Genomic DNA, 57,671 nt, shown 5'->3' with positions numbered 1-57,671 from the left:
GGAGATCCTGGCGCCACTGACGGACGAACAGCGTTCGGTGCTGGGTGAGTTGCTGGACACGCTGATCGACGGGACCGCCGCGCGAGGGTGCTGAGCACGAAGGGCCGCGGCCACCGCTCCGTACTGCCGGTGGGGTGGCCGCGGCCCGTGCTGAGCCCTCGATACTGAACCGAGCGAACGTCAACCGGCTTCGGAGGCACCCTCCTTGTCCGTCCGGACCGGTACGGCGACGAGCGGGTCCTCGGACGGCGCCGGGACAGCCTTCCCGGACTCCGCAGCCTCCGGCTTCTTCAGCTCCGCGCCCTGCGGACCCTCCGGCCCCTCGCCGTCCGGTTCCTCGTCGTCCAGGTGGACCACGATCTCGCCGTCCAGGACCTTCTTCGCCCGCTCCCGGTCCAGCGCGCCCTCCCAGCGCGAGACCGCGAAGACGGCGACGCAGTTGCCGAGCAGGTTGGTGACGACGCGCATCGAGTCCATGATGCGGTCCACGCCGAGCAGCAGCGCGACGGCTCCGGCCGGGATCGCGCCCAGCGAGGAGGCGGTCGCGGACAGGGCGAGGAACGCCGAACCGGGGATGCCCGCCATGCCCTTGCTGGTCAGCATCAGCACCAGCACGACCGTGATCTGCTGGCTGAGGCTGAGGTCCACGCCCACGGCCTGGGCGATGAACAGCGTGCCGATGGACAGATAGAGCGAGGCGCCGTCCAGGTTGAAGGAGTAGCCCGTCGGCAGCACCAGACCCACGGCGTCGTCGCGGGCGCCCGCCTTGCGCAGCTTTTGCATCACGCGCGGCAGGACGGACTCGGTGGAGGCGGTGCCGAGCGCGAGCAGCATCTCCTCACGGATGTAGCGCAGGAACTTCCAGAGGCTGAGTCCGGTGACCGCCTTCAGGGCGATGGCCAGCAGCGCGATGAAGAGCGCGGCGGCCGCGTAGCACAGGATGATCAGCTTGCCGTACGTCTCGATGACGCCGAGCCCGTAGTTGCCGATCAGGACGGCCATCGCACCGAACACCGCGATCGGGGCCAGCCGCATGACGAAGCCGACGATCGCGAAGATGATCTCCTGGGCCTGCTCGATGGCCGGCAGCACCTTGGGCACCTTGGTGTGACCGAGGTGCAGCAGCGCGGCGCCCACCAGACAGGCCAGGACGAGCACCTGAAGCAGCGAGTTCTCGGCGAAGGCGCCGATGAAAGAGGTCGGAATCGCCTCGAGGACGAACTGAGTCGTCGACGGAAGGTGCCCACCGCCGGTCTTCGCGTCGACCGCCGAGGCGTCGAGCGTGGACGGGTCGACGTTCATCCCCGACCCGGGCTGGACGACGTTGGCGGCGAGAAGGCCGATGACCAGCGCGAGCGTGCTCGCGACCTCGAACCAGATCAGTGCCTTCAGCCCGATCCGGCCGAACGCCTTCAGGTCACCGGCCTTGGCGATCCCGACGACGACCACGCAGAAGACGAGCGGGGAGATGATCGTCTTGATGAGCCGGATGAATCCGTCGCCGAGCGGCTGGAGATCCGAGGCGAAGCCGGGCCACAGCTTCCCGACGACGATTCCGAGCACGAGCGCGCAGGCGACCTGCGCGAAGAGAGAGGTACGCAGTGTGCGTGCGACGCGTCGCGGCAGGGACGGTTCGGACGGCGGCACGGGAACTCCTAGGGGACGGCGGCACACAGAAGCCAGGGACGGCGACTTCTGCCATACGGAAAGCGGATTCCGTGGCGATCACTTTGCTGGTGATGTTGGTCCCGCACAAGACCCCTGTGTTGCATCCGTGTAAATCGCTTTCCGAGTGACGCATCGCACATCGCCGGATTCAGCAGACCCGGCGATCCTCCGTGAGCACGCCCTGAACGCTGGTGAGCGAGCGGTCGTAGCAGCCCTTCGAGCCGTACAGCTGATAGCGCTCGCTGGTCGTACCGACCGCGTGCCGCTGGTCGCGCGGCACGTTCAACGTCCATGACGCGTCGCCCTCCACGGTGTCGTCGAGCCACGACCACGCGATCCGCTGTCCGGCCCGGGTCGTCGCGACCGCGGCCCGGTCACCGAGGGTCAGCACGGTACGCAGCCGGTCGCCCGCACCGATCGTGATCGAGCCGTCCATCGTGTACGTCCGCTGGGTACGCGTCGTGCGGGCGGGTCCGCGTCCGTCGACGGTGACGGACTGGTCGTCCGCCCAGGTGGCGTCGAGTGCGTCCAGGTTCTCGCCGTCGGTCCAGCGGTGCGCGGAGGTGTTCGTGAGCGACCGGCTCACGGTGGTCGTCACCCGGCCGTGCGAGGTGTCCACGTATCCACCGACGGTCAGCCGGTGACCGCCTTCGGTGTCCACCCGATGCTCCGAACCGGGCGTGTACGTGGAGGAGTTGGCGAGGTCGGCCGCCTTGTGCTCGGTGAGCCGCCCCGTGACGTGCGCGCTCTTCGCGTCCTGCCAGACGAGGACGTTCACGGGTGCGCTCCAGCCGCTCTGTCCCTCCGGGACGCCGACGACGGAGACCTCGACGCGGTGCGGGCGACCGTCGTTCAGGAGGCCGGCGAACGGTGTCAGGTCGTATTCGATCGGCTTGACGTCGAAGGCGCGCGGCCCCGGCGTGACGTACCAGAGGAAGGGGTTGGACCAGCCGCCCGTCCAGACGTGCGGGAAGGGCGCGGCTATTCCTGCCAGTTGGCCGTCGACCTCGATCTGCACCTCGCGGTAGGGGCCGTCGCCGGCCTTGCAGGAGTAGGGCGCCGGATCGGGCGCCGACAGGTACCAGAACTCCTCGCAGCCACCGCCGGATCCGGTGGCGTACACCTCGGCGACGATGCGTTCGCTGTTGCGCGGGGTGGTGACGGTGCCGTCCTGGAGGGTGAGGACGCGGTCAGGGGTGGCGGCGGAGCGGACGGCCTTCGTGGTGGGCCCGGTGGCGTCCGCGGCGTGGCGGTCGGCGTAGAACGTCAGCGTGACCTTGACGTCGATGATGCCGGTGTAGGTGTCGTCGACGACGTTCCCGATGAGCATCTCGACGTCCTGGCCGCGGCGGAAGGTGTCGCTGTACCGCGTGACGTCCTTCTCGACGGACCACTCGATCCCGTCGGGTGACGGCTCCGGCGTCGACGTACGGAAGATCTCCACCCCGCCGACGTGCAGATAGCCGAGCCGGTCGAACTGGCGCCCCTTGACCTTGCCGTCCATCCGCAGCACGACCTTGCTCCACCGCTCGCGGCAGCCGTCGGGCGGCGTGTAGGTGCCCTTGTACGGGGTGAAGTCGCGGAACTGCGCCTCGGCGACGGTGACTTGGCAGGACTTGCCGGACGGCTTGGTCACGGGCGGGGCGGCGGTGACCGGGTCGTGCCAGTCGGTGCCGAACTCGGCGGGCACATCGGCCGACCGGGCGGGAGCCGCGCCTAACAGCGTGCTCGCCAGGAGGGTTGCTCCCGTAAGCATGGACATGACGATTCGACTCTTCATGGCCGGTGTTCTACGGGGAGTCGGGCCACCGCCGCAATGACGCCTCCCGCGTCAGCGTGAGCGTTTCAGGTCTGCCCTGTCCCCCATCACCACCACGGGATGCCGATCCGGATCGAGCGTGCGCAGCAGATACGCCATCGCCGATTCGGACAGGCTGACGCAGGCCGACGTACCACTGCCGTGGTCCATGTGCAGCCAGATGCCACCGCCCTTGCCCTGACCCTCGGGCCGGGTGGGGTCGTTGGGCGGGGTGCCCTTGACACGGTTGTAGTCGATGGCGATGACGTAGTCGAAGTCGTGCCAGTACGGCTTCGCCCACCAGCGCGGTGCCGCGAAGGCCGCGGAGCGCGTGTACGGCAGCTTCGCCCCGGGGTCCTTGAGGACACCACCCGCGTCGCTCAGCGTGAACACGCCCACGGGGCTGCGCTTGTCGCCCTCGTGGTGGTCGGTCGTCCAGCCCTTCCTGCCGTTGTGCGCGGGCCAGCTGCGGATGCGGTCCCAGGTGGAGCCCTGTCTGGCGTAGAGCACGACCGTGGCGGTCGCGGAGTTCCTGCCGTCGCCGTAAACCGCCACGACCTGGCGGGAGTCGGCCGGAATGCGGCGTTGCCATCGGTCGCCGACGCCCGGGATCCGCGTCGGATCCTGGGTGGCGGCCGGGCCTGTGCGCGCACCCTTGCCGACGTCCGCACCACTGCCCTGTCCCGTGGCGCCACAGGCGGTCAGGGTCGCCAGAGCGGTCAGAGTCGTCAGCGTCGTCAGGGCCGCCAGGCGGCGGCCCAGGAGGAAGCCGGGGGCCGACCTCGCTCCCGTCGTACGCCGTACTCCGCGCCCTCCGTGTACACCGTGCACTCCGCGCCCTCCGCGCCCTCCGCCGTTCCTCATCGGTCCATGGTGGCACCCTGCTCGGCGCGGCAGCCGGATCTGTACGGCTCCTTGGAAAACCGTTTGCGTCCGGCCACGCTGCGACGCGAACCTGTCACGGTTTGCTGCCGCCGTGCGCTGCCCCGTTCCGCGCATCGGTGCCCGACTCACACCCCGTTTCCCTCCCTGATCCCCCCACTGACACGAGCCACTGGGACGTCATGCAGATTCAAGACCTTCCGTATCCCGACCCAGGCGTGCCGGACGCACGCTCGGGTCCCCGATTCCTGTGGTGGCTCTTCAGGAACCAGGTGGGCGGACAGCTCAAGGCCCTGGCCTGGGGGTTGCTGCACTTCCTGTCCGTTTCCGCGCTGCCGTTCTGCGTGGGCGTCGCCGTGCAGGCCGTCGTCGACCGTTCCGGTGCACAACTCGCCCTCGCGGGCGGGCTCCTGCTCCTGTGCTGCGCCGGGAACGCGCTCGGCGAGACCTTCCTCCACCGCACCGCAGTCACCAACTGGATCACGGCCGCCGCCCGCGTCCAGCAGGTGCTGGCCCGCAAGGCCGCGCAGTTGGGCTCGGCGCTGACCCGGCGAGTCGCGGCCGGTGAGGTCGTGGCCGTCTCCACAGGTGACGTCGAGAAGATCGGCTGGTTCGTCGAGGCCTGGTCGCGGTTCACCGCGGCGGCGGTCACCCTGGTGGTCGTCTGCGTCGGCCTGGTCGTCTACCAGCCCGCGCTCGGCGTGATCGTCGCCGTCGGCCTCCCCGTACTGGCGGTCGCCGTGCTGCCCCTGTTGCCCCCGGCGACCCGACGGGCCGACGTCCAGCGCGAGAAGGCGGGCCGTGCCACCGAGCTGGCCTCCGACACCGTCGCCGGACTGCGCGTCCTGCGCGGCATCGGCGGCGAGGAACTCTTCCTCGACCGCTACCGCCGCGCCTCCCAGGAGGTACGCCACGCCGCCGTGCGCAGCGCCCGGATGTGGGCCCTGATCTCGGCGATCCAGGTACTGCTGCCGGGACTGCTGCTGATCGCGGTCGTCTGGTACGGCGTCCATCTGGCCCGCCAGGGCCGCGTCACCGTCGGCGAACTGGTCACCGTCTACAGCTCGATCATGATCCTCACCTATCCCCTTCGACACTTCGAAGAGATCGCGATGGCGTACTCCTTCTCCCGGCCCTCGGCGCGCCGAGCCGCGCGCGTGCTGTCGCTGGAGCGCGCCACCGACACCACCGGGACGCGCGACGGGTCCGACCTGCCCGCCGGGGATCTGTACGACCCGGCCACCGGTCTGCTCGCACCCGCCGGCCGGCTCACGGCCGTGGTCTGCGGCGACCCGGACGCGGCGGGGCGGCTGGCCGAACGGCTGGGCGGACACCCCTCGCAAGAGGGGGCCACCTCGGTGCTCCTCGGTGGCGTCCCGCTCGACGAGCTGCCGCTCGACAACGCCCGTACCGCCGTCCTCGTACAGGACAAGGACCCCGTTCTCGTCTCCGGCACCCTGCGTGAACTGCTCGATGTGCCCAGGTCCGGCGACGTCGGCGCCGACGAGGCACTGGTGGCCGCGCAGTGCGCGGACGTCCTGGCCGCACTGGTCCAGGGGTCGCTGGACGTCGACGACCCCATGGACGCCCGTGTCACCGAACGCGGCCGATCCCTGTCCGGCGGCCAGCGCCAGCGCCTAGCGCTCGCCCGGTCGCTGATCACGGACCCGGAGGTACTCGTCCTTGACGAGCCGACCTCGGCCGTCGACTCGCACACGGAGGCGCGGATCGCCGAGGGCGTGCGGGACCTGCGGGCGGGGCGCACGACGGTCGTGTTCACCTCGTCGCCGCTGCTCCTGGACCGCGCCGACCGGGTCGTACTCGTCCACGAGGGCGAGGTCGCGGCGGTCGGCGTGCACCGCGACCTGGTGCACGCCGAGCCGAGGTACCGGGCCGTGGTGACCCGGGAGACCGACGACGAGGCGGCCCTGAACGCCGCCCACGACGAAGGCGACGCGCCGACCGAAGGGACCGGGGGCACCGCCCTCGACCACGGTTTCAAGGAACTGCAAGAGATCGAGGAGTCAGCATGATCGGCGTCGCGCCACCGGCGTACGACCCGGCGGCCCCGACGACGGCGAACACCTTGCCGGTCGGCGCCCCCACGACCGTCCGCGCCTACGTGGTCGAACTGTTCCGTCGGCACCGCCGCGCCTTCCTCCTCCTCGTCACCGTCAACACGGTCGCCGTGGTGGCCTCCATGGCGGGACCCTGGCTGCTGGGCGGCCTGGTGGAGCGGGTGTCGGACGGCTCCGGCGACCGGGAGCTCCATCTGGAGCTCACCGTCGGACTGTTCCTGGCCGCTCTCGTCGTCCAGGCCGTGTTCGTCCGCCAGGTCCGGCTGCGCGGCGCGATGCTCGGCGAACGGATGCTGGCCGATCTGCGCGAGGACTTCCTCGTCCGCTCGGTCGGACTGCCGCCCGGCGTGCTGGAGCGCGCCGGGACCGGCGACCTGCTGTCCCGGATCACGACGGACATCGACCGGCTGGCCAACGCGATGCGTGAGGCGGTGCCCCAGCTGGCGATCGGTGTGGTCTGGGTGATTCTGCTGCTCGGCGGGCTCGTCGTCACCGCGCCGCCGCTGGCCGCCGCCGTCCTGCTCGCTCTGCCGCTGCTGGTGATCGGCTGCCGCTGGTACTTCAAGCGGGCACCGTCCGCGTACCGCTCGGAGGCCGCCGGATACGCCGCCGTGGCCGCCGCGCTCGCCGAGACCGTGGACGCCGGTCACACCGTCGAGGCCCACCGCCTCGGCGAGCGCCGCGTCGAACTGTCGGAGCGGCGGATCAAGGAGTGGACGGCCTGGGAGCGCTACACGCTGTGGCTGCGGTCGGTGCTCTTCCCGTTCATCAACGTCACCCACGTGATGATCCTCTCCTCGGTCCTGATGGTCGGCGGTGTGTTCGTCCTGCAGGGCTGGATCGGGGTCGGTCAGCTGACGACCGGCGCGCTCATCGCGCAGATGCTGGTCGACCCGGTGGGGCTGATCCTTCGCTGGTACGACGAGCTCCAGGTGGCCCAGGTGTCGCTGGCCCGGCTGGTCGGGGTCCGGGACATCGAGCCGGACGCCGGAGACGCCAGGCTGGCGCCCGACGGCCGCGACGTGCACGCCGACCAGGTGCACTTCGGCTACACGGAGGGCGTGGACGTGCTGCGCAAGGTCTCCCTGGAGGTCGCCCCAGGCACCCGTCTGGCGCTGGTCGGCCCCTCGGGCGCCGGCAAGTCGACCCTGGGCAGGCTGCTGGCCGGCATCTACGCGCCCCGGGACGGCCGGATCACCCTCGGCGGTGCCGAACTGTCCCGGATGACCGCCGAACGGGTCCGCTCGCACGTGGCCCTGGTCAACCAGGAGCACCACGTCTTCGTGGGTTCCCTGCGCGACAACCTCCTGCTGGCCCGCACCGACGCGACCGACGCCGAGCTGTGGGCGGCGCTGGGCGCGGTCGACGCGGCCGACTGGGCCCGAGCGCTCGACGACAGCCTGGACACCGAGGTCGGCTCGGGCGGGTTCGCCCTCACCCCGGCCCAGGCGCAGCAGATCGCGCTGGCCCGCCTGGTCCTGGCCGACCCGCACACGCTGGTCCTGGACGAGGCGACCTCGCTGCTCGACCCCCGCGCGGCCCGCCACCTGGAGCGGTCCCTGGCCCGTGTCCTCGACGGCCGCACCGTCGTCGCCATCGCCCACCGCCTCCACACCGCCCACGACGCGGACGTCATCGCCGTCGTCGAGAACGGCCGGATCAGCGAGCTGGGCAGCCACGACGAGCTCGTCCGGGCGGACGGGGCCTACGCGGCACTGTGGCGGTCGTGGCATGGATGAGGGGCCGGTGCCCTCGCAGGCCGAGGGCTCCCGCGGGGTGGGCTGAGGCCTCTTCCGGTTCCGGCAACCGGCTGGAGCAGCAGACGGGTCGCCCCCGGGTGCCACCGACCGGCCGCTGGGGTGGGACGACCCGATCCCTCGCCGCCGCCCCCTGCTGTCGTACCGGAGGGCACCCGTGCCGTTGCGCAGGGGCGAAAAGGGGTGGAAGGCTGGATAGCGGCACCGGTTCGGGGAGCACCCGGGAACCACGCGGTTCGCGCCGGGTGCGGCCTGTGCCCCGCGCCGTGGCGGCCCGCCGCCGACCGCGGTGAGTTCGGGCCCGTCCCCACCACCTGGAGGTACCCGTGAACAGCGCCGACGGATGGGGTGACGACGTCTACCAGCCCGACGCATCCGATCAACGTGAGGACACAGGGCTGCTCGACGCGGAGGACACCCTGGAGAACGACGGCGTCGACGACCCGCTGGACCGGGGCTGGTCCCCTCCGGACAGACCGCTGGCGGTGGAGCACACCGGTGTCACGGCCGCCGAGCGCCATCAGGGCGAGACCCTCGACCAGCGGCTCGCCGAGGAGCAGCCCGACCTCGTCGCCCCCGACGGCGACGGCCTCGGCGACGCCGACGGCACCGACGGGGAACTCCTCGACAACGAGGTAGGCGCCCTGCGCTCCGGCCGCCTCGTGGCACCGGACGAAGGGGCCCACGAGGACGAGGAGAGCGCCCTCGTCGCGACGGACGTGGGCATCGACGGTGCGGCGGCGTCCGCCGAGGAGGCCGCCATGCACATCGTCGACGAGGACGCCCTGTACGGCTGACCGTCGCGGCCCTCGTAGGGCTGATCCCCGCAGCCCCTGTGCCGCAGTCCCCGCGCCTTCGGCGCCGTGCCGTCGGCCCCTGCCGAGGGCGGTCATCGTGGCCACCGCACCCGAGGAGTTCGCATGCAGCAGGACAAGCACCCCGACTACCACGCGGTCGTCTTCCGCGACCGCGCCGCCGGCTACGCCTTCCTGACCCGGTCCACCGCGACCAGTGACCAGACCATCGAGTGGGACGACGGCGAGACCTACCCGGTCGTGGACGTCGAGATCTCCTCGGAGAGCCACCCCTTTTACACCGGCAAGGCGCGAACGGTGGACTCCGAGGGCCGCGTCGCGGCCTTCGAACGGCGCTACGGAGGCGGGGCAGGACAGGGCGGCTGATCCAAGGACCGCTCCGGAGCCATTCGGCGTCGGCCCCCACCCACTCAGATCACGTTGAGCGCCGCGGCGCAGCCCACTCCGCCAAGCACCATGAACACCGGCATCAGCACCTTGAGCTCGACCCAGCTGCCCGCCCGGAACCGCATGGCCTTGGGCGGCCCCAGGGGATACCAGCGCTTGCGGCCCACCGGGATCGGCCACAGGATCGGGCAGCCGGACACCGTGAGCGCGTCCCCGATGTCGTGCACCAGCGCGCCGAGCACGATCGGCAGCCCCAGCCACAGATACTCCTGGCCCGGCGCCGTGAACAGCCAGTCCGAACCGTTGCCCGGCTTGTCCAGGACGCCGGCGAGAATCCACGAGCTGGTCGCCGCGAGCAGCCACACCAGGACATCGGCACTGGCGCCGCGGGTCGCACGCCACAGCAGGCCCTCGATGGCCAGCACCAGGTGCGCGAAGAGGATCGCCAGCACCGCCCAGCGACCGCCGGTGATCGCCAGGACGGAGGCGCCCCCACCGATCATGACCGCCCACACCCAGGTGTGCGTGAGGGTGCGGTGCCCACCGGAACGACGCGGGTCGCCCTGCTTCCTCGTCGCCTTGTAGACGGCGTACGACAGCTTGTCGACGATCTCGCACAACCAGCGCGACAGCGGTCCGAAGGCGCGCGAGATGGTGGCCGCCTTGTGATCGAGGTCCGGGGCAAGGGCGGCCCCGGCGCAGATCAGCGCGCCTGCGAGGAGGACCGGCCAGGGCATTCCGTGCCCGGCGGCGGCCGCCGCCGCTCCGACGCCGAGCCAGGCGGCAGCGCCCGACAGTGAGTGTGCTGGTCCCATCATCGCCGTTGCCCGCCCCATTCCTCGTGTGCCGCTGTCCAGTTGACCGGGTTCGCTGACGTGTAGTCGGCGACACAGCGTAGCGTTCGCGATCTTCGTACTCGCAGCCGATTCCCCTGTGAGGGAGAAGGGCAGGCAAGATGGGTGGGTGACCCTCATCGATCAGCTGCCGCCGACCGCCGACCCCGACGCCCTCTACGAAGCCTTCGAGTCGTGGGCCGAGGAGCGCGGTCTCACTCTCTACCCCCACCAGGAGGAGGCGCTGATCGAGGCGGTTTCCGGCGCGAACGTGATCGTGTCGACGCCCACCGGATCCGGCAAGAGCATGATCGCCGCGGGTGCCCACTTCGCGGCGCTGGCCCGTGACGAGGTCACCTTCTACACCGCCCCGATCAAGGCGCTGGTCTCGGAGAAGTTCTTCGAGCTGTGCAAGATCTTCGGCACCGAGAACGTCGGCATGCTGACCGGTGACGCGTCCGTCAACGCCGACGCCCCCGTCATCTGCTGTACCGCCGAGGTGCTCGCGTCGATCGCGCTGCGCGACGGCAAGAACGCGGACGTCGGCCAGGTCGTCATGGACGAGTTCCACTTCTACGCGGAGGGGGACCGCGGCTGGGCCTGGCAGATCCCGATCCTGGAGCTGCCGCAGGCGCAGTTCATCCTGATGTCGGCCACGCTCGGCGACGTCTCGATGTTCGAGGAGGACCTCACCCGGCGCACCGGCCGCCCGACTGCGGTGGTCCGCTCGGCCACCCGCCCCGTGCCGCTGTCCTACGAGTACAAATTCACCCCGCTCACCGAGACGCTGACCGAACTGCTGGAGACCAAGCAGGCGCCGGTCTACATCGTGCACTTCACGCAGGCGCAGGCCGTGGAGCGGGCGCAGGCGCTGATGAGCATCAACATGTGCTCGCGCGAGGAGAAGGACCAGATCGCCGAGTTGATCGGCAACTTCCGCTTCACCACCAAGTTCGGCCGTAACCTCTCCCGTTACGTGCGGCACGGCATCGGCGTCCATCACGCCGGCATGCTGCCCAAGTACCGGCGTCTGGTGGAGAAGCTCGCGCAGGCCGGTCTGCTGAAGGTCATCTGCGGCACGGACACGCTGGGCGTGGGCGTCAACGTCCCGATCCGCACGGTGCTGTTCACGGCGCTGACCAAGTACGACGGCAACCGCGTCCGCACGCTGCGCGCCCGCGAGTTCCACCAGATCGCCGGCCGCGCCGGACGGGCGGGCTTCGACACGGCGGGCTTCGTCGTCGCCCAGGCGCCCGAGCATGTCATCGAGAACGAGAAGGCGCTCGCCAAGGCCGGCGACGATCCGAAGAAGCGTCGCAAGGTCGTCCGCAAGAAGGCACCCGAGGGCTTCGTCGCCTGGACGGAGAACACCTTCGAGAAGCTCATCGCCTCCGAGCCGGAGCCGTTGACCTCCCGCTTCCGGGTGACGCACACGATGCTGCTGTCGGTGATCGCCCGGCCCGGCAACGCCTTCGAGGCGATGCGGCATCTGCTGGAGGACAACCACGAGCCGCGCAAGCAGCAGCTGCGGCACATCCGGCGCGCCATCGCCATCTACCGTTCGCTGCTGGACGGCGGCATCGTCGAGAAGCTCGACGAGCCGGACGCCACGGGACGCATCGTCCGTCTCACCGTCGACCTCCAGCAGGACTTCGCCCTCAACCAGCCGCTGTCGACCTTCGCGCTGGCCGCGTTCGAGCTGCTGGACCCGGAGTCGCCGTCCTACGCCCTGGACATGGTGTCCGTCGTCGAGTCCACTCTGGACGATCCGCGTCAGATCCTCGTCGCCCAGTTGAACAAGGCGAAGGGCGAGGCCGTCGCCGCGATGAAGGCGGACGGCGTGGAGTACGAGGAGCGTATGGAACGCCTCCAGGACATCACCTACCCGAAGCCCCTGGAGGAGCTGCTCTTCCACGCGTACAACACGTACCGCAAGAGCCACCCCTGGGTCGGTGACCATCCTCTGTCGCCGAAGTCCGTCATCCGGGACATGTACGAACGGGCGCTGTCCTTCACGGAGTTGGTGTCCTTCTACGAGCTGGCCCGCACCGAGGGCATCGTGCTGCGCTACCTCGCCAGCGCCTACAAGACCCTCGACCACAACATCCCGGACGACCTCAAGTCCGAGGACCTCCAGGATCTGATCGAGTGGCTCGGCGAGATGGTGCGCCAGGTCGACTCCAGTCTGCTCGACGAGTGGGAGCAGCTCGCCAACCCGGAGGAGATGACCGCCGAGGAGGCTCAGGAGAAGGCCGACGAGGTCAAGCCCGTCACCGCGAACGCGCGTGCTTTCCGCGTTCTCGTCCGCAACGCCATGTTCCGCCGCGTCGAGCTTGCCGCGCTCGACCACGTCGAGGAGCTCGGCGAGATGGACGCCGAGGCCGGCTGGGACGCCGATGCCTGGGGCGAGGCGATGGACAAGTACTGGGACGAGTACGAGGACCTCGGCACCGGACCCGACGCCCGCGGCCCGAAGCTGCTGGTGATCGACGAGGAGCCGGCGAACCGGCTGTGGCGGGTCCGTCAGATCTTCGACGACCCCAACGGAGACCATGACTGGGGCATCAGCGCGGAGATCGACCTCACCGCCTCCGACGCGGAGGGCCGCGCCGTGGTCCGCGTCACCGACGTAGGCCAGCTGTGAGCGCTGTGAGTACGGGAGAATCTCACTCATGACGACGAACCCGGCCGAGAGGCTCGTCGACCTGCTCGACCTGGAGCAGATCGAGGTCAACATCTTCCGCGGCCGCAGCCCGCAGGAGTCCCTGCAACGGGTCTTCGGCGGCCAGGTGGCGGGCCAGGCGCTGGTCGCCGCCGCGCGCACCACCGAGGGTGACCGCCCTGTGCACTCGCTGCACGCGTACTTCCTGCGCCCGGGGCGGCCGGGTGTGCCGATCGTGTACCAGGTCGAACGGGTGCGGGACGGCAGGTCGTTCACGACCCGTCGGGTCACCGCGGTGCAGCAGGGGCGCACGATCTTCAATCTCACCGCCTCCTTTCACAAGCCTGAACAGGGGAGCTTCGAGCATCAGCTGCCGCCGGCCCGCAAGGTCCCGGACCCGGAGTCGCTGCCGACGGTCACCGACGAGATCCGGGAGCATCTGGGCACACTGCCGGAGCAGTTGGAGCGGATGGCCCGGCGTCAGCCCTTCGACATTCGCTATGTCGACCGGCTGCGCTGGACCGAAGGGGAGGTCAAGGACGCGGAACCGCGCAGTGCGGTGTGGATGCGCGCGGTCGGGCCGCTGGGCGACGACCCGGTCGTGCACACGTGCGCGCTGACCTACGCCAGCGACATGACCCTCCTGGACGCGGTCCGTATCCCCGTCGAACCCCTGTGGGGTCCGCGTAGCTTCGACATCGCGTCGCTGGACCATGCCATGTGGTTCCATCGGCCCTTCCGCGCGGACGAGTGGTTCCTGTACGACCAGGAGTCACCGATCGCGACCGGGGGACGTGGCCTCGCCCGTGGGCGGATCTACGACCTGGATGGACGACTTCTGGTGTCCGTCGTCCAGGAGGGGCTGTTCAGGTCGTTGTAGCCCGGTGGCTTCTGCGACGGAAGCGGCTCAGCAGGCCGCGTGGCGCTTGCGGCTTCTCAGGTCGTCCCGGCTGCCCGATCCGTTCCCGTTGCTCGGGCCGTTGCGGTTCCTCGGGCCGTTGCGGTTGCTCGGTCCGCGGCGAACCGATGTGGGCCGGCGGCGTGGACTGCGGAGCTCGCTTCGCCGTGGGTCGCGGCGCAGGCCGCCTTTCGCGTGCCTCCCGCAGAACCGACGCCAGCTCGGCCCGCAGCAGGCTGATCTCGTCCGGGTCGTCCGCCGTCATGATCCGCCCGGCGATCAGCGAAGCGGGTGAGCCCGGCGCGCCGGAGGCCGGTGGTCCCGGGCGGAAGCGGTTCAGGTGGGAGCGCTCATAGGGGTCGGGGACGATTTCCGCGATCTGGACGGGATCGAGGAAGGCCGCCAGGGCGCCGGCGCTCTCCCATGGGTCTTCGGCCAGCCGCAGCAGGAATCCGCGCTGGCGTCCACGCCAGTTGCGCGGACGCAGGTCCAGTCCCGCGTCCAGCAGACCGCGCGCGCCTTCGGGCATACGGCGGGCTCGCAGCAGAGGGGCGTTCTTCTCGTCGCCGGCGAACTGCTTGAGCTCTTCGGCGAGATACAGCCAGACCACTGCTCGGTAGCGGTTGAGGTACCACTTCACCGGCACGACCAGCCCCAGGCGGGCGAGGCGAGTGAACCTGCCGGGCGGTACGTCCATGACGTCCGCGCCCTCCGTCGTGCCCACCACCTGCACACGGTGCTGCAGCGACTCGGGAAAGCCCTCCCCCGTACGCACCCGCTCGATCTCGGCCCGTGGGACGCGCCTGCCTCCGCCTCCTTCGTCAGGCACCGTCAGGACGAGTCCGAGGTGGACGGCGAGGTCCAACTCGCCTCGCTTCAGTCCGAGTTCCCGGGCCGCGCGGCTGGGTGTGAAGGAGAGGCGGTGCGATGCGGTGATGGTGTCGGACATGGTCGGTCTCCCCCGTGGAGTCAGATGCTCACGCTCTGTGCGCTCGCGATGACAAAACCGTAGCCGCTCCGCCGGAACTCGTGGCGGGCCTGTGGATAACTCCGCGGGGGATGGCGAACCAGCAGGTCAGAGCTCTGTTGCCGGTTTCCGTTCGGGCTGACGGGCATCCACGTCGAGGTGCTCACCGACCCGGTTGACGAGCAGGGTCATCTCGTAGGCGATCTGGCCGATGTCGGCTTCAGCCGCGCTGAGCACGCACAGACAGCTACCGGTGCCCGCCGCGGTGACGAACAGCACGGCGTCGTCGAACTCGACCATCGTCTGGCGGACTCTCCCCGCGCCGAAGTGCCGGCCCGAGCCCTTGGCCAGGCTGTGCAGTCCGGACGAGACGGCGGCGAGGTGCTCTGCGTCCTCGCGTCTCAGTCCCGTGCTCGCACCTGTCACCAGACCGTCGTTGGACAGTACCAACGCGTGTCGTACATGATCGACGCGTTCTGTCAGGTCGTCCAGGAGCCAGCCAAGTCCCTGGTTCTGCGCCATGATCCGGTCTCCCCGTGTAGATGTCTCCCCCTGCGCCGGAGGATCTCTTCGCCACCCTTCCCGACGATCCGGCCCATGGGCAAGGAGGATGGGGGCATGGCGCAGAAGATGACCGATGAGGAATGGCGGGCCTTCGTCTCGCAGGGCACCCGCACCGCGAAGCTCTCGACCGTGCGGGCCGACGGCAGTCCCCATGTGACGCCGATCTGGTTCGTGCTCGACGGGGACGAACTGGTGTTCAGCACCGGCGAGTCGAGTGTGAAGGGCCGGAATCTGGCACGGGACGGCCGGGTGGCCTTGTGCGTGGACGACGACCGGCCGCCGTACGACTTCGTGGTACTGCAGGGACACGCCGTGATTTCGGAGGATCTCGATGAGTTGCGGCACTGGGCCGGTCGCATCGGGGCTCGTTACATGGGCGAGGAGCGCGCGGAGGAGTTCGGGGCGCGCAACGGTGTGCCGGGTGAACTCCTGGTCCGCGTCAGGATCGACAAGGTGTTGGCGGAGAAGGCCGTCGCTGACTGACCGCTGGCCGAACGCAGGTCAGCCCACGGAGTCCAGCAGCCGGGCGGTGTGCATCCGCCCGGCGTACTCGACGAGTCGAATCAGTACTTCCTTGCCCGAGTCGCGGTCCCGGGCGTCGCACAGCACGACCGGTGTCCCCTGGTCGAGGTCGAGGGCGCGCGAGACGTCCTGGGCACCGTAGGTCCGTGCGCCCGCGAAGCAGTTGACGGCCACGACGAACGGGATGTGCCGGTGCTCGAAGTAGTCCACCGCCGGGAAGCAGTCCTCCAGGCGCCGGGTGTCCGCGAGGACCACGGCGCCCAGCGCTCCCTGCGAGAGCTCGTCCCACAGGAACCAGAACCGGTCCTGGCCGGGGGTGCCGAAGAGGTAGAGGGACAGGCCGGAGCGGATGGTGATGCGCCCGAAGTCCATGGCGACCGTCGTGGTGACCTTCTGGTCCACGCCATCGGTGTCGTCCACCAACTGCCCGGCTTCGCTGAGCAGTTCCTCGGTGCGCAGCGGCCTGATCTCGCTGACCGCGCCGACCAGGGTCGTCTTGCCGACGCCGAACCCGCCGGCGACAAGGATCTTCAACGCCAGCGCGGCGGTCTCGCCGTCGGAGGCGTCGGGGTGCTCGGAGACCATCGATCACTTCTCTCGGGAGTACCGGCATCGGTCGACGTCACGGTGCGAAGTCAGCATCATGACAACTGCGGCTTCCCTTCGTGGGGTTGGACCGTTTTTGGCTGGTTCTGAAAGGGACGTCTACAGCGCCCGCAATCCTTCGATCACCTCGCGCAGAATCCGTTCGTCGGGAAGCTGCGCGGGCGGTACCGGACGGCTCACGGTGACGCGGCCCTGCTCCAGGAGGTCACCGAGGAGCACCCTGACGACCCCGACGGGCAGATCGGCACCCGCGGCGAGTTCCGCGACCGACTGCGTCTCGGGTCGGCAGAGTTCGACGAGGGCCCGGTGTTCCGGCCCGAGCGCGGTGTCGTCGTCGGCGCCGGGTGCGGTGGCGTCGAGTGTGACGAGAGCGATCAGATCGAACCGGACCCCGGTGGGACCGGGTTTGGTGCGTCCGCCCGTCATGGCGTACGGGCGGACGAGGGGCCCGGCCTCGTTGTCGTACCACTGGCTGCCCGGCTCACGCGGGGCGTCCGTCGTGTCCTCGGTCATCTGCTCGGGCCGCCCTTCCGGTTCATCCCGCGGCGGGCGGGCGTGCGGCGCCGCGCGGGGGCGTGTAGAGGTGCTCCCCGACGCGCTTGACCAGCCGTGCCATCTCGTACGCCACCAGTCCGATGTCGGCGGTGACTGCGGTGAGGACCGCGAGGCAGGAGCCGTCGCCTGCCGCGGCCACGAACAGGAACGCCTCGTCCATCTCCACCATGGTCTGCCGTACGCCCCCTGCCCCGAAGTGCCGGCCCGCCCCCTTGGCCAGGCTGTGGAAGCCGGAGGCGACCGCGGCCAGGTGCTCGGCGTCCTCGCGCCGCAGGTCCGTCGAGGCGCCCACGGCGAGGCCGTCGTTGGACAGCACCACAGCGTGTTGTACCTCGCTCACCCGCAGCACCAGGTCGTCCAGCAGCCAGTCGAGTTCACCGGACCTCCCCCACTCCCGGCTCCGCTCGCTCGGGGGAACTCCCATGCCGGGCCTCATGCTCGAATCCTGGATCATGCGAGGTCTCCTTCGCTGCCGTCGCTGTGCTCTGCGGAATCGGGTGCGTCCCCGCGGCCGGGCTGCCTGCCGCCGCCGCGCGCCCAGCCGTCGCGGTAGGCCGCCATGCGGTCCCTGACGAGTTCGGGAGTGCGCCGGTCGTCGTCACGGGTGGTGGCCGTTGCCGCTTGTTCCTCGTGGCGCCCCTCGCGCAGTTGGGGGGCGAGACTCGCCTGGCGTACGCGGCGAGGGAGGTCATCGGAGGCTTCGGAGTCGTCCGGGGGGCGATGCAGTCGCAACGTGGTGACTCCGGGGGGTGGAGTGTCGGTTCGGGGCTCCGCCGCGGCCGGCGCGGAAGCCACCAGCGCGGGCCGGTCGGCGACCGCGTGGACGGGCTCCTGGTGCCGGTCGGCGGCGGGCACGCGCGCGTACTCGTGTTCGGCGGGCCGGTCGGCGTGCGCCTTCTGCGGGCGGGAACGTTCCGCCGTGGTGGTGTGCAGCAGGGCCGTGGGCAACAGGACGACCGCGGTGGTGCCGCCGTAGGGCGAGGCACGCAGGTGCACCTTGATGCCGTGCCGGGACGCGAGCCTGCTGACCACGAACAGTCCGAGGCGGTCGCTGTCGAACAGGTCGAGCGCCTCGGACTGTTCGATGCGCCGGTTGGCCTCGGTGAGCGTTTCCTTGCCCATGCCGAGACCACGGTCCTCGACCTCGACGGCGTAGCCGTTGCCGACGGGTTCGCCGGTGACGCGCACGCGCGTGTGGGGCGGTGAGAACTGCGCGGCGTTCTCGATGATCTCGGCCAGGAGGTGGGTGACGTCGGCGACGGCCGCGCCGACGACGGACGCCTCGGGGAGCTGCCGTACCTCCACGCGCGCGTAGTCCTCGACTTCGGAGACGGCCGCGCGGACCACATCGGTCAGGGAGACCGGCATCCGCCACGCCCGCCCGGGCGCTGCCCCGGAGAGGATGATCAGGCTCTCGGCGTGGCGTCGCATGCGGGTGGTGAGGTGGTCGAGCCGGAAGAGGTCGCTCAGCTCGTTCGGGTCGTCGGAGCGCCGCTCCATGCTGTCCAGCAGGCTCAGTTGGCGGTGCACGAGGACCTGGCTGCGGCGGGCGAGGTTGACGAAGACGCCGGAGATGCCGCTGGCGAGCTCGGCGCGCTCCACGGCGGCACGCAGGGCGGCGCGGTGGACGGTGCCCAGGGCCTCGCCGACCTGGCCGGTCTCGTCCTCGGCGGGCGGCCCGGTCGGTGCCTCGGCGTCGACGTCGATCTCCTCACCGGCACGCAGTTTCCGCATGGCCTCGGGGAGTTTGCGCCGGGCGATCTCCAGGGCGCTGTTGCGCAGGCTCACCAACTCCACGACGAGGCCGCGGCCGATGCGTACGGAGATCACCAGTGAGGCGGCGACGGCAGCGAGGCCGAAGAGGACGGCGGCGCCGGCCGGGGTGAGCAGACCACGGGTGAACGGGTCGGCGCGGCCCGCGACATCGCGCCCGGCGTCCTGCTCGACCGTCCGCATCGCGTCCTGCACACGTATGTGTGCCTTGCTCCAGGTGGCTTCGGCCGCGGCGTCGATCGCGCGTGCGCCCGGTACGGTGGCGAGGACCTTGTCCTCGACGGCGGCCAATGCCGCGTAGTCGCCGCCTGCGGCGAGGCTCCGCCAGGCCGCGCGTTCCGGACCGCGCAGGTCGGCCACGGCGGACTCGGTGAGGGTACGGCGGGTGTCGACGGCGCCGGTGAACAGCCGCAGCCGCTCTCCGTCGAGACGCCCGGCGAGGCGTGCGCTGTCCAGCACCACGTCCTCCTGGGCCAGCGCCTCGCCCGCGCGGGCGAACTCGAGCAGTACGCGCGCGTCGGAGCCGAGTTCGGCGTCCTGGATGCCGGTGAGCGCGCCGCCCACCGAGAACGCGCTCGCGATGGTCTTCGTGTACCGCCCGTACGCCTCGTCCCAGCCCGAGCGACGGTCGAGCACGGCGCTCCGCACGGTGCTCAGTCGCTCGGCGCCGGTGACGAAGGCCTCCAGCCGGCGGGCCACTGCGGCGGGGAGTTCCCCGCCGTCGGCGACGGTGTTGCGGTCGCCGAGCCGTAGCCGCGCCACCGCCTTGTCGGTGTCGTCGGCGAGCTTCTTGTAGTCGTCGCTCGATCCTGCCGACGGGTCGGTCGCGTAACGCACCGCGGCCTCTCGTTCGGCCTGGAGGGCGGCGACGGCGGCCGCGGCCGGAGATCTGATCTCGGTGTCCACGCGCTGCAACTGGCGCAGCCTGGAGACGTCCTGTGCGGTGCTGACGGTCGCGTAGGCCCACAGGGCCAGCAGCGAGACGACGGGCACCATCAGCAGGCAGACGATCTTGGCGCGGACGGTGCGCGGACGTATGCGCCAGCGCTCCGCGCGTGTGGGCGCGTCCTGCGGCGTTCCGCCCAGGGGCTCCTCGGGGCCTTCGTCGGCGGGAGGTCCGGCGTGGGCTCGGCGGCCGCGCACGAGGGGCTGGGACGGCTGCTGGGCGCCGACTGCGGTGGTCCTACGGGGTGTACGCATGGCCTCCTCGCTCGGAAGTGGTTCGGGCGTGCTGTGCCAGGCCGTCGCCGGTCCGGATCCGCCGCTAGCCGGCGACGCTCTCGACCGGTCCCTGGGCCGACGCGGATGCCGCACGCTCCCCCGTGGCGGGCGACAACGCGACGAAGGCCGAGGTCAGGAAGAGGTAGGACCCGAGGCCGACGGCGAGGGGGAAGATGAACTGCATCGCCGTGGCCCCGGGCAGAACCGCGCCGGCCGGCGTGACATTCACGCTCACCGCGAACATCCCGGTGTAGTGCATGCTGCTGACCGCCGCGCCCATGATCAGTGAGGAGACGGTGACGGCGACGGGCGACTTGATGTTGAGCGCGGCCCACAGGGCGGCAGTCGCCGCAACGATGGCGATCAGCACGGAGAGGCCGACGAGAACAGGGTCGTAGCTGACGTCGCCGTGCAGCCGTACGGCGGCCATGCCCAGGTAGTGCATGCTCGCCACGCCGAGCCCGGTGGTGAGCCCGCCGAGGAAGAGCGCGCGGGTGCGGTCACGGCTGTATCCGACGGCGAAGACGCCGCCGCAGACGACAGCCATGGCGACGAGGAGGCTCACGATGGTGAGCGGCACGTCGTAGCGGATGTCGGTGCCGCTGACGCTGAAGCCGAGCATGGCCACGAAGTGCATGGTCCAGATGCCGGTTCCGATCGCCGAGGCGGCGGTGACGAGCCAGTTGCGGCGTGACCGGCCGGTGGCGCCGAGCGCGCGGACGGTGCAGCGCAGCCCCAGCGCGGCGCCTGTGCACGCCATCACGTACGACAGCACGGGGGTCAGCCAGCCGAGAGCGGCGTGGTCCAGGTGTCCCATGGCCCCGGGACGCTAGTCGGGGCATGGGCGCGCGAAGGGGGCGCATTTCGAAAGCTGTTGGAATATGACGCAGAGGTGCAGCGGAACGATCGCGTCACGCTCGAACATGTGCACAGCGGTGTCATCCGTGCCGGTGAGGGATCATGCGGAACATGAGCGACGACCACACGCATGTGCAGGAGTTCTTCACAGCCCGCGCCGCCGCCTGGGACAGCAGGTTCCCCGACGACGGGCCCGCCTTCGCGGCCGCGGTCGCCGAGCTCGGGCTGCGCGAGGGGGACCGCGTGCTCGACGCGGGCTGCGGCACGGGGCGCGCCCTGCCGCCGCTGCGTGCCGCCGTGGGGCCCTCGGGAGTGGTTCTGGGCGCCGATCTGACCCCGGCCATGCTGGAGGCCGCCGTACGGGCGGGACGTGGCGCGGACGGGCAGTTGCTGCTCGCTGACGTGGCCGCCCTGCCGTTGCGGCCGGAATCGCTCGACGCCGTGTTCGCGGCCGGCCTCGTCGCGCATCTGCCCGACCCCGCCGAGAACCTGCGCGAGTTGGCCCGCGTGGTGCGTCACGGCGGCATGCTCGCGCTGTTCCACCCGATCGGCAGGGCGGCGCTCGCGGCACGGCAGGGCCGGCGGATCACCCCGGGTGATCTACGGGCCGAGCCCAATCTCCGGCCGTTGCTGGCCGGTTCCGGGTGGCGCATGACGTCGTACGTGGACGAGGACGACCGCTTCCTGGCGCTGGCCGTCCGGGATTCCTGACGCCTCCGGATTCCTGACGCCTCAGCCCTGCCCGGCGACGGCGGCCACGAAGGCGTCCGGGTTGTCGAGCATGACGTTGTGGCCGGCACCGGGCACGGTCACCACGCGCACGCCCGCGGCCTCCAGGGCCGCACCGCCGGCGAGTTCACCGGTGAGCTCGCCCTGAAGGAACACACGGTCGATCGGCAGACCTTCGAGAATGTCCCGCATGATCGGGTCGGAGCCCCGCCTCAGCCATGTCGCGCTGCGATGGAGGGCCCGAGGGTCGGCCAGCCGCATGGTCGACGCCCACAGCGGTCCGACCGCCTCCAGCACGCGCGCGTACGCCCCGCCGACGAACTCATCCTCCGCGTAGGCCGTGATCCATGCGCTCCCCGCGGCGGGCGGGGGCGACGCGTCGAGGTTGGCCTCGGTGAGGACCAGCCGGGAGACGAGGTCGGGCCGACGGTGTGCCAGCACGAGGGCGACGGAACCGCCCATGCTGTGCGCGATCAACTCCGCGCCGCTCTCCCCCGCGGCGTCCAGGGCCGCGGCCAGGGCGTCGGCGTGGTCCTCCAGTCGATAACCGAAGTCCTCGGGCCGGTCGCTGATGCCATGGCCCGGCAGGTCGACGAACAGGCTCCGCCGGCCCGCGAGTTCGGGTCGTGCGGCGATATGGGCGTGGTACACGGAGGAGACCGACCCCAGCCCGTGCACGTACACGCGCGCGGGTCCCTTCCCCGACGTCTCCGTCCAGCGGATGCAGCTGCCCTTGCCGTCGAACTCGGTCTGCCTCATCGGGTCCTCCCCTTGGAGCCTTGTCGCCATGACTCGACGGCCGACTCTCGCCAGCCACCGCCGGCTCTGGCCACGCCTGGCTCTGGCCACGCCGTTCCGTTCGCCAAGGATATACATCGTTACCGATGTATCAATACGTCGATGTACCCCGTCTTGGATATACAGCCGAGGCGAGAGAGAATGCGGCCATGCTGGAGCTCGCCATCCTCGGATTCCTCTACGACACCCCGCTCCACGGCTACGAGCTGCGCAAACGCCTCACGGCGCTGACAGGGCACGTGAAGCCGGTCGCCGAGAGCACGCTGTACCCCGCGATCAAACGGCTCGAGAAGGCGGGCCTGCTCGCCCGGTCCACGGAACCCGGCTCCGTGGCCGCGCCACGTCACGTCCTGACGCTGACCGAATCGGGCCGGCAGGAACTGCGTCACCGACTCGCCGAGCCGGACCCGCGCGACATCAGCGACGAGAACCGGTGGTTCACGGTGCTCGCCTTCCTGCGGCACCTGGGGGACGCGCCCGCCCAGTCGGCCGTCCTGCGGCGTCGACTGGCCTTCCTCGAAGAGCCCGCGAGCTTCTTCTACGACGGTGACCGACCATTGCGCGCGGAGGAGCTGGACGACCCCTTCCGGCGCGGTCTGCTGACCATCGCGCGGGCCACCTCCAGGGCCGAACTCACCTGGCTGCGCGAGACGATCGCCTCACTGGACGGCTGACGGAAAGCGCTTCACAACGCCGTCCCCCTTCTGTCGCCGAAGCTCCAACTCTAGGTTGGACACTGGAAGATGGAGATCAATCGGATCAGCCACACAGGGGGAAGGCGGTCACCATGTGGGACAGGGTGCGCAAGGCGTGCGCGAGATTCTTCCGTTCCCCGCACGCGGATGAGGACAGCAACCGCGAGGTGCGCACGCACAAGGAGAAGCGCACGCACAATCTCTTCGAGGCCGCGGCGGTGTACGTGTCTGCCTGCGCGGAGGACGACCAGGATCAGATCGACGAGGCCTCCGGATGGGTCTCTCCCGAGGCGCTGTCGTTCGGAGTGAGCGAGCTGGCGTGCCGGGCGGTCATCGCGCTCGCCCGGGAGCGCGACGAGTCGCCGCAGACCGTCGCCCGGACCCTGCTCGGGCTCCCGGCGGCCTGACACTGTGGACGATCTCGGTCGATTCGCCCCGACCGGTCGGAAAGCTGCAGCTCGGGTGTGCCGGGGAGTCGTGACAAGCGGCTTCCGATCGCACTAGGGTGCGCGCCGATGGACGAACCGATGGGGAGGCTGGGATGGCCGGGACGGACGAGGAGGCCGTCGCCGCCGCGGACGATGCGCTCTATGTGCTCACGGCGGTGTTGCTGACGCCGGCGAAGTTCCCGAGCGTGCTGGGCGACGACTACCCGGAGGCCTGCGCGGCGCTCGGCCTCGCGCCGCTCGCCGACGGGTACGGCCTGGTCCTGGGACAGGACGGCGACGGAGCCCGGTGGACGGTCGTCATCGACGACGTCTCCCTGGTCGCCGTCGCCATCGCGTCCTGGGACTGCGGCATGGAATACGACCTGTCACCCGACGAACGTACGGTCGTGGCCGCACTGCCGGGCTGGCCTCTCGCGGTCGCCGTCGCCGCCCCCAACGTGCCGGATCCGCACGATCCCGACCCCGAGGTCGCGGACGGTCCGCCGTTGGCGCCACCGGACACGAGCGTGTGGGGGCCGGCCCAGCGGCGCCTGGGCGCCGACGAGATCGCCTTGCAGTGGGCGATCTGGCGCGAGCAGATCGACGACACCGACTTCGCGGCGCCGGGCGGCGGGGCGGCGGCCTACACCGAGGGCGCGGGCGCCAGCGAACTCGAAGGCGAAGGAGCGGAGAAGGGCGACCGGGGCGAGCCCCGGGGTGGCCACAGCGGCATCCGGCGGGTCCTCGCGGAGGCGCGCGCCTACGTGGACTCCCCGCCGCCCCTCGGCCGTGTCCGGTCCTCGTTCGCCCCCGGTGACGCGCGGACCCTGCGTGCGGACGGTCCCGGCTGGTCGCTCGTCGCCAGGACCGACGACATCGCGTTCGTGCTCCTCGACGACGAGCCGGGCGAGGTCCTGCCGGTTGGTCGCGGGCCGGAGCTGCCGGGGCTGCTTGAAGCGCTCGACAAGATGGCAGTACGTCCCAGCTGAGCCGCGCGCCGGACGGCACGACAGCGGCCCGGAACAGACCGGAACAGACAGACCGGTGTTAGACGACCCCATTTCGCGATGGCGTTCCATGTGGTCCCGACCCATGGATGGCGGCGAGCCAGGACCGCACCATGAGGCAGCCTTCACGGCTTCGCTCCCTCATGTGCCCGTCCCCGCTGTCAGGAGGCCGTCATGCGCCTGTCCCGAGGTGTTCCGTTCATCGCCGCCGTTCTGCTGGCCGGCGCCCTCAGCCGGCCGACCCCGGCAGCGGGCACGGCAGTTGACGAGCAGCAGTGCGCTCGGCACGAACGCGTACGGGTGCCCGGCACGGCCTTCCAGCAGAGCGCCTGCCTCACGGATCTGACCACGGCCGGACTGGCCGGCACGCCCTACACGGACATGGCCGACCAGCAGGGCTCACGGCCCGGGGCACCCGGAATCCGGCCGAGGTGCCGGGGATGCAGATCGACGGCTATTTCCCTGACTCCTCCCGCTTCAACGCCGCCACTCACGGCTGGCGTCACGACGCGCAGTTCGTGATCCGGCTGCCGGACCGCTGGAACGGCGGGCTGGTCGTCACCGGAGCCCCCGGCACCCGCAGGCAGTACGCGACGGACACGGCGATCTCCGACCAGGTGCTCGCTCTCGGCTACGCCTACGCCGCGACCGACAAGGGCAACAGCGGCGCCGACTTCTACCGCGACGGCAAGCGGCCCGGTGACGCGGTCGCCGAGTGGCACAGGCGGACGACTCAGCTGACCCGGGCCGCCCGCAAAGCGGTGGCCCAGCGCTACGGGCACACTCCCCGTCGTACGTACATGACCGGCATCTCCAACGGCGGCTATCTCACCCGCTGGCAGTTGGAGAACCACCCTGAGCTGTACGACGGCGGCGTGGACTGGGAAGGCGCACTGTGGACCGCGAACGGTCCCCATCTGCTCACCTCCCTGCCCACGGCGGTCGCACGCATGCTCGGCTCCGCGCGCGACGAGGACCTGTACACGGTCGGCTTCGCACGCGGCTCGGAGTTTCTGTGGCCGTACCACGAGCAGGCCTACTGGGGAGTCACGCAGAAGATCTACCGCGCCGAGTTCGACCCCGCATACGACCCCGACTGCCCCGGCCCGTCCGCCGGGACCACGCCGGAGCGGATCCTGGCACCCTGTGCGTCCGACGCCTCCTACGACTACGCGTCGCGCCCGGCGTCCGTCCGTCGCGCCGTGGCCCGTGTCGCCCTGACCGGCCGCATCGGCAGGCCACTGCTCACGCTGCACGGCGATCTGGACGCACTGCTACCCCGGGCGGCCGACTCGGACGTGTACGCGCGCATGGTCGACGCCGGCGGTCGTGGCCCGCTGCACCGCTACTACACGATCGCGGGCGGCACTCATGTCGACGGCCTGTACGACACCTATCCGGACCGGCTCCGGCCGATCCTCCCTTGCTACCGGTCCGCCTTCGACGCGCTGGTCTCATGGGTGGAGCGGGGCACCCGACCGCCCGCGGACCACACCGTCGGCAGGCCCGCGAGCGGCGACGTGCTCAATTCCTGCCCGCTGTCCGTCCCGGCCGCACGGCCGGCCAGATGAGGGTCAGCGACCGAGTTCCTTGCGCGTGACCCGGCGGAGCCTGCGCCGCTGTGACGGGTCGAGCGTGAGGTACGCGGCGGCCGGGACTCCCAGGACTATCAGGAGCGCGGCCCACCAGGGCAACCAGATCAACAGGATGAGACCGGCCGCCACACCTCCCGCGGCGATCTTCGCGTTCTTCGACATGTGCGTCGCCTCCTTCGCGGCCAGTGCCGCTCTCTGACCAGAGAACGGGTCCGCGCTTCCAGCGGTTCCGAACCACGACCCTGAGACGACCCTGAGGTGCGGCCCCTACTGGTCGCGGAACTCCGGTGTCGGCCGATGCGTGATCAACGGGCCGGGCTCCGCACGAGCAAGATACCCCGCCGAACGGATGGTGACCCAGGTCACACATCAAGTCAGCCCGGCGGTCGCCCAAGTGCTGTACCCTCGGCCACTCGATGCGAGTAGTCAAATTTGAGGAGTGTCGCAGAGCTGTGCCGAGGCTTCCCGACCCAACATCGTCCGAGATCTCCGAACTGGCCTATTGCTGTGCCGTCTTCGTGCCCGGCGATCCGGCTCGCACCGGCCGGGTCGCCTTCTGGCGGGCGGACGGGGGCGCCGTGCCGCCCGTCGCGTGCGGATCCGTCGAGGAGATCGCTGTCGCGCTGCCCGGCGACGACGGTGTGGCCCAGGTGACCGTGTCGGCCGTTGTGCTTCCGGTGCGTGCCGCCCTGCCGGTCCTCACGCGTGCGCGTAGCACCGCTCAGGCGCACCGTGCGGGCGCCTTCTGGGGCGCGGCCGCCGTGCTGTCCCTTCGGCTCGTGGCACGCGGGCTGCTGCTGCCCGGCCTCTCGTCCGACGACCACGACGCCTGGCGCGCCGGACCTCTGCGGCCCGAGGACGTCGAGCAGGTCCGCGCCCTTGCCGCCGCGATGCCGCCCGAGGCGCACGCCCTGCCGTTGACTGGCGTGCGGCCGCTGCGGCTGCCGGACCCCGAGCGGCTGCTGCGGGCCTTCCTGGACGCAGTCGCCGATGCACTTCCCCGCTCGCCCGCGGCGGCGCTCGTGAGCAGCGGGCCCGCCTACGCCGTGCAGGAGCCGCAGCACGTGCCCGATCAGCGTGCGTGGGCCGCGGACGTCGCCGCCGGCCACGACGCGGGCGTACGACTGTCCCTGCGGCTCGAGGTCCCCGGCCTCGGCACGGCGGCCCCGGATGACGTGGCCCTGTCGTTCCGGGCGGTGCTGCAAGTGCACAGCGTGAGCGACCCGACGCTGGTCGCGGACGCCACCGACGTGTGGGCGGACTCCGGTGCCTTCGGACCGCGCGCGCGTATGGACGCCCTGCTGGCACTGCGCCGCGCGGCCCGCGCGTGGGCACCGCTCACACCGCTGCTCGCCGCGGCCGTCCCGGACACGGTGGAGCTGGCCGACGACGAGGTGACCGACCTCCTTCAAGAGGGCGCTCGGAGTCTCGCGGGAGCCGGCATCGACGTGCACTGGCCCAAGGAGTTGACTCACAGACTGACCGCCCGCGCGGTGATCGGTCCACCGGACGACGAGGCCGTGCCCGAAAGGGTCTTCTCCGACACACCGTCGCTCCTGTCCGCCGACGCGCTGCTCGCCTTCGACTGGTGGTTCGCCGTGGGCGACCAGCGGCTCACGCGCGAGGAGCTGGACCGGCTCGCCGAGGCGAACCGCCCTGTGGTGCGGCTGCGCGACCAGTGGGTCCTCGTCGATCCTCACGAGGTACGTCGCGCCCGCGCGCAGCAGGACCACAAGGTGACGCCCATCGACGCGCTCAGTGCCGCGCTGACCGGCTCCGCGGAGGTCGACGGCCACCAGGTCGAGGTCCAGGCCACGGGCTGGCTGGCGGCGCTGCGCGAGCGACTCGCGGACCCCGAGGGACAGGAGCCGGTGGGCCGACCCGCCGCCCTGGACGCCACGCTGCGGGACTACCAGCGGCGTGGCTTGAACTGGCTGGCCCGGATGACGTCCCTGGGCCTGGGCTGCTGTCTGGCCGACGACATGGGCCTTGGCAAGACGATCACGCTGATCGCGCTGCATCTTCACCGGCAGTCCGACGCCTCGTCGGCCGGCCCGACACTGGTGGTGTGTCCGACGTCCCTGATGGGCAACTGGCAGCGTGAGATCGAGAAGTTCGCGCCCGGCACGCGCGTGCGCCGGTTCCACGGCGCACGGCGCGATCTGGGTTCGGTGACGGACGGGGAGTTCGTACTCACCACGTACGGCACGATGCGCCTGGACGCCCGCCGCCTCGCCGAGGTGCCGTGGGGCATGGTCGTGGCGGACGAGGCTCAGCACGTGAAGAACCCGTACTCGGCGACCGCGCGGGAGCTGCGATCCATCGACGCACGCGCGCGCGTGGCGCTCACCGGCACCCCCGTCGAGAACAACCTCTCGGAACTGTGGGCGATCCTCGACTGGACGACGCCCGGTCTGCTGGGCCGCCTCGGCACCTTCCGCACACGCTATGCCCAGGCGGTCGAGGGCGGGCAGGACCCGGCCGCCGCCGAGCGCCTCACCCGACTCGTACGCCCGTTCCTGCTGCGTCGACGCAAGTCGGACCCGGGGATCGCACCGGAGCTTCCGCCCAAGACGGAGACCGATCATGCCGTGTCCCTCACCACCGAACAGGCGGGACTGTACGAGGCGGTGGTCCGCGAGACGCTCGCGGAGATCGCCGGAGCCGACAGCATGGCGCGGCGGGGCCTGATCGTGAAACTCCTGACGGGCCTGAAGCAGATCTGCAACCACCCGGCACAGTTCCTCAAGGAGGAGCGGCCGAGGATCGCGGGGCGCTCCGGAAAGCTGGAGCTGCTGGACGAGTTGCTGGACACGATCCTCTCCGCGGGGGCGGGTGTCCTCGTCTTCACGCAGTACGTGCGGATGGGACGCCTCATCGAAGAGCACCTGGCGGCTCGCGGCGTGCCCTCGCAGTTCCTGCACGGCGGAACACCCGTTGCCGAGCGCGAGACTTTGGTACGGCGCTTCCAGGACGGTGAAGTGCCCGTCTTCCTGCTGTCGTTGAAGGCCGCGGGCACCGGTCTGAATCTCACCCGCGCGGAACATGTCGTGCACTACGACCGCTGGTGGAACCCCGCCGTCGAGGCGCAGGCCACCGACCGCGCGTACCGCATCGGCCAGACCCGGCCCGTGCAGGTGCACCGGCTGATCGCCGAGGGAACCATCGAGGACCGTATCGCCGACATGCTGAGCCGCAAGCAGGAGCTGGCGGACGCTGTGCTCGGCGCCGGCGAGGCGGCACTCACCGAGCTGACGGACTCGGAGCTGGCCGATCTGGTGGAACTGCGAGGGGGCGCCCGATGACTGGACACGACGTTGACATGGAGCGGACGTTCGCCGCGCTCCCGCCCGCGCACGGACGCGGGTTCGCGCAGACCTGGTGGGGCCAGGCCTGGCTGAAGGCGCTGGAGGAGACGGCGCTGGACTCCGGGCAGCTCAAGGCGGGCCGCAGGCTCGCGCGCGGGGGCGCTGTCGGTGCGGTGTCCGTGCGTCCGGGGCGCATCACGGCTGTGGTGCAGGGGCGCGACCGTACGGCGCACCGGGCCGACGTGCTGCTGGAGGAGCTCACCGACGAGCAGTGGAACCGGTTCCTGGACATGGCCGTCGAGCGAGCCGGGCATGTCGCCGCGCTGCTGGACCGCGAGATGCCGCCGCACCTGGTGGAGGACGCGGCGGCCACGGGTATCGAACTGCTGCCCGGCATGGGCGATCTGGAGCCGGAGTGCGGCTGCGGTGCCTGGGACCACTGCGGGCACACGGCTGCCCTCTGCTACCAGATGGCACGCCTGCTGGACCAGGACCCCTTCGTACTGCTGCTGATGCGCGGCCGGGGCGAACGCGGCCTCCTGGACGACCTCCAGGCCCGCAGCGCGACACCCGCCGAAACACCGTCCGAACGGACGGCGTCGTCCGAACCGGAGGGCGTGGACGCCGCGGAGGCGTATGCGACCGGCGAGATCCTGCCGCCGCTGCCCGCTCTGCCCGAGCTGCCGGCCGAGCCGGGACTGCCTCCGTCCTTGGACACCGAGACCCCTCCCGCGCCCGGCGTCGACCCGGCCGCCCTGGAGTTCCTGGCCGCCGGGGCCGCCTCGGAAGCACACCGCATGCTCGCGGAGATTCTACGAACCGGACCGGAACAGCCTGTCGTCGGAGCGGAGTTGACGCTCCGCCAGGACGCCGTACGCCTCGCCGCCGGCTCCCCTGTCGCCGGTGTGGCGGAGCGGCTGGCCGAAGGTTCGGGACGGGGCCGGGAGGAGCTGGAGATCGCTGTACGCGCGTGGCGTCTGGGAGGCGTCAGCGCTCTGTCCGTGCTGGACGAGGAGTGGACCGTGGAGGGCGAGACGCTCGCACGCGCGCGTGCCGCACTCGAAGCAGCCTGGGACGACGACGAACGGCCGTCGCTGCGGGCGAAGGGCAACCGGTGGACGGTCGTCGGCGCGCAGAGGCAACTGCGCCTGGGGCGGGACGGACGGTGGTGGCCGTACCGCAGGGAACGGAGCCACTGGGTGCCCGCAGGAGGTCCTGCTCAGGATCCGGCGACCGCACTGGCCTCGGCGGACGCCGAGACCTTCGAGGAGCAGGGGTGAGGCCTGCGGAGCGGTGACGTCGGCTCGCCGAGCGCCCGTCGCCCCGTGTTCACCCAGCGGTCGCACGGCGTTGCGCGTGGGCTCCAAATCTGGCCGCTGTCAGTGAACTTGGTCCCTGGAGGCCCGATGTCCCCGCACCGCACTGGCCGGCGCCGTGCCCACCGTTTCGTCGCCGGGGGCGTGCCCCTCGCCGTGATCGCGGCGCTCGCTTCCGCCGGGCCCGCCGTCGGCGCCGGGGACCTCGACGGCGACGCCCACGTCGTGCGCACGGCGACGCTCGGCGACATCCCGCTCGGCCGCTTCAGCAATGCGCGTTCGACGGCCAGGGCAGGCTGGTCGACAGCGGTGTGGAGACTTCCGTGGTCCACGTGCGGTTGCCTCACGGGATCTGACCGCGGCGTCGAACTCACGGCACGCGTACGTGGCCGTCGAAGGGGCGGTACGCGCGCGTGCCGCCCCTTCGACCGTGCTGCTCCTGCCTGGCCGCGGCTACGGCAGCTCGTCCGCGAATGACGGCATAAGCGATTCGAGGTCGCTGGGAAGTCCGCTCGGCAGTTCCGTGGGGAACCCGGACGGGAGCGATGTCGGCAGTTCGCTCGGTAGCTTGCTGGGGAGCTCTGTGGGGATGCTGAAGGACGGCTTCGGCGAGCTGCTCGTGCTCTCGGCAGGTGATTTCTCGCCGGGTGAGTCCTCGCTGTCCGAGGCCACCAGGACCACGGCCACGACGGCTGCGACGGCGACGATCACGACGAGCAGGACGACCAGCGGACTGAGCCGGCGCCTCGGTCCACCGCCTCTGCCCGGAGGCTCCTGCGGAGACCAGCCACCGTACGTGGGCGGGTCACTGTCTCCTGGAGGCGGTCCGTAGCCTCCGGGCGGCGGTCCGAAGCCACCGCCTGGAGGCGGCGTGTCACCCGGCGGTCCTGGCGGTTGAGGCGGTACGGGCGGCATGGCCATACCGTCAAGGGTCGCCCCGTGACGGTCGGCGCGCGAGCCCCGCGCGGGAGTTGATACGGGCCCATGCCATGGATCGCACGGTTCCGGAATATTTCGCGTGAGAGACGGCCAGCCACTCGCACCGCGTGTGACCGGATTCCCGGCGCCCGAGGGCTCGGGCGGTCACACGCGGTCGGGTACGCGCGCGTGGCCTCAGCCGCGCGCGCCCAGCAGGTGGTCCATGGCCAGCTGGTCGAGACGCTCGAAGGCCATCCCGCGCGCCGCGGCCCCCTCGACGTCGAACTCCTCGAAGGCCGTGCGGTCGGCGAGCAGCGCCTTGAGGCCGTCCGCCGCAGTGGGCTGCGCGAGCTCGTCCAGGCGTGCGGCACGCAGTGCCTCCTGCACCTCCGGGTCGGCCCGGAAGGCAGCCGAACGCTCCTTGAGGATGAGGTAGTTGCGCATGCAGCCGGCGGCCGACGCCCACACGCCATCGAGGTCCTCGGTGCGCGGCGGCTTGAAGTCGAAGTGCTTCGGACCGGCGTAACCGGCGCTCTCCAGGAGGTCGACCAGCCAGAAGGCGGAGCGCAGGTCGCCGGCGCCGAAGCGCAGGTCCTGGTCGTACTTGATGCCGGACTGGCCGTTGAGGTCGATGTGGAAGAGCTTGCCCGCCCACAGCGCCTGTGCGATGCCGTGCGGGAAGTTGAGCCCGGCCATCTGCTCGTGGCCGACCTCGGGGTTGACGCCGTACAGCTCGGGGCGCTCCAGTCGCTCGATGAACGCCAGGGCGTGGCCGACGGTCGGCAGCAGGATGTCGCCGCGCGGCTCGTTCGGCTTGGGCTCGATCGCGAACCTCAGGTCGTAGCCCTGGGAGGTCACGTATTCGCCGAGGAGGTCGAAGGCCTCCTTCATGCGGTCCAGAGCGACGCGTACGTCCTTGGCGGCGCCGGACTCGGCGCCCTCGCGGCCACCCCAGGCGACGTACGTCTCGGCGCCCAGCTCGGCCGCCAGGTCGATGTTGCGGATCGTCTTGCGCAGGGCGTAGCGGCGCACGTCGCGGTCGTTGGCCGTGAACGCGCCGTCCTTGAAGACGGGGTGCGTGAAGAGGTTGGTCGTCGCCATCGGCACCTTCATGCCGGTGGCGTCGAGCGCCTCGCGGAAGCGCTTGATGTGCGCCTCGCGCTCGGTGTCGGAGGACCCGAAGGGGATCAGGTCGTCGTCGTGGAAGGTGACTCCGTGGGCGCCGAGCTCGGCCAGGCGCTGCACCGTCTCGACCGGGTCGAGGGCTCGGCGGGTGGCGTCGCCGAAGGGGTCCCGCCCCTGCCAGCCGACGGTCCACAGGCCGAAGGTGAACCTGTCATCGGGGGTGGGCTGGTAGCTCATGCCGCGGCTCCTTGCTTGCTGACGACTGCTTGCACGACTCGCTACGACTATTTCGTCATGGCGCTTTACAAATTAGTATGCCCACGCGTCCCTGGGAAGGGACAAGATGTCCCCGAAGGGGTGAGGTCCGGGTCGTGACACTCCGGGTGCCCTCGAAACAGCAGGTCAGATCCGGTAGAGCCGCGGAAAAGGGAGAGCCCGATGTCAGCAGCCGAGGGTCCGCTCGTAGTCGGCGTGGACACGTCCACCCAGTCCACCAAGGCGCTGGTCGTCGACGCGTCGACCGGCCGGGTCGTCGCGAGCGGCCAGGCACCGCACACGGTGTCCTCCGGGGCCGGCCGCGAGAGCGACCCGCGCCAGTGGTGGGACGCCTTGTGCGAGGCGCTGCGCCAGTGCGGCGACGCGGCGCACGAAGCCGCCGCGGTGTCGATCGGCGGGCAGCAGCACGGCCTGGTCACCCTGGACGACCGGGGCGAGCCGGTCCGTCCGGCCCTGCTGTGGAACGACGTGCGCTCGGCGCCGCAGGCCCGCCGTCTGACCGAGGAGCTGGGCGGCGCGAAGTTCTGGGCCGAGCGCACGGGCTCGGTTCCCGCCGCCTCCTTCACGGTCACGAAGTGGGCCTGGCTGGCCGAGAACGAGCCGGAGTCCGTCCGGGCCACCAAGGCCGTACGGCTCCCCCACGACTACCTGACCGAGCGCCTCACGGGACAGGGCACCACCGACCGCGGGGACGCCTCCGGCACGGGGTGGTGGGCGTCGGGGACGGAGTCGTACGACGAGGAGATCCTCGCGCGCGTGGGGCTCGACCCGGCGATGCTGCCCCGCGTGGTCCGGTCCGGCGAGGTGGCGGGGACCGTCCGCGACAGCCATGACCTGCCGTTCTCCAAGGGCACCCTGGTCGCGCCCGGCACCGGCGACAACGCCGCCGCGGCGCTGGGCCTCGGCCTTCGTCCCGGCATGCCCGTGCTCAGCCTCGGCACGTCGGGCACGGTGTACGCGGTGTCGCAGCGCCGTCCCGCCGACCCGACCGGCACCGTGGCGGGCTTCGCCGACGCCCACGGGGACTGGCTGCCGCTGGCGTGCACCCTTAACTGCACGCTCGCCGTCGACCGCCTCGCGACCCTGCTGGGCCTCGACCGCGAGGCCGTGGAACCCACCTCCGGCCTCACCCTGCTGCCCTACCTGGACGGCGAACGCACCCCGAACCTGCCGAACGCCTCCGGCCTCCTGCACGGTCTGCGCCACGACACGACCGCCGGCCAGCTCCTCCAGGCCGCCTACGACGGTGCCGTCCACGCGCTGCTCGGCGCCCTGGACCTGGTCCTGGACCAGGACGCGGACCGTTCGGCGCCGCTGCTGCTGATCGGCGGCGGCGCCCGGGGCACGGCCTGGCAGCAGACCGTACGGCGGCTGTCGGGACGTCCGGTGCAGGTCCCCGAGGCGAAGGAACTGGTCGCGCTGGGCGCCGCGGCCCAGGCGGCCGGCCTGCTGACCGGCGAGGATCCGGCGGCGGTGGCCCGGCGCTGGCACACCACCCGAGGGCCCGTGCTCGACGCCGTGGAGCGCGACGAGGAGACACTGGCCAGGATCAGCGGGGTACTCTCCGACGCGGCCCCGCTGCTGGAGCGGAGCCCCGAGGCGCATTGAGGACTGACGGAGGCATGACCGCACCGCTGCACGAGGCCCACCCGACCGGCGCGGGGCGCGCGCTGCCCAACACCCAGCAGGGCATGCGCCGCCGCAACCTCGCCAAGGTGATGCACACCGTCAGCGCCGAGGGCCCCCTCTCGCGTGCCGCCGTCGCCTCCCGCATCGGGCTGACCCGCGCGGCCGTGTCCACCCTCGTCGACGAGCTGATCCGCTCGGGGCTCCTGGAGGAGCTCGGCCCCGAGCGGCCCGGCCGGGTGGGCCGTCCCGGATCGGCGCTGGCCGTCAGCGGGCGCGGCCCGGCCGGGATCGGGGCGGAGGTCGGTGTCGACCATCTCGCGGTCTGCGCGGTCGATCTGCGCGGCGAGGTGCGGTCCAGGGCGGTGCGGCACGGCGCGAACCGGGGCCGGGACCCCGAGCCGGTGATCGAGGAACTCGGCGAGCTGGTACGCCGGGTCGTCGCCGACGCCGAGCGCGAGGGCCTGTGGCCCGCCGGACTGGCGGTCGCCGTGCCGGGTCTGGTGGCGCGTGACGCCCGCACCGTGGTCCGTGCCCCGAACCTCGACTGGCGCGACCGGGACCTCGGCGATCTGCTCTTTGTCGACTTCCCGCTGACCGTCGGCAACGAGGCCAACTTCGGCGCCCTCGCCGAACTCTGGCTCGGCGACGGCACGCCGCGTGACTTCCTGCATGTGTCGGCGGAGATCGGCATCGGTGCCGCGGTCGTGGTGGACGGGGGTCTGCTGCGTGGAACGCACGGTTTCGCGGGCGAGTTGGGGCATGTTCCGGTCCAGCCGGACGGACCCGGCTGTCCGTGCGGAGGACGCGGGTGCCTGGAGCAGTACGCCGGTGAGGAGGCGGTGCTGCGCGCGGCCGGGCTGGAGCCGGGCGAGGACCGGGTCGGACTGCTCGCGGGGCGTGCCGCCGAGGGCGACGAGGACGTACGGCGTGCCCTGCGCGACGCGGGAACGGCGCTCGGTATCGCGCTGACGGGCGCCGTCAATCTGCTGGACCCGGAGAGTGTGGTGCTGGGCGGTGCGCTGGCCGGGCTCGCCCCGTGGCTGCTGCCCTCGCTCGAGGCCGAGCTGGACCGGCGCACCGCCGGGCCCGCCTGCCCGGTGTCCGCGTCGAGGCTGGGTCCCGAGGGGCCGTTGCTGGGGGCCGCTCACTCGGTGGTGCGCAGCGTGTTGGACGATCCGATGGCGGTCGCGGAACGGGGCTGAATCCGGACTGGGGCGAGTCCGGTTACGGGCGGAAAGCCCATGCTCCAGGCCGAGTTCGCCCATGAGAGTGAGCGAGATATCCACAATCCCACGCCTGTCCACGGATCCCGGGCTCGCCCTTCTGCCCGACCCGCAGGCGCCGTACCTTGATTCACCCGAGGAGCAGCCGTCTTGGCACGGCGACGGGGGCACGAGGTCAACTCGGCGGGCCCCGCCCTCCAGCCGACCTCAACTCTGAAGGGCAGCACCCCTCTTGAACCACAAAGGACCACGCCCCAGCCGCCGCCGGCTCCTCCAGGGCACCGCCCTCGCCGCCGTCCCCTACGTCCTGCTCCCCGAATGGCGGGCCGGTGCGCACGTCCCCGGCCCGGACCACCCGCTCGCCGAGTGGCGGCCGGCCAGCACCGCGAACTACACGGCGGCGAACCGCCCGGTGACCCATCCCGTCGATCGAGTGATCATCCACATGACACAGACCACCTACACCAAAACCCTGTTCCTCTTCGAGAACCCCAAGAAGAGAGTGTCCGCGCACTACGTCGTGCGGTCGGCCGACGGACACACGTCCCAGTGCGTTCGCGAGTCGGACATCGCCTGGCACGCCGGGGACTGGGACCACAACACACGGAGCATCGGCATCGAGCACGAGGGCTGGGTGGACCGGTCCGGCTACTTCACCGACGTCATGTACGAGGCGTCCGCCCGGCTCACGGCGGCCATCTGCACGAGACACGGCATACCGAAGGACCGGGCGCACATCATCGGGCACTACGAGGTGCCGGGCACGGACCACACCGACCCCGGGCCGAACTGGGACTGGGCGCACTACATACGGCTGGTCAACGGCGTCTGAGGACTCGCATGGTTCGCGCGGCCGCACCCATGGGTCCCCGTCGTTCGGGTGAGCCGGGTCGAAAAGGTTGTCCGCGCGCGTACCCGGAGTGACGATGTCCCCAGCCGCATCGCCTTCCGGGGAGGCCGAGTTGAGCGATCCATGGGTGGCCCTGGAGCCGGGGGCCGACGCTGCCGAGCGGGTACGGGTACTGCGTCGTGCGCATGAGACGTTCACCGAGGTGGGCACGGTACCCAAGCCGGTGCGTGCCGTCGTCGCGGACTCGTGGCGGCGGTCCGCGCGGGCCGGGGTCGGTCCGGACGGGACGGCTAGCGTGGAGCTCGCGGACAGCGATCTCGGCGCCTATCGCGCGGAGCATCCGCTGGCACGGGTGATGCCGCTGTTCCGGGAGTTGCTGGGCACGTTCGCCGCCGACGGCGAGCATCTGCTCGCGGTGTGCGACGCGCACGGCCGGCTGCTGTGGGTCGAGGGCCATCCGACGACCCGGCGAAGGGCGGGAGGGATGAACTTCGTGCCGGGTGCGCGGTGGGCGGAGACCGCCGTCGGGACGAACGCGCCGGGCACGGCGGTGGCCGTGGACCGACCGGTGCAGGTGTTCGCGGCCGAGCACTTCATCCGCCGGGTGCAGCCCTGGACCTGTGCGGCGGCGCCGGTGCACGATCCGCGCACCGGGCGGGTGCTCGGGGCGGTGGACATCACCGGTGGGGACGGGCTCGCGCATCCGCACAGCCTGGGGTTCGTGCAGGCGGTCGCGCGTGCCGCGGAGTCCCATCTGGCGCTGCTCGCCCCGCAGTCGCCCGCCGCCGACGCCCTCGAGCTGAGCGCGCTGGGCCGGGACGAGGCGCGGCTGCTCATCGGCGGCCGGCGGGTCAGACTCAGTCGCCGGCACAGCGAGATCCTGGTGCTGCTGGCCCGCCACCCGGAGGGCCTGACCGGTGACGAGCTGCTGTGCGCGCTGTACGAGGACGAGTCGGTGACGCCCGTGACCCTGCGGGCGGAGCTGGCCCGACTGCGCCGGGTCCTCGGCCCCGGGCTGTTCGGGTCGCGGCCGTACCGGCTCACGGTGCCGGTCGAGTCGGACGTGGCGGTCGTCGAACGTCGCCTGGAGGCCGGTGCGATCACCGGAGCGGCCATGGCCTACTCCGGCCCGCTGCTGCCCGGTTCCCAGGCGCCGGCGGTGGTGCGGCTCAGGCGGCGCCTCGCCGACGGCCTCCGTGCGGCGCTGATCGCCCGTCGTGATCCCGACCTGCTGGCCGACTGGGCGCACGCCCCTTGGGGCGAGGACGACCTCGACGTATGGCGGGCACTCGCCGCCGTGCGCCCCACGTCGGCGGTGCGGTCGCGGCTCGCGGCGCTGGAGTGCGAGTTGTCGGCACCACCGCCCGCGTGGCGGCACCGCCCGGCGCACTGACCGCCCGCCCGGGCCCGCGCAACGTACTTGCAACCTCGCCGTTCCTAGCCTCGCGGCGAGAGCTGCCCAACGGCGGGCAGCGCTTCTTCGGGAGGCAGAGCAGCATGACCCGTTACGCGGCGCCCGGCACCGAGGGTGCGATCGTCTCCTACCAGGCGCGCTACGACCATTTCATCGGCGGTGAGTACGTGCCGCCGATCCGGGGGCAGTACTTCGAGAACCCGTCGCCGGTGAACGGGCAGCCGTTCACCGAGATCGCGCGGGGCACGGCGGAGGACGTGGAGCGGGCGCTCGACGCGGCGCACGCGGCCGCGCCCGCGTGGGGCCGGACCTCGGTGACCGAGCGCGCCGACATCCTGCTCAAGATCGCCGATCGGATGGAGGCGAACCTGGAGAAGCTGGCCGTCGCCGAGAGCTGGGAGAACGGCAAGCCGGTACGGGAGACGCTGGCGGCCGACATCCCGTTGGCCATCGACCACTTCCGCTACTTCGCGGGGGCGATCAGGGCGCAGGAGGGCTCGCTCGGCGAGGTCGACGACGACACGGTGGCGTACCACTTCCACGAGCCGCTCGGCGTGGTCGCGCAGATCATCCCGTGGAACTTCCCGATCCTCATGGCGACATGGAAGCTCGCGCCGGCGTTGGCCGCGGGCAACGCGGTGGTGCTCAAGCCGGCCGAGCAGACCCCGGCGTCGATCCACTATTGGCTGAGCCTGGTCGCGGACCTGCTGCCACCGGGCGTCGTGAACATCGTCAACGGCTTCGGCGTGGAGGCGGGCAAGCCGCTGGCGTCCAGCTCCCGGGTGGCCAAAGTGGCGTTCACCGGCGAGACGACGACGGGCCGGTTGATCATGCAGTACGCCTCGGAGAACATCACCCCGGTCACCCTCGAACTCGGCGGCAAGTCCCCGAACATCTTCTTCGACGACGTCTGGGCGGCGAACGACGACTTCCGGGACAAGGCCCTCGAAGGCTTCACCATGTTCGCGCTCAACCAGGGCGAGGTGTGCACGTGCCCGTCGCGGGCGCTGGTGCAGCGCGGCCGGTACGCCGAGTTCATGGAGGCGGCGGTCGCCCGCACCGAGCAGATCAGGACCGGACACCCGCTGGACACGGAGACGATGATCGGCGCGCAGGCCTCCAACGACCAGCTGGAGAAGATCCTCTCCTACCTGGACATAGGCCGGCAGGAGGGCGCCCGGGTCCTCACGGGTGGTGAACGCATCGAGCACGACGGTGAGCTGAAGGGCGGATACTACGTCCAGCCGACGATCTTCGAGGGTGACAACCGCATGCGGATCTTCCAGGAGGAGATCTTCGGTCCGGTCGTCTCGGTGACCTCCTTCGACGACTTCGACGACGCCATCAAGATCGCCAACGACACGCTGTACGGGCTCGGCGCGGGCGTGTGGACACGGGACATCAACACGGCGTACCGCGCGGGCCGCGCCATCCAGGCGGGCCGGGTGTGGACCAACTGCTACCACGCGTACCCGGCGCACGCGGCGTTCGGCGGGTACAAGGGGTCCGGGATCGGGCGTGAGACGCACAAGATGATGCTGGAGCACTATCAGCAGACGAAGAACCTTCTGGTGTCGTATTCGCCGAAGAAGCTGGGCTTCTTCTAGAGCCCCAAGTGGGTTGTCCGGGGGCACTGTTGCCCGCCGGGCAACCCCAGCCGGGCCCCGCCACCGGCGCCGCTGGCCGCCGAACTCGGCCCGCTCTCGGCCATCGACAGACAGCAAGGTTCCAACGCGGCTTCGCCTCACCCGGTATCTCCGCCCGCCGCCGCTCTGAATCGTGTGCGTACCGTTCGTCAGAGCCGGGGCGCTGCCGCATCCGCCGCCGCCACCGGACGACAGATTGATCTTCTGCCATCGCTGGTTGGCGCCGCCCCAGTCGGAGTACTGGACGACGTTGCCGCCAAGGCGGTGGAGGCGCCCTGCACCTCCACCGCCTTGCCGCTGTTGCGATGACCAGGACATACCAGGCGTTGGTGTCCACCGTCGCCGCCTCGGCGGGCGCCGGATTCACCGCAGCGAGCATGCCGATCGCGAGGGTCGCCGCCACCACGGCGGCGCCCCGGGATCACCAGCGATGTCTTCATGGAGGGTCGAGGGAAGCCACACCGTGGGTCTTCATCGATCCACTCTTATCGATCCACCCTTCTGTTTTAGGCAGGTCCCATCAGGTGCGGGTCCAGCGTTGGTTACTGCCGTTCGAGCAGGAGTAGAGCTGGATCAGGGTGCCGTTGGCGGTGCCGCCTGCGACGGCGTCGAGGCAGAGGCCGGACTGGACTCCGACGATGGATCCGTCGGAGTTGAGGCGCCATTTCTGGTTGTCGCCGCCCCAGCAGCTGTAGATCTGGACTTTGGTGCCGTTGCTGGTGCCGGCGGCGTCCAGGCACTTGCTGCCATAGACCCTGAGCTCGCCGGCCGCGGTGTACGTCCACTGCTGGTTGGTGCCGTTGTGGCAGTCCCACAGGTGGAGCTGGGTGCCGTCAGTGGTACTGGTGCCGGGCACGTCCAGGCAGCGGCCTGAACCGACCCCCTTGATCGGTCCGGAATCCGAAGGGGGCGTGGAGGAGCCGCCGTTGAGTGCGTTGAGGACGGCGGTGTAGGCGGGCTTCTTGCTGCCGTCGCCGTTGAACAGCAGCGGCGTGTGCTCCGGTCGCCAGGAGTCGGTGTCGCGCACACCCCAGACGGTGATGCCGAGGCAGCGCGGGACGGCCAGGCAGTCGTTGGTCACGTTGGCGTAGGTCGTGGCCGGGGCGCCCTGGATGTCGAGTTCGGTGATGGCCACGTCGACGCCGAGGGCGGCGAAGTTCTGCAGGGTGGTGCGGAAGTTGCTGTTGTAGGGGCTGCCGCTGTTGAAGTGCGACTGGAAGCCGACGCAGTCGATCGGCACGCCGCGCTGCTTGAAGTCCCGGACCATGGCGTACATGGCCTGGGTCTTGGCCCACGTCCAGTTCTCGACGTTGTAGTCGTTGTAGCAGAGCTTGGCGGCCGGGTCGGCGGCGCGCGCGGTGCGGAAGGCGACCTCGATCCAGTCGTTGCCGGTGCGTTGCAGGTTGGAGTCGCGCCGGGCTCCGGAACTGCCGTCGGCGAAGGCCTCGTTCACGACGTCCCACTGGGCGATCTTGCCCTTGTAATGGGCCATCACGCCGTTGATGTGGCTGATCATCGCCTGGCGCAGCGCGCTGCCGCTGAGGCTCTGCATCCAGCCGGGCTGCTGGGAGTGCCAGGCCAGGGTGTGGCCGCGCACCTGCTTGCCGTTCTGCACCGCCCAGTTGTAGACGCGGTCAGCGGCGGTGAAGTTGAACTGGCCCCGCTGGGGTTCGGTGGCGTCGATCTTCATCTCGTTCTCGGCCGTCACCGAGTTGAACTCGCGGTTCGCGATCGTCGTGTACGCCGAGTCGCCCAGCCTGCCCGAGGCGATGGCTGTACCGAAGTAGCGGCCGCTCTGTGCCGCCGCGGCGCCGAGGGTGCTCTCCGCGGCGTGTGCGGTCGGCGGCGCGACCAGTGCGGTGACCACACCGAGGACGCCGACAACCAGCGCCAACAGCAGGCCGCGGATCTTCCGGCGGACAGCGGGTCTGGGAAGGGCATACGAGCCCATAACTGTGCCTCCAAGGTAGAAATCACGGAAGGACTGAAGCGCAGGGGAATGCGTCGTCCGCTCCCACACGGCAGACGGACGGGGCGGGCCAAAACCCGGGCAGCACGGAATCACCGGACACCGCGGTCATGGGACCGGGACGATCTCAACCGGCACGAACGGCACCCGGTCGGCCGTCGGGTGACGTACAGCGGGCGGCGGCGGTGTTTCGACGCAGGCATGGGGCACTCCATCGCGGCTCAGCCGGGGGGACCGCCACGCGGCGTCGCGCACCTCTCCAACTGCGCGAAGAGGCCAGGATGCGCTGGTGCGAACCTCACCGGAACGTGACGGGGTGGCGCAGGTGCTTTGGTGCGCGGATCTGTCGTGCAGCTGTGCGCGGATCTTCTGTACAGCACAGATTGCCCAGGGCCGACGTGGTTCGACAGGACTATGGCCGGGCTCTCAGACAGGGAAGGTTGAGGTATTGACGATGGATAGTCAACACTCTCTGCAGAATAAGTTTCGATTCTGTGCCCGAAACATTCGGAACCCGCCGAGCCGGACGGCGAACCCCCGGCGCCGCTGTCGACGGATGCCCGTAGAGCCAGGGCCTGGAGCTTTATCGCGAACTCCGGAGTGCTTCCGGTCGGCGCGACAACTCGTCAAGCCCAAAGGGGAGGCGCTGTTTGTGGACAGATCGACGACAGACCTTGACCAGAGGGCCCCGTATTCCTAGCTTGTGGCGTCAAGCATTCGGGAATTCTTCGAAACATTTCGAGATGGTTCCCCTGGTCCCCTGGTCCCCTGGCCCCCTGGCCCCCGGCACGTCCGCTCCGCGGTTCATCGGGGTCACCTCACCCCTGCCCTCCAAAGGAGGCCCTCTGATGCGGTTTCGCCACCCGTCCCCGGTCCGTCCAAGACGCTTACTCGCCGTCCTTGCGCCCTTGCTGCTCGTGGCCACCTTCCTCGGTGCCCAGCCCGCCGACGCGGCCACCGTGGACCCCAACGCCTCTTATGTGCTGGTCAACCGCAACAGCGGCAAGGCCCTGGACGTCTACAACATGGCGACCGACGACGGCGCCCGCATCACCCAGTGGACCAGGAACGATCAGAACCAGCAGCAGTGGCAGTTCGTCGATTCCGGGGGCGGCTACTACCGCATCAAGTCCAGCCACTCGGGCAAGGTGCTGGATGTCCACAACTGGTCCACCGCGAACGGCGGCTCGATCGTCCAGTGGGCCGACCTGAACGCCACCAACCAGCAGTGGCGGCTGGCCGACAGCTCGGACGGTTACGTGCGGCTTCTCTCGCGCCACAGCAACAAGGCTCTGGAAGTACAAGGCGCCTCCACCGCCGACAACGCGAACATCGTCCAGTACGACGACTGGGGCGGCGCCAACCAGCAGTGGCGGCTCGTCAAGGTCGGCGGCGACAACCCCGGCACGTGCGGTCTGCCGTCGACATACCGCTGGACATCTACGGGCGCGCTGGCGCAGCCCAAGGCCGGGTGGGCCTCGCTCAAGGACTTCACCGTCGCCCCCTACAACGGCAAGCATCTCGTCTATGCGACGACGCACGGCGCCGCGGGAACGGGAGTGGGCTGGGGTTCGATGAACTTCGGTCTGTTCACCAACTGGCCGGAGATGGCCTCGGCCGGCCAGAACACGATGTCGGCTTCCACCGTCGCGCCCACGCTCTTCTACTTCGCGCCGAAGAACATCTGGGTGCTCGCCTACCAGTGGGGCGGTGGGAGCGCTTTCTCCTACCGGACGTCGAGCGACCCCACCAACCCCAATGGCTGGTCAGCACAGAAGGTGCTCTTCTCCGGAAGCATCCCCGACTCCGGAACAGGACCCATCGACCAGACGCTGATCGCTGACGGCACGAACATGTACCTGTTCTTCGCCGGTGACAACGGCAAGATCTACCGGGCCGGCATGCCGATCGGGAACTTCCCGAGCAGTTTCGGCTCGACCTACACGACAATCATGAGCGATACGGCGGACAACCTGTTCGAAGCCCCGCAGGTCTACAAGCTCCAGGGCCAGAACCGCTACCTCATGATCGTCGAGGCGAGGGGTTCGCAGGGCCGCTACTTCCGCTCGTTCACGGCCACCGGTCTGAACGGCTCATGGACACCCCAGGCCGCGACCGAGAGCAACCCCTTCGCCGGCAAGGCCAACAGCGGCGCCACCTGGACCAACGACATCAGCCATGGCGAACTGATCCGCACCAGCGCCGATCAGACCTTCACCGTCGATCCCTGCAACCTGCAGTTCCTCTACCAGGGACGCAACCCCAACTCGGGCGGCGACTACGGCCAATGGCCCTACCGTCCGGGTCTGCTGACACTGCGGCGCTGACGGCGTGACACGAGTCCGGCTCCGGTATGGAGCCGGCGTGGCGGGCGCGGCGGAAGGCCGAGCCCGCCCAGGTCACGCGACAACGTCAGCGCTCATACGGCGACGGAGCGTGGGGGCGGCCAACGAGGCTTCGGTGATGTGGGTGAACATCGTCTCGGCCGCACCGCTCTGGTCGTGGGCGGCGATGCGCTGGTACACGCGGCGATGGCACCGGTGCGAGTTATCACCCCAACACGTCGTCGCGGACCAGCCAGGAGGCTCCGCTGGCGGCGATACCAAGCCGGGGCAGTAGCGCCCTGATCGCGACTCATGCCGAGGGAAGTGTCTGCGGTGGAGTCCTGCCATCCCGCAGAGAACCCTTCGCCCTTAGGGGCCGCGCCCATGAACGCCGGTCCGGCCGGCCGGAGGGTGACCGGATACAGTGCGCGAGACGGCAGCCCGGTCAGGGAGGGGAAGCGTGACCGACACCAGCAATACCCGGCCCGCCGAGGAAGAAGTGCAAGCTCCGCGGCAAAGCCGACTGCACCGCCTGATGCGCTACATCCCCCTGATCGCCCCCGTCCTGCTGTGGGCCGTGCCCTGCTGGGTGCTCCTGCACACCGGCCAGCGCTGGCCGCTGCCCGTCACGCTGGTCGGCACCGCCCTGTTCGCCCTCGGCCTCGTCGGTATGCCGCTCGCGATGGGGCGCGGCCACGGTCGGCGCCAGCAGGACCGGGCGGCGATCGTCGGTGACACCCTCCTGGGCACCAGCTGGGTTCTGTTCACCTGGTCCGTTCTGCTCGGCGTCCCCTTGCGGCTCGCCCTGACCGTGGCCGACGTCGACGACAGTCAGGGCCGGGCCCGAATCGTCACTTGGGCCGTCCTCGGCATCACCGCCGTACTGCTCGCCTGGGGGTACGCCGAAGCCCGCCGCGTGCCGCGCGTGCGCCGACTCGACGTGCGACTCCCGCGGTTGGGTGCCGGGTTGGACGGCCTCCGCGTCGTCCTCATCACCGACACCCACTACGGCCCCCTCGATCGCGCCCGCTGGTCGGCGCGGGTTTGCGAGACGGTGAACACTCTCGAAGCCGACCTGGTCTGCCACACCGGCGACATCGCGGACGGCACGGCCGAACGCCGCCGCGCCCAGGCCGCCCCACTCGGTACCGTGCGAGCCACCCGGGCCCGGGTATACGTCACCGGCAACCACGAGTACTACAGCGAGGCCCAGGGCTGGGTCGACCTGATGGGCGAGCTGGGCTGGGAGCCGCTGCGCAACCGCCATCTGCTGCTCGAACGCGGAGGCGACACACTCGTGGTCGCCGGCGTGGACGACGTCACCGCCGAGTCCTCCGGCCTGGCAGGCCACCGCGCCCACCTCGCCGGAGCCTTGAACGGTGCCGACCCCGACCTACCCGTCCTGCTCTTGGCACACCAGCCGAAGTTCGTCGACCGGGCGGCAGCCGCCGGCATCGACCTCCAACTCTCCGGCCACACCCACGGCGGCCAGATCTGGCCCTTCCACCACCTGGTCCGCATCGACCAGCCCGCCCTCACCGGCCTCAGCCACCACGGCACCCGCACCCTCCTCTACACCAGCCGCGGCACCGGCTTCTGGGGCCCGCCGTTCCGCGTCTTCGCCCCCAGCGAGATCACCCTGCTCGTGCTCCGCTCCCCACACCTGCCCACCTCGCCGTAGCACTCGGCGGGCCAACACATCCGCTTGGGGCAGTTCACGAGCCGACGGGTGCGCGTCGACTGCCAGGGACGAAGACACCGCCCGGCAGTCCGGGACGCCGGTCTCAGCCGCCGCGCCGCACCCGGGCCGCTTTGCGGGCCTCCGCAAGCTTGCGGGCCTCGCTGCTCTTGCGGGATGGACTGCCACCGGAACCGCCCTTGGCGTCCTTGGTGCTGCCCAGGCCACGGAACGGGGCGTTGTGGTTCTTGGGTCGCTGTACAGCCGGCCCGCCGTCAAGCAGCTTTCCGGAGGGGGCCTTGGCGCCGGTGATCCGGCTCAGCTCCGCCTCGCCGGACCGCACTTTGGTGACCTTGGGGGCGACTTCGGCGTCCGCCATCACCTGGCTCGTCTCGCGGCGCTGTGCCGACAGGACGAGTGTCACGACGGTGCCGGAGCGGCCGGCCCGGGCCGTGCGGCCTGCGCGGTGCAGGTAGTCCTTCGGGTCGGTGGCCGGGTCGACGTTGACCACAAGGTCGAGGTCGTCGACGTGCAGGCCGCGTGCGGCGACGTTCGTCGCCACTAGGGCGGTGACCTGCCCGTTCTTGAACTGGGCCAGGGTCCGGGTGCGCTGCGGCTGGGACTTCCCGCTGTGCAGGGCGGCGGCGGCGACGCCGCTGGCCCGCAGATGCCGCGTGAGCTGGTCGACGCCGTGCTTGGTGTCCAGGAACAGCAGGACGCGGCCGTCCCGAGCGGCGATCTCCGTGGTCACGGCGTACCGGTCCGGGCCGTGCACGACGAAGACGTGGTGCTCGATCGCAGAGACCGCGCTGGACGAGGGGTCCACGGAGTGGACGGCGGGATCGCGCAGGTAGCGCTGCACCAGCTGGTCGACGTCGCGGTCGAGGGTGGCAGAGAACAGCATCCGCTGCCCGTCGGGACGCACCTGGTCCAGGATTTCGGTGACTTGCGGAAGGAACCCCATGTCACACATTTGGTCGGCCTCGTCCAGGACCACGATGCGCACCCGTCCCAGTCGGCAGGCCTTGCGCTCGATGAGGTCGTGCAGCCGACCAGGCGTGGCGACGACGATCTCGGCGCCATCCCGCAGCACGGCGGCCTGCCGTCCGATGGACACTCCGCCCACCACGGTCGCGAGCCGCAGCCGCAGCGCCTCGGCATACGGAGTGAGCGCCTCACCGACCTGCTGCGCCAGCTCCCTGGTAGGCACCAGAACGAGCGCCAGCGGCTCTTTCGGCTGCGCGCGCCGCCCGGCCGTCCGGGCGAGCATCCCCAGGCCGAAGGCGAGCGTCTTGCCGGATCCTGTGCGGCCCCGGCCCAGGACGTCCCGTCCCGCGAGCGCCTTCGGCAGCGCCGCCGCCTGGATGGGGAAGGGCACAGTCACACCGCGCTCATCCAGCGCCCGCAGAACCTCGGCCGGCAGCCCCAGCTGCGCGAAGGACGCCGCCGTGGGCACCGCCGAAGTGGCGCCCGACGCCTCGGACACATCGTCCTGCTGCTGGGCATCGGCACGTGCTGATTCGCTCACAGAGAGCCTTCCTCCGAAGGGACCGTACCGAGGAAGGCGCGGCAGGGACGCGGCCACCAACCAGAGACACCGAACGGAGACCGACACAGCGATGCTGTAAACGCGTAACGCTAGCACGGGGCACGCCGCCCTGGCCTCCCCTGGTCGCGCCGCTCAGCCGAGGAACAACAGCCGGACCGGGCTGCGCGGACTGTCTCGAGAGATGTCTGCCGCTAGGCCAGTACTCGGGGCCACCCCCGCCACCATGGAAGGGATCGGGCTGGCTGTCCGAGAGCCCGAAACGGGTCGAAGACGTCCTTGAACATCTCCCACGCACCGCGCTCCCAGCCGTACTCGCGTACGCGGCTGGGTGCCTGTGCGGCGGTGCGTCGCCGCGTTGGAGTGCACATGAGCGGCCACCGCACCGGCGACGTCCCGTGAGTTGAGCGCGTTCCACAGGTCGGCAGCAACCTTCTCCACGGGCCACGTGCCACGTGCGGGCCCGTACCGGGTGACGTATGCCCTTGACCAGTGAACCCGATGACGTGCGCGGCCCGCCGGCCGAAGTATCAGGCCGGCGGGGCGCCATCCTGAGAGGGAGTGGTCGTACTGTGCGTCAGGCGACAGGAGCGGACGACCGCGACCACGCACCCGGTGACCAGGGCCGCGGTCCAGCCGCCCAGACCGTGCAGCGCTCGCGTCCCCGAGGCTCCCGCCTCCACCCCGCGCGGGGGGACCCGCTCCTCGGGGTCGTACACGACGGCCAGGGCGTCCCCCGGCCTGGTGAACTGCCCGCACCCCCGCCAGATACGTACCTGGAGCGGTACGCCGTCCCGGCCGACCACTGAGCAGAGGTAACGGCCGCGGCTGGAGACAGCCCCCGGCCCGCCCTCGACCGAGGTCACGACCGCGGACTCCACTCGCCCGCGCTCCGCAAGCACCGCACCCACAGCTGCCTGCGGCGCCTGGAGCGCGAGGCACACACCGAGCACCGCGACCACACCGATCAACGCCCGCCCGGCCCGCACAAGGCGGAGATACAGGGCGAGGGCGCCGACGCAGACCAAGCCGGCCTCACCGTCGGCCAGCGCGGGTACCCCGTACCAGGCACCGGCGAGTGCGGTGCCGACGATGGCCGCCGCCCCGAGAAGCCCGGCGAGAAGCCCTTTTCCGACGAGCCACCACGGCGGCAGACCGACGAACTCCGCCGGGCCCCAGACCGTGGACCGAAGGTGTGCCATCAGGTGCGGGTCGGGCGCGGGCAGGGGGCGACGCGGTCTGCGCATGTGCGTCCCACTCCCCGTTTCGTTCCCTGTCCCGTTGACGGCATTGCTTCCTGCCGCCAGGCGCGCGGCATCCGCACCGCCTGCAGCCGGACACACGGAGCGGACCGCGTCGCCGGGTTCGGGCAGTGAGCGGAACCCAACCGTTCCCTTGCATTATGCGAAACGTTGCCAGGATCGGTCCGCCGGTCGGCGAGTCCGGCCGCGATCAGCCGGTCGACCATGCGCATCGCGGTGGACGGCGCGACGCCGAGCAGATCGGCGAGCCCCACCAGCTTGGTGGCACCACGGGGTGGACAGCACCACCAGCAGGCGCGACGCGGTCAGGACCGCGCGGGTGACCGCGTCGACATCGTCCGTGGCCGCCTGGCCATCTCGTGCTCCGGCATGCGTCCTTTCTACAGCGCCGAAGTCCCTGCTCACTCACCGGATGGGAACAGACTTTCCTTCCCCGTGACCGTGGTAGCGGAGCAGGAGCATCGCGGCGTCGTCGTGGGGTGGGCCGGCGGAATGGTGGACCAGGTCCTCGCGCAGCGTCTCCAGAGCGCGGTGCGCGTCCGAGTCCTTCAACAGGCGCGCGCGCTCGCCCAGCGGATAGAAGCGGCCCTCCTCGTCTCTGGCTTCGGTGACGCCGTCCGTGTACAGCAGCAGTTGCTCGCCCGGGGCGAAGTCCACGCGATAGGATTTCGGACCCTCCATGCCGTGCGCACCCAGGCCCAACGGGAGGGCGTACGAGGGCGGCTTGGGGAAGTCGACGCTGCCGTCGCAGCGTACGAGCATCGGGGCGGGGTGGCCGTAGTTGAGGAAGACGACCTCACCGTCCGAGCTGATCTCGGCCAGGACCGCGGTGACGAACTTCTCTCCCTCGAGTTCCCGGGCCACGCTGCGCTCCACGCGCTCGCCGACTCCCAGCAGGTCTGGCTCGTCGTGGGCGGCTTCCCGGAAGGCGCCGAGCACCACCGCGGCCGTCTCCACCGCGGCCAGCCCCTTGCCCTGCACATCGCCCACGATCACCCGGACGCCGTGCGGCGAGGCCACCACCTCGTACAGATCTCCGCCGATCCGAGCCTCGGCGACAGCAGAGGTGTACGACACCGCCGCCTGCAACGGCCCCGCGGTCAGCGGCACCGGCCGCAGCAGCACCCGCTGGGCCACCTCCGCGATCGACCGCACACTGGCCAGCTCCGCCTCCCGGCGCGAACGCATCACGGCCGCCGCGATACCCGCACCGGTCACCCCGGCCACCGACGCCATCGCGGTGTATCCGCGACGCCCCTCGAACAGCCCGTTGTAGAGCCCGAGTCCGACACACAGCACCAAGGCCGCCACACCGATCAGTGCCGTACGCCGCCATCCGCCGACCAGGCCCGAGAACGCGGGCCCGAGCGACACGAGCGGCAGGAGCCCTACCCCGGGCCCGGCCACGACATCCACGACCGCGACCACCGCCATCACCGCAACAGGCAGGCAGGACAGCGTCCCGTTCGACGAAGGCCTCTGGTCGGTCATGACGCACCCCAGTAGTGTCCCGGCACTCGAGAGCCGCCCGATTCCTCCGCAGACGCCCCTCCCCCATCTTTAGACTATGCAAACGTAGGGGGCACGAGGCGGCTCCCAGCGCCGGTCCTTTATCCAATCGAGTCCGAGAGCCCGCATTTCCGACCCGTGGAAGGCGACCACGGCGCGCGGAGCCGCCACACCCCGGCGTCACAACTCCCCACCGGATGGTGACGTGGTGCCTACCAGTAGGTACGGGTGACCCTGTCAGGCAGTTGCCCCTGCCGCTCCCCCTCCTGGAGGATCACCGCTGCCGCAACCAGGAAAGAGCGACGGAGTTTCGGGTCCGGGTCGGGGTTTTCCACATTCCCGATCTTTTTGTCGAGGAGCATGTCGCCGAGGATTATTCCCTCCGGTGTGCAGGGACGGGCGACTGATCCTTCCGGGTCGATCAGGATGTTTCCGGTGACCCCTTCCGCGGTTTCCCAGGCGTAGACGGATCCCACTTCGAGAGAGTGAATCTTCCTGCACGTCAGTGATGCTGTCACGGGGATTTCCACCAGTTCGCTCGCTCCAGGGATCTGATCATCTGAACCCTATACCGTCCGCCGCGGGCGCATGTTCGTCCCAGGTGTGGCCGGCGTCCAGGGTTGCCTGGTGGGCGCGGCGATAGTTCTGGTCGCCGTGCTGACGCATCCAGTTCGACTCGTACAGTTCATGTGCGAGCAGATCGAAATCACTGGGGTGCGGATTTCCGTTCTGGAGCCGTTCCCAGGCCCTGGCGATACGGGGATTGGCGTCGAATCGCAGCATTCCCGCGTCGAGCTGATGCGTTTCGATGAACAGGTGGTTGTAGATCTGATTGATGTCGGCCGCGGAATAGCCGTGCGATGCCGCGGTCTGCGCCACCCGGTCGAGCTGGGCGTCGGCACGGATCGCGTCATAGGCGTGGTCCGCCCATTCCAGCTCGAAGTCCATCTCGCTGCGCGGCCGCCGGAAGGACGAGCCGCCGGACTGCAACTCCCGCTCCGTGGCCACCGCGGCCCGCCGCCACCCCGTCAGCCCGCCGACCCCCGTGAGGACCAGCTGCTGGGCGAGTTCGTCGGCGGTCTCCGCGTACAGATCGGCGAGCGCGTCGCAGCCCTGCTGCCGGAGCATGTACTCGGCGCGATACAGCCGGTAGGCGGGTCGGACGGGAAGGTATTTGTCGATGAACGCGTTTGCGCCGCCGTTCTCACCGCTGAACGCGTCCTCCAGGTCCCCGAGGAACACGAAGGGTGATTTGGCGACGTCGACGAAGGCGTCGCCGAAGATGCCGAGCGCCTCGCCGAGGCTGTCGACCCGCTCGTTGTTCGGGTCGTCGGGGGTCAGACCGCTGGGGTCGGTGAGCACGCTGGGCACGTTGTCGGCGTAGGCGTAGGCGGAGACGTACGGAGTCGACAGGTCCCGGGCCGCCGGATCGGACCGCGTGAAACGGCCGGTGGTGGTGTCGTACTGGCGGGCGTGCAGGTCGAGATGGCCGGTGCTGGTCTCGTACCGGGCGCCGGTGTACGACGGGGTGCTCGCGGGCGCCCCGGCGGTGGTGGTGTTCAGGACGCGGGTGCCGAACGAGTCGTAGGCCCAGCGCTGGTGGAGGGTCCCGGTGCTGCCGGCGACGTCGACCGGGGAGCCCTGGGTGTCGTGGTGGTAGTAGAAGAGCGCCCCGGCGCCGGTCTTGGTGGCGGTGGGCTGGCCGAGCGGGTCGTAGCGGTAGGACTGCTTGACCGCCCAGGCGCTGTCGTACTCGGTGGCCAGGATCGGCAGCGGGGCGTTGGGGTCCCACTGGGTACGGCTGGTGACCGCGCCGTCCTTGACAGTGGTGACCTGGTTGCCGCTCGCGTCGTGGTCGTAGGTGTATTCGGCGCCTGCGACGGTGGCGGCGGAGATCTGTCCGGCCAGGTCGTACGTATAGGCGTCGGCGCCGGCCTTGGTCCGGTTGCCTTCGGCGTCGTGGTCGTAGTCGGTGGTCGTGGTGCCGGTGGTGGTCGAGGTGAGCTGGTCGGCCGCGTCGTAGGTGTAGCTGGTCGAGGCGGTGCCCAGGGTGGAGGTCAGCCGGTTGCCGACCTTGTCGTAGGTGTAGGACGTGGTGCGGCCCGCGGGGCAGCCGGTGACCCAGGGCTGCGGCGCGCAGCCGGAGGTGAGCCGGCCGGCCGGGTCATAGGTGAGGTCGTAGCCACCGGTGCCGACGCCGGCCCTGGTGACGTCGACGCGCGAGGGCAGGCCCGCCGCGGACAGCGTCAGCGCGGTCTTGGTGACCGTGACGCCCGCCTTGGCGGCGGTCACCGCGGTGACCCTGCCCGCCCGGTCGTAAGTGCGGTCCTCGGTCTCGGTGTTGGGCAGGGCCGACCTGACCAGACGGCCGGCCGGGTCCCAGGTGTACGTGGTGGTCCTGCCGTCGGCCGCCATCGTCGCGGTGCGGCCGTCGGCGTCGTACGTGTATGTGAGCGTGTTGCCGTCGGAGTACTTGCGGGTGAGCATCTGCCCGGCGGCGTCATAGGTGTAGGCGAAGCCGCGCGTCTTGGTCAGATTGCCGACCGCGTCGTAGCCGAAGTCCTCGGAGACCTTGGAGTTCGCGCGGGCGGTCAGCTGCCCGGCGGCGTCGTAGCCGAAGGTCGCGTCGGGGGTGGCGTCCGAGTAGTCGATCTCGGTGAGCAGACCGCGCGGGTCGTAGGTGTACCCGGTGGTGCCGCGGGGCGTGGTCTTCGTGGTGACGTTGCCCTCCGCGTCGTACGCGTAGGTCGTCCTCCGGTCCAGCGGGTCGGTGACCGAGGTGAGGCGGTGCATCGCGTCGTAGCCGTACGCGGTGGTGTGGCCGCCCGCGTCGGTGCGCTCGGTGAGGTTGCCGAGCTTGTCGTAACCGTAGGCGGTGACCGCGCCGTCGGGGGCGGTGACCTTGGTCAGCTGGTCCAGGTCGTCGTAGCCGTAGGAGGTGGTTCGCCCGTCGGCGTCCTTGCGCTCGACGACCTTGCCGAGGGCGTCGTAGGCGGTCGTGGTCACCCCGCCGAGCGGGTTGGTGACCTTGGTGGGGTTGCCCGCGGGGTCGTAGCCGTACGTCGTCGTGTACTGGGCGGGGTCGGCGCCGGTGGCGTTGCCGCGCGGATCGACCTCGGTGGCCTGGCGGCCGTCGGCGTCGTAGGTCCAGCTCGACTTGTGGCCGAGCGGGGAGGTGCGGCTGAGCAGGTTGCCGTCGGCGTCGTAGGCGTAGGTCGTGGTCTTGCCCAGTTGGTCGGTGCTGCTGCTGAGGCGGTTGTTCTTGTCGTAGCCGGCGGTGGTCGTCCGGCCCGCGGCGTCGGTGGTCCTGGTGACGTTGTCGTTGGCGTCGTAGGTGTAGCCGGTGGTGTGGCCCAGCGGGTCCGTGACCACGAGCGGCCGGTTGATCGCGTCGTAGGCCGTCTTCGTCGTCGCGCCGGTGGGACCGGTGGTCTCGGTGAGGTTGCCGGCCGCGTCGTAGGCGTAGGAGGTGGTGTAGGCGGCCGGGTCGGCGCCGGAGACGTTCCCGCGCGGCGAGACACTGCTGAGCAGTCGGCCCACCTTGTCGTACGTGTAAGTGGTCCGGCCGCCGGCCGCGTCGGTCTCGGAGGCGAGCCGTCCGCTCGCGTCGTAGGCGCGGGTGAGGGACTTGCCCGCCTGGTCGGTGGTCCGGGTCAGGTTCCCCGCGTCGTCGTAGCCGAGCGTGGCGGTCTCGCCCGCCGGGTTGCGCACCGACGTCAACTGCTCGGCGCCGTTGTACTCATAGGTCGTCGTACGGCCCAGGGCGTCCGTGGCCGAGCTGAGCAGACCGCGGCCGTCATAGGTGTACTTGGTGGTGTACGCGGCCGGGTCGGCGCCGGAGGCGTTGCCACGCGGGTCGGTCCTGGTCAGGACGCGGCCCGCCTTGTCGTACGTGAACGTCGTCTTCTCGCCCAGCGGCGTGGTGACCGACGTCCGGTTGCCCTCGGTGTCGTACCCGTACCTGGTGACCTTGCCGCGCGGGCTCGTCACGGTCTCCAGCGAGCCGAGCGCGGTGTACGTGTAGGCGGTCCTGCCGCCCGTGGGGTCCGTCGCCGACGTCAGCCGGTTCGCGGTGTACGCGTACGTCGTCTTGTTGCCGCGGCCGTCCGTGTGGCTGGTGAGGTTGCCCGCGGTGTCGTAGCCCCAGCTCTCCTTGTAGCCGAGCGCGGCCGGTGCGGTGCGGGTGAGCATCCGCCCCGCGGTGTCGTACGTCATCCCGGTGGTGTTGCCGCGCTGGTCGGTGATGGCGGCGGGGCGCAGCCGACGGTCGTAGTCGTAGGTGATGCTCTTGCCGTACGGGTCGATCGTCTCCATGAGGACGTTGTCGGCGTAGACGTCCGTCCACACGCCGCCGTCGGGCGCGGTGGTGTGCGACTCGCTCTTGCCGTCCCAGGTGAACGTGGTGGTCCTGCCGTTCTGGTCGGTCTGGGACTTGATGCGGCCCGCGCCGTCGTAGGCGTTGCTGACCTTGCCGCCCGCCGGGTCGGTGTAGGACGACAGCCGCTTGTTCGTGTCGTACGTGTACGAGGACGTCCGGCCGGCCGGGTCGGTCACCGAGGTCAGCAGGCCGTCGGTGTGGCCGTACGAGACCGATGTGCCGTCCGGCAGGCTCACCTCGGACAGCAGTCCGTCGGTGCCGGGTATGAAGGAGGTGGTGCGGCCGGCGGCGTCCTTGACGGAGGCGAGCTTGCCCGACGCGTACGTCAGGCTCAGGCCCTTGCCCGCCGCGCCGACCACGGAGGTCAGCAGACCGGCGTTGTCGAAGGTCCGCACCGTGTGGTCCGGGGTGGTGATCGTGTACGTGCTCGTCCCCTTGACCAGCTTGGCCGTCGTGCCCGCCGGGGCCGTGTACGCGCCGTCGCTCGCCTGCGTGAACACGAACGACGCACCGTCGCCCGTCCGGTACGTCGCCTTCCCCGTGGCGAGGGTCAGCCGCGCGTCGAACGGCGTCGTCCAACCGCGCCCCAGCAGACCGGTGGCCGTCGAGTCCGACCGGTAGGTGCGCTCCAGGGACAGCGGCACACCAGGCCCCGTCAGGGAGGCGTCGGTGAGCTGCTCGTAGAACATGCCGGTCGCCGTGTTGACCGGGTCGGCGCGGTGGGCCTGGGCGTAGCAGGTGCAGATGCCCGCCGCCGCGCCGGGGATGCCGGGCGTGTAGAAGGCCTCCACCAGCGGCGAGGTGGTGCCGCCCGGGCTCGAGCCGTCGGCGTTGTTCAGGAAGACCCAGGCGTAGTACTTCTTGCCGTCCTGCAGGATTCCGCCCAGTTCACCGCCGGCCCACCAGAAGCACTGGTCGGTGGGGTAGGAGTTGCTCGACCACCAGTCGTAGCACCAGGCGCCGGTGTCCGGGGTCTCCCCGCTGGGGTCGTCGGAGGACTTCTTGATCTCCTGCTGGACGACGGGGGCGCCCGCCTCGTCCAGGACGTACAGCCACATCCCGGTGTACGTCGATCCCCTCATCGGCAGCTTCACCTGCCCGCCGATCGAGAGCATGCCGGGGTACGCCGTCGCCCAGGCCGACACCGAGACCGGGTTCCCGGGCGCCGCGGCGAGGCGTTGCGCGGACGTGCCCGTCTCGGCGGCGGGACCGCGCTCGATGCGCTCCGTGTCCGGCCTACCCTGCGGCGTGCCCTTGGCCTTCCGCTCCGGCGCGGTCATGTAGCCCCGCATGGGCGACAGTTCGTGCCGGCCCTTCGCGACCTGCTTGCGACGCTCGGCCAGCGTCATCGCCTCGGGTGGATCGGGCAGGTCCTCGGCCGTGCGGGCCTCGACCTGGGCGGTGCCCGCCCCGGCACCGCCCGGCCCCTCCCGGGGCGCCGCCGCCCAGGACGGGGCGGCAGCGGCTGTCGCGAGGAGAACGAAGGCCAGGAAGGCCGTGCCGAGTCTTCGTGCTTGTGTGCGCATGGTGCATCACCTGGGAGTCAGTAGTGATCAAGACTCGGTGATGTTGATCCATAAAGCGTTCGCAGTAACGCACGGCAGGAAAAACGGCTGGATCCGGTCCTCATGTCCGGACGCCGGGAACGGGCGTACTCCTCCCGGGTCGTGCAACCGGAGGATCACGCGACCGCCTCGGTCGGAGACGATCCGTTGCGGACGGTGCCCCAGTGGATGCGTGTCTCGTTGTGGATGTGCCAGATGTCGTCCTCCGAGAGAAGGACCGACACCACCCCGGGGAAGGCCTCCTCGAAGTAGATGTAGGGCTTTCGGTTGTCGATGCGGGGCGAGTGGTAGTCGAGCCGGTCCTGCATGCCGTGCTGGGCGGTGACCGGGGTCGCGGGATGGTACGTGAGGATGTTGGGGCTGGCCAGGTCGATCAAACCGTCGTCGATCAGCCGCCCCACCTCGTGGATGGTCTCGTCGATGCTGGCCCGTGTCTCGCCGTCCAGGCCGAAGAGAACCGAGGTGCCCAGCTGCAGCCCCTGTTCCTTCACCAGCCGGGCGGCTTCCCTGACCTTCGCCTTCCAGGGGCGGGTCTCGTCCCGGCGGAGGTTCTTGTGGATGTGGTCCATGACCTGCGTCGACATGCTCTCGATGCCCATGTAGACGTAGGTGCATCCGGCGGCCTTCATCTTCCGCAGGATCTCGGCGGACTGCTCGGGCGAGTGCAGGGCCACGAGCGTGTCCACGGTGAGCTGGGCACCCCACTGCAGCCCGCGCAGCCGTCCGAGGTCGTCGGGATCGCCGAGGCGCGCCCGGAAACGGGCGGGGATCCGCTCGGCGTCCACCGCCCGCAGCTCGGCCAGTGCGTCGCAGAACTCCTCGATGTCCCGGTAACGTCCGCTCCAGAACACGGAGTCGTCGAAGAAGAGCGACTCGGCGCCGTAGTGGACGTACTCGCAGACCCGCTCGGCCGCCGTGCTGATCGGGTCGTGTTTGAAGCGCTTCAGGGTGCCCGCCACCTGCACCGACTCCGAGCAGAAGTTGCAGCGGTACGGGCAGGCGTTGGACACCATGAAGTGGGCGGTGCGCAGGACCGCGCCGGTGTCGGGTGCGGTGAAGATCGGGAAGTGCGAGCGGATCGCGAACGCCTCGTAGGGCGAGGGGAGTTCGGCGAGGTCGAGCGTGCGACCGCGCAGCGGTACGGCGTCGAAGCCGTCGTCCGAGGCGAGGACGGCCAGGGCCTGGCCCGGCCCGGGACCCTCCTCGGCGAGCAGCCCCTGGAGGAGTCCGAGGACGCGATCGCGGTCCACCCACTGCCGGTCGAGGTCGACGGCGAGGGCCACGGCCCGCATCAGCAGGTCCACCGCGTGCTGGGCCTCGCCGGTCACGACGGCGTCGACGACCCGGGGTGCCCTGCCCTCCTGGATGACGGACAGGGGGCTGCTGGGCTTCAGCAGGAGCCTCAGGCCGTCCGGCGTACAGGTGATGGTCTCGTCCGCGTGCCGGCCGCCGAGGATGACGAAGGCCTCCGGGAGCTCGCTCTTGACGAGGGAGGCGATCTCCAGCGCGTAGCGGTGTGCGGGAGAGACCGCACTGATCAGGACCACCCGGGGGCGCACCTCGCGCAGCAGCCGGATCCAGCGCACTCTGGCCGCGTCGTCCCAGACCCGCGGGTCGAACACCGTCTGGTCGGTGTTGG

At 70.6% G+C, this 57,671-nt stretch carries 43 protein-coding genes and 2 pseudogenes (2 of these 45 running past the window's edge); 22 read left to right on the top strand and 23 right to left on the bottom strand.

All coding sequences use genetic code 11. The features are described 5' to 3' along the window. Positions 1–94: the 3' end of a MarR family winged helix-turn-helix transcriptional regulator gene (locus tag ACZ4UU_RS37305; protein WP_471907851.1), read on the top strand. The gene continues 356 nt to the left of window position 1, outside the view; only the last 94 of its 450 coding nucleotides appear in the window; the start codon falls outside the window, past its left edge; the stop codon is at positions 92–94. An 86-nt stretch (positions 95–180) separates the two neighbouring features. On the opposite strand, the gene ACZ4UU_RS37300 is transcribed toward ACZ4UU_RS37305, so the two are convergent. From ACZ4UU_RS37300 to ACZ4UU_RS37290, 3 genes are all read right to left on the bottom strand, one after another. Then, positions 181–1,647 carry a cation:dicarboxylate symporter family transporter gene (locus tag ACZ4UU_RS37300; RefSeq protein ID WP_471907850.1) on the bottom strand — a complete coding sequence of 489 codons (1,467 nt, stop codon included), beginning with the start codon at positions 1,645–1,647 and terminating at the stop codon, positions 181–183. 169 nt (positions 1,648–1,816) lie between these two features. Beyond that, the gene (locus ACZ4UU_RS37295) at positions 1,817–3,448 is read right to left on the bottom strand and encodes a peptide-N4-asparagine amidase (protein WP_471907849.1); all 1,632 of its coding nucleotides are present in this window, start codon (positions 3,446–3,448) and stop codon (positions 1,817–1,819) included. Between the two features lie 51 nt (positions 3,449–3,499). Beyond that, positions 3,500–4,330, bottom strand: coding sequence for a hypothetical protein (locus ACZ4UU_RS37290; RefSeq protein ID WP_471907848.1), 831 nt, complete (start codon positions 4,328–4,330; stop codon positions 3,500–3,502). Positions 4,331–4,530: 200 nt separating this feature from the next. Between ACZ4UU_RS37290 and ACZ4UU_RS37285 the strand changes: the two genes are divergently transcribed. The 4 genes from ACZ4UU_RS37285 (at position 4,531) to ACZ4UU_RS37270 (ending at position 9,364) form a co-directional block, all read left to right on the top strand. Further along, positions 4,531–6,381, top strand: a complete 1,851-nt coding sequence (locus ACZ4UU_RS37285) for an ABC transporter transmembrane domain-containing protein (RefSeq protein WP_471907847.1) — start codon at positions 4,531–4,533, stop codon at positions 6,379–6,381. Next, positions 6,378–8,165: an ABC transporter ATP-binding protein gene (locus tag ACZ4UU_RS37280; protein WP_471907846.1), complete on the top strand. Its 1,788-nt coding sequence runs from the start codon at positions 6,378–6,380 to the stop codon at positions 8,163–8,165. The genes ACZ4UU_RS37285 and ACZ4UU_RS37280 overlap by 4 nt, the downstream gene beginning before the upstream one ends. A gap of 344 nt (positions 8,166–8,509) precedes the next feature. Beyond that, complete coding sequence (locus ACZ4UU_RS37275) at positions 8,510–8,980, top strand: DUF5709 domain-containing protein (RefSeq protein WP_234763354.1); 471 nt, start codon at positions 8,510–8,512, stop codon at positions 8,978–8,980. Positions 8,981–9,103: 123 nt separating this feature from the next. Further along, a complete protein-coding gene (locus ACZ4UU_RS37270) occupies positions 9,104–9,364 on the top strand; it encodes a type B 50S ribosomal protein L31 (protein WP_234763353.1) in 261 nt (86 codons plus the stop codon). A 44-nt stretch (positions 9,365–9,408) separates the two neighbouring features. Here ACZ4UU_RS37270 and ACZ4UU_RS37265 read toward each other — a convergent pair whose 3' ends face one another. Then, positions 9,409–10,203, bottom strand: a complete 795-nt coding sequence (locus ACZ4UU_RS37265; protein ID WP_471907845.1) for a metal-dependent hydrolase — start codon at positions 10,201–10,203, stop codon at positions 9,409–9,411. A 145-nt stretch (positions 10,204–10,348) separates the two neighbouring features. Here ACZ4UU_RS37265 and ACZ4UU_RS37260 point away from each other — a divergent pair, with 145 nt between their 5' ends. Continuing rightward, the gene (locus tag ACZ4UU_RS37260; RefSeq protein ID WP_471907844.1) at positions 10,349–12,862 is read left to right on the top strand and encodes a DEAD/DEAH box helicase; all 2,514 of its coding nucleotides are present in this window, start codon (positions 10,349–10,351) and stop codon (positions 12,860–12,862) included. 28 nt (positions 12,863–12,890) lie between these two features. Then, the gene (locus tag ACZ4UU_RS37255) at positions 12,891–13,760 is read left to right on the top strand and encodes an acyl-CoA thioesterase (protein WP_471907843.1); all 870 of its coding nucleotides are present in this window, start codon (positions 12,891–12,893) and stop codon (positions 13,758–13,760) included. Here ACZ4UU_RS37255 and ACZ4UU_RS37250 read toward each other — a convergent pair. Next, the gene (locus ACZ4UU_RS37250; RefSeq protein WP_471907842.1) at positions 13,747–14,727 is read right to left on the bottom strand and encodes a DUF6397 family protein; all 981 of its coding nucleotides are present in this window, start codon (positions 14,725–14,727) and stop codon (positions 13,747–13,749) included. The two genes, ACZ4UU_RS37255 and ACZ4UU_RS37250, sit on opposite strands and share 14 nt — an antisense overlap. A gap of 126 nt (positions 14,728–14,853) precedes the next feature. Then, the gene (locus ACZ4UU_RS37245) at positions 14,854–15,267 is read right to left on the bottom strand and encodes a roadblock/LC7 domain-containing protein (protein ID WP_471907841.1); all 414 of its coding nucleotides are present in this window, start codon (positions 15,265–15,267) and stop codon (positions 14,854–14,856) included. Between the two features lie 96 nt (positions 15,268–15,363). Here ACZ4UU_RS37245 and ACZ4UU_RS37240 point away from each other — a divergent pair, with 96 nt between their 5' ends. Next, positions 15,364–15,792, top strand: coding sequence for a PPOX class F420-dependent oxidoreductase (locus ACZ4UU_RS37240; protein WP_471907840.1), 429 nt, complete (start codon positions 15,364–15,366; stop codon positions 15,790–15,792). An 18-nt stretch (positions 15,793–15,810) separates the two neighbouring features. Here ACZ4UU_RS37240 and ACZ4UU_RS37235 read toward each other — a convergent pair whose 3' ends face one another. The 5 genes from ACZ4UU_RS37235 to ACZ4UU_RS37215 all read right to left on the bottom strand — a co-directional run bounded on the left by ACZ4UU_RS37235 (position 15,811) and on the right by ACZ4UU_RS37215 (position 20,803). Further along, a complete protein-coding gene (locus ACZ4UU_RS37235; protein WP_062725136.1) occupies positions 15,811–16,416 on the bottom strand; it encodes a GTP-binding protein in 606 nt (201 codons plus the stop codon). 120 nt (positions 16,417–16,536) lie between these two features. Further along, a complete protein-coding gene (locus ACZ4UU_RS37230; protein ID WP_471907839.1) occupies positions 16,537–16,950 on the bottom strand; it encodes a DUF742 domain-containing protein in 414 nt (137 codons plus the stop codon). A gap of 22 nt (positions 16,951–16,972) precedes the next feature. Continuing rightward, a complete protein-coding gene (locus tag ACZ4UU_RS37225; protein WP_471907838.1) occupies positions 16,973–17,446 on the bottom strand; it encodes a roadblock/LC7 domain-containing protein in 474 nt (157 codons plus the stop codon). Next, the gene (locus tag ACZ4UU_RS37220; protein ID WP_471907837.1) at positions 17,443–19,965 is read right to left on the bottom strand and encodes a sensor histidine kinase; all 2,523 of its coding nucleotides are present in this window, start codon (positions 19,963–19,965) and stop codon (positions 17,443–17,445) included. Before ACZ4UU_RS37220 ends, ACZ4UU_RS37225 begins: the two co-directional genes overlap by 4 nt. A gap of 64 nt (positions 19,966–20,029) precedes the next feature. Then, the gene (locus ACZ4UU_RS37215) at positions 20,030–20,803 is read right to left on the bottom strand and encodes an MHYT domain-containing protein (protein ID WP_471907836.1); all 774 of its coding nucleotides are present in this window, start codon (positions 20,801–20,803) and stop codon (positions 20,030–20,032) included. Between the two features lie 152 nt (positions 20,804–20,955). Between ACZ4UU_RS37215 and ACZ4UU_RS37210 the strand changes: the two genes are divergently transcribed. Further along, a complete protein-coding gene (locus ACZ4UU_RS37210) occupies positions 20,956–21,555 on the top strand; it encodes a class I SAM-dependent methyltransferase (protein WP_471907835.1) in 600 nt (199 codons plus the stop codon). Positions 21,556–21,576: 21 nt separating this feature from the next. Here the strand turns inward: ACZ4UU_RS37210 and ACZ4UU_RS37205 are convergent, their stop codons facing one another. Next, positions 21,577–22,332 carry an alpha/beta fold hydrolase gene (locus ACZ4UU_RS37205; protein WP_471907834.1) on the bottom strand — a complete coding sequence of 252 codons (756 nt, stop codon included), beginning with the start codon at positions 22,330–22,332 and terminating at the stop codon, positions 21,577–21,579. Between the two features lie 188 nt (positions 22,333–22,520). On the opposite strand from ACZ4UU_RS37205, the gene ACZ4UU_RS37200 reads away from it, so the two are divergent. From ACZ4UU_RS37200 to ACZ4UU_RS37185, 4 genes and pseudogenes are all read left to right on the top strand, one after another. Then, positions 22,521–23,045: a PadR family transcriptional regulator gene (locus ACZ4UU_RS37200; protein WP_471907833.1), complete on the top strand. Its 525-nt coding sequence runs from the start codon at positions 22,521–22,523 to the stop codon at positions 23,043–23,045. Positions 23,046–23,158: 113 nt separating this feature from the next. Beyond that, positions 23,159–23,473 carry a hypothetical protein gene (locus tag ACZ4UU_RS37195; protein WP_471907832.1) on the top strand — a complete coding sequence of 105 codons (315 nt, stop codon included), beginning with the start codon at positions 23,159–23,161 and terminating at the stop codon, positions 23,471–23,473. Positions 23,474–23,607: 134 nt separating this feature from the next. Beyond that, entirely contained in the window at positions 23,608–24,483 is an 876-nt protein-coding gene (locus ACZ4UU_RS37190; protein ID WP_471907831.1) for a hypothetical protein, read from the top strand. 192 nt (positions 24,484–24,675) lie between these two features. Next, a pseudogene (locus ACZ4UU_RS37185) lies at positions 24,676–26,072 on the top strand (tannase/feruloyl esterase family alpha/beta hydrolase). A gap of 3 nt (positions 26,073–26,075) precedes the next feature. Here ACZ4UU_RS37185 and ACZ4UU_RS37180 read toward each other — a convergent pair. Next, entirely contained in the window at positions 26,076–26,258 is a 183-nt protein-coding gene (locus ACZ4UU_RS37180) for a hypothetical protein (RefSeq protein WP_086731275.1), read from the bottom strand. A gap of 254 nt (positions 26,259–26,512) precedes the next feature. Here ACZ4UU_RS37180 and ACZ4UU_RS37175 point away from each other — a divergent pair, with 254 nt between their 5' ends. Continuing rightward, on the top strand, positions 26,513–29,401 hold the full coding sequence (locus tag ACZ4UU_RS37175; RefSeq protein ID WP_471907830.1) for a DEAD/DEAH box helicase: 2,889 nt from the start codon (positions 26,513–26,515) through the stop codon (positions 29,399–29,401). Beyond that, positions 29,398–30,684, top strand: a complete 1,287-nt coding sequence (locus ACZ4UU_RS37170) for an SWIM zinc finger family protein (RefSeq protein WP_471907829.1) — start codon at positions 29,398–29,400, stop codon at positions 30,682–30,684. Before ACZ4UU_RS37175 ends, ACZ4UU_RS37170 begins: the two co-directional genes overlap by 4 nt. Before the next feature lie 1,149 nt (positions 30,685–31,833). Here the strand turns inward: ACZ4UU_RS37170 and xylA are convergent. Beyond that, entirely contained in the window at positions 31,834–33,000 is a 1,167-nt protein-coding gene (xylA, locus tag ACZ4UU_RS37165; RefSeq protein WP_471907828.1) for a xylose isomerase, read from the bottom strand. 201 nt (positions 33,001–33,201) lie between these two features. Here xylA and xylB point away from each other — a divergent pair, with 201 nt between their 5' ends. The 5 genes from xylB (at position 33,202) to exaC (ending at position 39,762) form a co-directional block, all read left to right on the top strand. Next, entirely contained in the window at positions 33,202–34,647 is a 1,446-nt protein-coding gene (gene xylB / locus ACZ4UU_RS37160) for a xylulokinase (protein WP_471907827.1), read from the top strand. Positions 34,648–34,661: 14 nt separating this feature from the next. Then, a complete protein-coding gene (locus ACZ4UU_RS37155; RefSeq protein ID WP_471907826.1) occupies positions 34,662–35,870 on the top strand; it encodes an ROK family protein in 1,209 nt (402 codons plus the stop codon). 253 nt (positions 35,871–36,123) lie between these two features. Continuing rightward, positions 36,124–36,723, top strand: coding sequence for an N-acetylmuramoyl-L-alanine amidase (locus ACZ4UU_RS37150; protein WP_471907825.1), 600 nt, complete (start codon positions 36,124–36,126; stop codon positions 36,721–36,723). Positions 36,724–36,817: 94 nt separating this feature from the next. Next, positions 36,818–38,134, top strand: a complete 1,317-nt coding sequence (locus ACZ4UU_RS37145; protein WP_471907824.1) for a GAF domain-containing protein — start codon at positions 36,818–36,820, stop codon at positions 38,132–38,134. A gap of 104 nt (positions 38,135–38,238) precedes the next feature. Next, entirely contained in the window at positions 38,239–39,762 is a 1,524-nt protein-coding gene (gene exaC / locus ACZ4UU_RS37140; protein ID WP_471907823.1) for an acetaldehyde dehydrogenase ExaC, read from the top strand. 559 nt (positions 39,763–40,321) lie between these two features. Here exaC and ACZ4UU_RS37135 read toward each other — a convergent pair. Beyond that, on the bottom strand, positions 40,322–41,752 hold the full coding sequence (locus ACZ4UU_RS37135; RefSeq protein ID WP_471907822.1) for an endo-1,4-beta-xylanase: 1,431 nt from the start codon (positions 41,750–41,752) through the stop codon (positions 40,322–40,324). Between the two features lie 866 nt (positions 41,753–42,618). Here ACZ4UU_RS37135 and ACZ4UU_RS37130 point away from each other — a divergent pair. Next, on the top strand, positions 42,619–44,097 hold the full coding sequence (locus ACZ4UU_RS37130) for a non-reducing end alpha-L-arabinofuranosidase family hydrolase (protein WP_471907821.1): 1,479 nt from the start codon (positions 42,619–42,621) through the stop codon (positions 44,095–44,097). Between the two features lie 72 nt (positions 44,098–44,169). Here the strand turns inward: ACZ4UU_RS37130 and ACZ4UU_RS37125 are convergent, their stop codons facing one another. Next, on the bottom strand, positions 44,170–44,295 hold the full coding sequence (locus tag ACZ4UU_RS37125) for a hypothetical protein (RefSeq protein WP_471907820.1): 126 nt from the start codon (positions 44,293–44,295) through the stop codon (positions 44,170–44,172). A 259-nt stretch (positions 44,296–44,554) separates the two neighbouring features. On the opposite strand from ACZ4UU_RS37125, the gene ACZ4UU_RS37120 reads away from it, so the two are divergent. Further along, entirely contained in the window at positions 44,555–45,775 is a 1,221-nt protein-coding gene (locus ACZ4UU_RS37120; RefSeq protein ID WP_471907819.1) for a metallophosphoesterase, read from the top strand. A 103-nt stretch (positions 45,776–45,878) separates the two neighbouring features. Here ACZ4UU_RS37120 and ACZ4UU_RS37115 read toward each other — a convergent pair whose 3' ends face one another. The 7 genes and pseudogenes from ACZ4UU_RS37115 to ACZ4UU_RS37085 all read right to left on the bottom strand — a co-directional run. Beyond that, positions 45,879–47,258 carry a DEAD/DEAH box helicase gene (locus tag ACZ4UU_RS37115; protein WP_471907897.1) on the bottom strand — a complete coding sequence of 460 codons (1,380 nt, stop codon included), beginning with the start codon at positions 47,256–47,258 and terminating at the stop codon, positions 45,879–45,881. A gap of 590 nt (positions 47,259–47,848) precedes the next feature. Beyond that, complete coding sequence (locus ACZ4UU_RS37110) at positions 47,849–48,565, bottom strand: hypothetical protein (protein WP_471907818.1); 717 nt, start codon at positions 48,563–48,565, stop codon at positions 47,849–47,851. A gap of 164 nt (positions 48,566–48,729) precedes the next feature. Then, positions 48,730–48,889, bottom strand: a pseudogene (locus tag ACZ4UU_RS37105) (MarR family transcriptional regulator); the annotation flags it as partial. A gap of 96 nt (positions 48,890–48,985) precedes the next feature. Then, complete coding sequence (locus tag ACZ4UU_RS37100; protein ID WP_471907817.1) at positions 48,986–50,071, bottom strand: PP2C family protein-serine/threonine phosphatase; 1,086 nt, start codon at positions 50,069–50,071, stop codon at positions 48,986–48,988. 230 nt (positions 50,072–50,301) lie between these two features. Next, a complete protein-coding gene (locus ACZ4UU_RS37095) occupies positions 50,302–50,619 on the bottom strand; it encodes a hypothetical protein (protein ID WP_471907816.1) in 318 nt (105 codons plus the stop codon). 25 nt (positions 50,620–50,644) lie between these two features. After that, positions 50,645–55,816 carry a DUF6531 domain-containing protein gene (locus ACZ4UU_RS37090; RefSeq protein ID WP_471907896.1) on the bottom strand — a complete coding sequence of 1,724 codons (5,172 nt, stop codon included), beginning with the start codon at positions 55,814–55,816 and terminating at the stop codon, positions 50,645–50,647. A 332-nt stretch (positions 55,817–56,148) separates the two neighbouring features. After that, positions 56,149–57,671, bottom strand: the 3' portion of a protein-coding gene (locus tag ACZ4UU_RS37085) for a B12-binding domain-containing radical SAM protein (RefSeq protein ID WP_471907815.1). 406 nt of this gene lie beyond the right edge of the window; 1,523 of the gene's 1,929 nt are visible here — the last part of the coding sequence; its start codon lies beyond the right edge, outside the window — the gene reads right to left on this strand; it ends in the stop codon at positions 56,149–56,151.

It is taken from the genome of Streptomyces sp. NPDC028907, from assembly GCF_055564995.1.
The sequence above is the reverse complement of the archived record's forward strand: the minus strand, read 5'-3'. Positions and strand labels throughout refer to the sequence as shown.

What these genes read in the sequence shown, in the direction of transcription:
- ACZ4UU_RS37295 (WP_471907849.1), bottom strand. Translation starts at nt 3,448, where the DNA reads ATGAAGAGTCGAATCGTCATGTCCATGCTTACGGGAGCAACCCTCCTG.
- ACZ4UU_RS37290 (WP_471907848.1), bottom strand. Translation starts at nt 4,330, where the DNA reads ATGAGGAACGGCGGAGGGCGCGGAGGGCGCGGAGTGCACGGTGTACAC.
- ACZ4UU_RS37285 (WP_471907847.1), top strand. Translation starts at nt 4,531, where the DNA reads ATGCAGATTCAAGACCTTCCGTATCCCGACCCAGGCGTGCCGGACGCA.
- ACZ4UU_RS37280 (WP_471907846.1), top strand. Translation starts at nt 6,378, where the DNA reads ATGATCGGCGTCGCGCCACCGGCGTACGACCCGGCGGCCCCGACGACG.
- ACZ4UU_RS37270 (WP_234763353.1), top strand. Translation starts at nt 9,104, where the DNA reads ATGCAGCAGGACAAGCACCCCGACTACCACGCGGTCGTCTTCCGCGAC.
- ACZ4UU_RS37265 (WP_471907845.1), bottom strand. Translation starts at nt 10,203, where the DNA reads ATGATGGGACCAGCACACTCACTGTCGGGCGCTGCCGCCTGGCTCGGC.
- ACZ4UU_RS37255 (WP_471907843.1), top strand. Translation starts at nt 12,891, where the DNA reads ATGACGACGAACCCGGCCGAGAGGCTCGTCGACCTGCTCGACCTGGAG.
- ACZ4UU_RS37250 (WP_471907842.1), bottom strand. Translation starts at nt 14,727, where the DNA reads ATGTCCGACACCATCACCGCATCGCACCGCCTCTCCTTCACACCCAGC.
- ACZ4UU_RS37245 (WP_471907841.1), bottom strand. Translation starts at nt 15,267, where the DNA reads ATGGCGCAGAACCAGGGACTTGGCTGGCTCCTGGACGACCTGACAGAA.
- ACZ4UU_RS37240 (WP_471907840.1), top strand. Translation starts at nt 15,364, where the DNA reads ATGGCGCAGAAGATGACCGATGAGGAATGGCGGGCCTTCGTCTCGCAG.
- ACZ4UU_RS37235 (WP_062725136.1), bottom strand. Translation starts at nt 16,416, where the DNA reads ATGGTCTCCGAGCACCCCGACGCCTCCGACGGCGAGACCGCCGCGCTG.
- ACZ4UU_RS37230 (WP_471907839.1), bottom strand. Translation starts at nt 16,950, where the DNA reads ATGACCGAGGACACGACGGACGCCCCGCGTGAGCCGGGCAGCCAGTGG.
- ACZ4UU_RS37225 (WP_471907838.1), bottom strand. Translation starts at nt 17,446, where the DNA reads ATGATCCAGGATTCGAGCATGAGGCCCGGCATGGGAGTTCCCCCGAGC.
- ACZ4UU_RS37220 (WP_471907837.1), bottom strand. Translation starts at nt 19,965, where the DNA reads ATGCGTACACCCCGTAGGACCACCGCAGTCGGCGCCCAGCAGCCGTCC.
- ACZ4UU_RS37215 (WP_471907836.1), bottom strand. Translation starts at nt 20,803, where the DNA reads ATGGGACACCTGGACCACGCCGCTCTCGGCTGGCTGACCCCCGTGCTG.
- ACZ4UU_RS37210 (WP_471907835.1), top strand. Translation starts at nt 20,956, where the DNA reads ATGAGCGACGACCACACGCATGTGCAGGAGTTCTTCACAGCCCGCGCC.
- ACZ4UU_RS37205 (WP_471907834.1), bottom strand. Translation starts at nt 22,332, where the DNA reads ATGAGGCAGACCGAGTTCGACGGCAAGGGCAGCTGCATCCGCTGGACG.
- ACZ4UU_RS37200 (WP_471907833.1), top strand. Translation starts at nt 22,521, where the DNA reads ATGCTGGAGCTCGCCATCCTCGGATTCCTCTACGACACCCCGCTCCAC.
- ACZ4UU_RS37195 (WP_471907832.1), top strand. Translation starts at nt 23,159, where the DNA reads ATGTGGGACAGGGTGCGCAAGGCGTGCGCGAGATTCTTCCGTTCCCCG.
- ACZ4UU_RS37190 (WP_471907831.1), top strand. Translation starts at nt 23,608, where the DNA reads ATGGCCGGGACGGACGAGGAGGCCGTCGCCGCCGCGGACGATGCGCTC.
- ACZ4UU_RS37180 (WP_086731275.1), bottom strand. Translation starts at nt 26,258, where the DNA reads ATGTCGAAGAACGCGAAGATCGCCGCGGGAGGTGTGGCGGCCGGTCTC.
- ACZ4UU_RS37175 (WP_471907830.1), top strand. Translation starts at nt 26,513, where the DNA reads ATGCGAGTAGTCAAATTTGAGGAGTGTCGCAGAGCTGTGCCGAGGCTT.
- ACZ4UU_RS37170 (WP_471907829.1), top strand. Translation starts at nt 29,398, where the DNA reads ATGACTGGACACGACGTTGACATGGAGCGGACGTTCGCCGCGCTCCCG.
- xylA (WP_471907828.1), bottom strand. Translation starts at nt 33,000, where the DNA reads ATGAGCTACCAGCCCACCCCCGATGACAGGTTCACCTTCGGCCTGTGG.
- xylB (WP_471907827.1), top strand. Translation starts at nt 33,202, where the DNA reads ATGTCAGCAGCCGAGGGTCCGCTCGTAGTCGGCGTGGACACGTCCACC.
- ACZ4UU_RS37155 (WP_471907826.1), top strand. Translation starts at nt 34,662, where the DNA reads ATGACCGCACCGCTGCACGAGGCCCACCCGACCGGCGCGGGGCGCGCG.
- ACZ4UU_RS37145 (WP_471907824.1), top strand. Translation starts at nt 36,818, where the DNA reads ATGTCCCCAGCCGCATCGCCTTCCGGGGAGGCCGAGTTGAGCGATCCA.
- exaC (WP_471907823.1), top strand. Translation starts at nt 38,239, where the DNA reads ATGACCCGTTACGCGGCGCCCGGCACCGAGGGTGCGATCGTCTCCTAC.
- ACZ4UU_RS37135 (WP_471907822.1), bottom strand. Translation starts at nt 41,752, where the DNA reads ATGGGCTCGTATGCCCTTCCCAGACCCGCTGTCCGCCGGAAGATCCGC.
- ACZ4UU_RS37130 (WP_471907821.1), top strand. Translation starts at nt 42,619, where the DNA reads ATGCGGTTTCGCCACCCGTCCCCGGTCCGTCCAAGACGCTTACTCGCC.
- ACZ4UU_RS37110 (WP_471907818.1), bottom strand. Translation starts at nt 48,565, where the DNA reads ATGCGCAGACCGCGTCGCCCCCTGCCCGCGCCCGACCCGCACCTGATG.
- ACZ4UU_RS37100 (WP_471907817.1), bottom strand. Translation starts at nt 50,071, where the DNA reads ATGACCGACCAGAGGCCTTCGTCGAACGGGACGCTGTCCTGCCTGCCT.
- ACZ4UU_RS37090 (WP_471907896.1), bottom strand. Translation starts at nt 55,816, where the DNA reads ATGACGCTGGCCGAGCGTCGCAAGCAGGTCGCGAAGGGCCGGCACGAA.